The 46,580-nt window shown below is 62.2% G+C and carries 42 protein-coding genes and 1 tRNA gene; 25 read left to right on the forward strand and 18 right to left on the reverse strand.

What is annotated here, in order from left to right:
- Window positions 1-151: 151 nt before the first annotated feature.
- A complete protein-coding gene (locus FB597_RS19635) occupies window positions 152-928 on the reverse strand; it encodes an enoyl-CoA hydratase (RefSeq protein WP_183405823.1) in 777 nt (258 codons plus the stop codon).
- A gap of 158 nt (window positions 929-1,086) precedes the next feature.
- Between FB597_RS19635 and FB597_RS19640 the strand changes: the two genes are divergently transcribed.
- Entirely contained in the window at window positions 1,087-1,524 is a 438-nt protein-coding gene (locus FB597_RS19640) for a universal stress protein (protein ID WP_144770464.1), read from the forward strand.
- Between the two features lie 95 nt (window positions 1,525-1,619).
- Here the strand turns inward: FB597_RS19640 and FB597_RS19645 are convergent, their stop codons facing one another.
- Window positions 1,620-2,858 (reverse strand): murein transglycosylase A, encoded by a 1,239-nt coding sequence (locus tag FB597_RS19645; protein ID WP_141914240.1) that lies wholly within the window; start codon window positions 2,856-2,858, stop codon window positions 1,620-1,622.
- Here FB597_RS19645 and FB597_RS20360 point away from each other — a divergent pair.
- The gene (locus FB597_RS20360; RefSeq protein ID WP_186442827.1) at window positions 2,758-3,006 is read left to right on the forward strand and encodes a hypothetical protein; all 249 of its coding nucleotides are present in this window, start codon (window positions 2,758-2,760) and stop codon (window positions 3,004-3,006) included. The two genes, FB597_RS19645 and FB597_RS20360, sit on opposite strands and share 101 nt — an antisense overlap.
- Window positions 3,007-3,048: 42 nt before the next feature.
- Here FB597_RS20360 and apaG read toward each other — a convergent pair whose 3' ends face one another.
- Window positions 3,049-3,423, reverse strand: coding sequence for a Co2+/Mg2+ efflux protein ApaG (gene apaG / locus FB597_RS19650; RefSeq protein WP_144770465.1), 375 nt, complete (start codon window positions 3,421-3,423; stop codon window positions 3,049-3,051).
- Window positions 3,424-3,666: 243 nt separating this feature from the next.
- Between apaG and rpe the strand changes: the two genes are divergently transcribed.
- The 7 genes from rpe to trpC all read left to right on the forward strand — a co-directional run bounded on the left by rpe (window position 3,667) and on the right by trpC (window position 9,983).
- Entirely contained in the window at window positions 3,667-4,332 is a 666-nt protein-coding gene (rpe, locus tag FB597_RS19655) for a ribulose-phosphate 3-epimerase (RefSeq protein WP_141914242.1), read from the forward strand.
- Window positions 4,333-4,363: 31 nt separating this feature from the next.
- Window positions 4,364-5,044, forward strand: coding sequence for a phosphoglycolate phosphatase (locus FB597_RS19660; protein WP_144770466.1), 681 nt, complete (start codon window positions 4,364-4,366; stop codon window positions 5,042-5,044).
- A gap of 320 nt (window positions 5,045-5,364) precedes the next feature.
- On the forward strand, window positions 5,365-6,861 hold the full coding sequence (trpE, locus tag FB597_RS19665) for an anthranilate synthase component I (protein ID WP_144770467.1): 1,497 nt from the start codon (window positions 5,365-5,367) through the stop codon (window positions 6,859-6,861).
- Window positions 6,862-7,437, forward strand: a complete 576-nt coding sequence (locus FB597_RS19670; protein WP_141914245.1) for an aminodeoxychorismate/anthranilate synthase component II — start codon at window positions 6,862-6,864, stop codon at window positions 7,435-7,437.
- 38 nt (window positions 7,438-7,475) lie between these two features.
- Complete coding sequence (gene trpD / locus FB597_RS19675) at window positions 7,476-8,513, forward strand: anthranilate phosphoribosyltransferase (protein ID WP_144770468.1); 1,038 nt, start codon at window positions 7,476-7,478, stop codon at window positions 8,511-8,513.
- 22 nt (window positions 8,514-8,535) lie between these two features.
- Window positions 8,536-9,168, forward strand: coding sequence for a LysE family translocator (locus tag FB597_RS19680; protein ID WP_141914247.1), 633 nt, complete (start codon window positions 8,536-8,538; stop codon window positions 9,166-9,168).
- A 14-nt stretch (window positions 9,169-9,182) separates the two neighbouring features.
- On the forward strand, window positions 9,183-9,983 hold the full coding sequence (gene trpC, locus FB597_RS19685) for an indole-3-glycerol phosphate synthase TrpC (protein WP_141914248.1): 801 nt from the start codon (window positions 9,183-9,185) through the stop codon (window positions 9,981-9,983).
- 168 nt (window positions 9,984-10,151) lie between these two features.
- Here the strand turns inward: trpC and FB597_RS19690 are convergent, their stop codons facing one another.
- On the reverse strand, window positions 10,152-10,910 hold the full coding sequence (locus FB597_RS19690) for a 3-oxoacyl-ACP reductase family protein (RefSeq protein ID WP_141914249.1): 759 nt from the start codon (window positions 10,908-10,910) through the stop codon (window positions 10,152-10,154).
- Between the two features lie 131 nt (window positions 10,911-11,041).
- On the opposite strand from FB597_RS19690, the gene FB597_RS19695 reads away from it, so the two are divergent.
- Entirely contained in the window at window positions 11,042-11,968 is a 927-nt protein-coding gene (locus FB597_RS19695; RefSeq protein WP_144770469.1) for a LysR family transcriptional regulator, read from the forward strand.
- A 3-nt stretch (window positions 11,969-11,971) separates the two neighbouring features.
- Here FB597_RS19695 and FB597_RS19700 read toward each other — a convergent pair whose 3' ends face one another.
- The 8 genes from FB597_RS19700 to FB597_RS19735 all read right to left on the reverse strand — a co-directional run bounded on the left by FB597_RS19700 (window position 11,972) and on the right by FB597_RS19735 (window position 22,999).
- Window positions 11,972-13,378 (reverse strand): MFS transporter, encoded by a 1,407-nt coding sequence (locus FB597_RS19700; RefSeq protein WP_186442826.1) that lies wholly within the window; start codon window positions 13,376-13,378, stop codon window positions 11,972-11,974.
- A gap of 157 nt (window positions 13,379-13,535) precedes the next feature.
- The gene (gene ubiB / locus FB597_RS19705; protein WP_141914251.1) at window positions 13,536-15,107 is read right to left on the reverse strand and encodes a ubiquinone biosynthesis regulatory protein kinase UbiB; all 1,572 of its coding nucleotides are present in this window, start codon (window positions 15,105-15,107) and stop codon (window positions 13,536-13,538) included.
- A complete protein-coding gene (locus FB597_RS19710; protein ID WP_144770471.1) occupies window positions 15,107-15,673 on the reverse strand; it encodes an SCP2 domain-containing protein in 567 nt (188 codons plus the stop codon). Before FB597_RS19710 ends, ubiB begins: the two co-directional genes overlap by 1 nt.
- Before the next feature lie 206 nt (window positions 15,674-15,879).
- A complete protein-coding gene (locus tag FB597_RS19715; protein WP_144770472.1) occupies window positions 15,880-16,857 on the reverse strand; it encodes a Tim44 domain-containing protein in 978 nt (325 codons plus the stop codon).
- Between the two features lie 349 nt (window positions 16,858-17,206).
- Window positions 17,207-17,941, reverse strand: coding sequence for a bifunctional demethylmenaquinone methyltransferase/2-methoxy-6-polyprenyl-1,4-benzoquinol methylase UbiE (gene ubiE / locus FB597_RS19720; protein ID WP_144770473.1), 735 nt, complete (start codon window positions 17,939-17,941; stop codon window positions 17,207-17,209).
- Window positions 17,942-18,024: 83 nt separating this feature from the next.
- A complete protein-coding gene (locus tag FB597_RS19725) occupies window positions 18,025-18,450 on the reverse strand; it encodes a gamma-butyrobetaine hydroxylase-like domain-containing protein (RefSeq protein ID WP_144770474.1) in 426 nt (141 codons plus the stop codon).
- Between the two features lie 91 nt (window positions 18,451-18,541).
- The gene (locus tag FB597_RS19730; protein WP_141914923.1) at window positions 18,542-18,982 is read right to left on the reverse strand and encodes an HIT family protein; all 441 of its coding nucleotides are present in this window, start codon (window positions 18,980-18,982) and stop codon (window positions 18,542-18,544) included.
- Window positions 18,983-18,985: 3 nt separating this feature from the next.
- Window positions 18,986-22,999 carry an FAD/FMN-binding oxidoreductase gene (locus tag FB597_RS19735; RefSeq protein WP_144770483.1) on the reverse strand — a complete coding sequence of 1,338 codons (4,014 nt, stop codon included), beginning with the start codon at window positions 22,997-22,999 and terminating at the stop codon, window positions 18,986-18,988.
- 497 nt (window positions 23,000-23,496) lie between these two features.
- Between FB597_RS19735 and FB597_RS19740 the strand changes: the two genes are divergently transcribed.
- Window positions 23,497-24,501 carry a ZIP family metal transporter gene (locus FB597_RS19740; RefSeq protein WP_255517223.1) on the forward strand — a complete coding sequence of 335 codons (1,005 nt, stop codon included), beginning with the start codon at window positions 23,497-23,499 and terminating at the stop codon, window positions 24,499-24,501.
- Between the two features lie 33 nt (window positions 24,502-24,534).
- Here FB597_RS19740 and FB597_RS19745 read toward each other — a convergent pair whose 3' ends face one another.
- Window positions 24,535-25,026, reverse strand: a complete 492-nt coding sequence (locus FB597_RS19745) for a YqaA family protein (RefSeq protein WP_141914256.1) — start codon at window positions 25,024-25,026, stop codon at window positions 24,535-24,537.
- A 360-nt stretch (window positions 25,027-25,386) separates the two neighbouring features.
- On the opposite strand from FB597_RS19745, the gene ilvA reads away from it, so the two are divergent.
- The 6 genes from ilvA to rapZ all read left to right on the forward strand — a co-directional run bounded on the left by ilvA (window position 25,387) and on the right by rapZ (window position 31,651).
- On the forward strand, window positions 25,387-26,913 hold the full coding sequence (gene ilvA, locus FB597_RS19750; protein WP_141914925.1) for a threonine ammonia-lyase, biosynthetic: 1,527 nt from the start codon (window positions 25,387-25,389) through the stop codon (window positions 26,911-26,913).
- An 86-nt stretch (window positions 26,914-26,999) separates the two neighbouring features.
- Window positions 27,000-27,866, forward strand: a complete 867-nt coding sequence (gene queF, locus FB597_RS19755; RefSeq protein ID WP_141914257.1) for an NADPH-dependent 7-cyano-7-deazaguanine reductase QueF — start codon at window positions 27,000-27,002, stop codon at window positions 27,864-27,866.
- A 471-nt stretch (window positions 27,867-28,337) separates the two neighbouring features.
- Window positions 28,338-28,859: a hypothetical protein gene (locus FB597_RS19760; RefSeq protein ID WP_141914927.1), complete on the forward strand. Its 522-nt coding sequence runs from the start codon at window positions 28,338-28,340 to the stop codon at window positions 28,857-28,859.
- Between the two features lie 287 nt (window positions 28,860-29,146).
- Window positions 29,147-29,620 carry a PTS sugar transporter subunit IIA gene (locus FB597_RS19765; RefSeq protein ID WP_141914258.1) on the forward strand — a complete coding sequence of 158 codons (474 nt, stop codon included), beginning with the start codon at window positions 29,147-29,149 and terminating at the stop codon, window positions 29,618-29,620.
- Window positions 29,621-29,781: 161 nt separating this feature from the next.
- Window positions 29,782-30,720 (forward strand): HPr(Ser) kinase/phosphatase, encoded by a 939-nt coding sequence (gene hprK / locus FB597_RS19770; RefSeq protein ID WP_144770476.1) that lies wholly within the window; start codon window positions 29,782-29,784, stop codon window positions 30,718-30,720.
- 67 nt (window positions 30,721-30,787) lie between these two features.
- On the forward strand, window positions 30,788-31,651 hold the full coding sequence (gene rapZ / locus FB597_RS19775) for an RNase adapter RapZ (RefSeq protein ID WP_183405824.1): 864 nt from the start codon (window positions 30,788-30,790) through the stop codon (window positions 31,649-31,651).
- Between the two features lie 16 nt (window positions 31,652-31,667).
- Here rapZ and mutY read toward each other — a convergent pair whose 3' ends face one another.
- Window positions 31,668-32,816 carry an A/G-specific adenine glycosylase gene (mutY, locus tag FB597_RS19780; protein WP_144770477.1) on the reverse strand — a complete coding sequence of 383 codons (1,149 nt, stop codon included), beginning with the start codon at window positions 32,814-32,816 and terminating at the stop codon, window positions 31,668-31,670.
- Window positions 32,813-33,634, reverse strand: a complete 822-nt coding sequence (gene mutM / locus FB597_RS19785) for a bifunctional DNA-formamidopyrimidine glycosylase/DNA-(apurinic or apyrimidinic site) lyase (protein ID WP_144770478.1) — start codon at window positions 33,632-33,634, stop codon at window positions 32,813-32,815. The genes mutY and mutM overlap by 4 nt, the downstream gene beginning before the upstream one ends.
- 207 nt (window positions 33,635-33,841) lie before the next feature.
- On the opposite strand from mutM, the gene FB597_RS19790 reads away from it, so the two are divergent.
- From FB597_RS19790 to FB597_RS19815, 6 genes are all read left to right on the forward strand, one after another.
- A complete protein-coding gene (locus FB597_RS19790; RefSeq protein WP_141914262.1) occupies window positions 33,842-35,650 on the forward strand; it encodes a tetratricopeptide repeat protein in 1,809 nt (602 codons plus the stop codon).
- Entirely contained in the window at window positions 35,650-36,303 is a 654-nt protein-coding gene (gene lolB / locus FB597_RS19795) for a lipoprotein insertase outer membrane protein LolB (protein WP_141914930.1), read from the forward strand. Before FB597_RS19790 ends, lolB begins: the two co-directional genes overlap by 1 nt.
- Before the next feature lie 15 nt (window positions 36,304-36,318).
- Window positions 36,319-37,188 carry a 4-(cytidine 5'-diphospho)-2-C-methyl-D-erythritol kinase gene (gene ispE, locus FB597_RS19800; RefSeq protein ID WP_141914263.1) on the forward strand — a complete coding sequence of 290 codons (870 nt, stop codon included), beginning with the start codon at window positions 36,319-36,321 and terminating at the stop codon, window positions 37,186-37,188.
- A 78-nt stretch (window positions 37,189-37,266) separates the two neighbouring features.
- Window positions 37,267-37,343 (forward strand) — tRNA-Gln (locus tag FB597_RS19805).
- Between the two features lie 122 nt (window positions 37,344-37,465).
- Window positions 37,466-38,416, forward strand: a complete 951-nt coding sequence (locus tag FB597_RS19810; RefSeq protein ID WP_141914264.1) for a ribose-phosphate pyrophosphokinase — start codon at window positions 37,466-37,468, stop codon at window positions 38,414-38,416.
- 129 nt (window positions 38,417-38,545) lie between these two features.
- Window positions 38,546-39,154, forward strand: a complete 609-nt coding sequence (locus FB597_RS19815) for a 50S ribosomal protein L25/general stress protein Ctc (protein WP_141914265.1) — start codon at window positions 38,546-38,548, stop codon at window positions 39,152-39,154.
- 171 nt (window positions 39,155-39,325) lie between these two features.
- Here the strand turns inward: FB597_RS19815 and dxs are convergent, their stop codons facing one another.
- Together dxs and aceE are read right to left on the reverse strand one after the other, a co-directional pair.
- The gene (gene dxs / locus FB597_RS19820; RefSeq protein WP_144770484.1) at window positions 39,326-41,275 is read right to left on the reverse strand and encodes a 1-deoxy-D-xylulose-5-phosphate synthase; all 1,950 of its coding nucleotides are present in this window, start codon (window positions 41,273-41,275) and stop codon (window positions 39,326-39,328) included.
- Window positions 41,276-41,292: 17 nt separating this feature from the next.
- The gene (aceE, locus tag FB597_RS19825) at window positions 41,293-43,980 is read right to left on the reverse strand and encodes a pyruvate dehydrogenase (acetyl-transferring), homodimeric type (RefSeq protein WP_144770479.1); all 2,688 of its coding nucleotides are present in this window, start codon (window positions 43,978-43,980) and stop codon (window positions 41,293-41,295) included.
- A 171-nt stretch (window positions 43,981-44,151) separates the two neighbouring features.
- Here aceE and FB597_RS19830 point away from each other — a divergent pair, with 171 nt between their 5' ends.
- Window positions 44,152-44,598, forward strand: coding sequence for a MarR family winged helix-turn-helix transcriptional regulator (locus tag FB597_RS19830; RefSeq protein ID WP_144770480.1), 447 nt, complete (start codon window positions 44,152-44,154; stop codon window positions 44,596-44,598).
- A gap of 32 nt (window positions 44,599-44,630) precedes the next feature.
- Here FB597_RS19830 and FB597_RS19835 read toward each other — a convergent pair whose 3' ends face one another.
- Window positions 44,631-45,752 carry a pyruvate dehydrogenase gene (locus tag FB597_RS19835; protein ID WP_144770481.1) on the reverse strand — a complete coding sequence of 374 codons (1,122 nt, stop codon included), beginning with the start codon at window positions 45,750-45,752 and terminating at the stop codon, window positions 44,631-44,633.
- A 103-nt stretch (window positions 45,753-45,855) separates the two neighbouring features.
- On the opposite strand from FB597_RS19835, the gene FB597_RS19840 reads away from it, so the two are divergent.
- A complete protein-coding gene (locus FB597_RS19840; protein ID WP_144770482.1) occupies window positions 45,856-46,518 on the forward strand; it encodes a glutathione S-transferase family protein in 663 nt (220 codons plus the stop codon).
- Window positions 46,519-46,580 lie beyond the last annotated feature (62 nt).

A 46,580-nucleotide genomic window follows, 5' to 3' on the forward strand; every position in this document is an offset into this window, starting at 1 on the left:
CACACCCAACCTCCACCGCCAAACCCGCGCCAGCACTGGCGTTGCGGCACGCCTCGTTGTACGGAAATAATTCAAAAAAAATGCCCGCCCCTAACAGGGTGGGCATTTTCGCTATCCGGGCCTTGCGTCTGAGGCCCGAGAATAATCTCAATCAGGCGTTCTTGAAGACCGGCGCACGCTTCTCAATGAAAGCCTTCATCCCTTCTTTCTGGTCATCGGTAGCAAAACAGCTATAGAACAACGCCCGTTCGTATTTCATGCCGTCAGCCAGCGTGGATTCATAAGCGCGGTTGATCGAGTCCTTGACCATCATCGCCACCGGCTGCGACATCTCCGCAATCGTCCTGGCCGTCGCCAGCGCCTCGTCCAGCAGTTGGTCGGCAGCGACGACACGCGAGACCAGTCCGGCGCGTTCGGCCTCTTCGGCCCCCATCATGCGGCCGGTCAGGGCCATTTCCATGGCCTTGGCCTTGGAAATGGCCCGCGGCAGGCGCTGCGTGCCGCCGGCGCCGGGGATAATGCCCAGCTTGATTTCAGGTTGGCCGAATTTGGCGGTGTCGGCGGCAAGGATGAAGTCGCACATCATCGCCAGTTCGCAACCGCCGCCCAGGGCGAAGCCGGCGACCGCCGCGATCACCGGCTTGCGCACGCGGCGGATGGTTTCCCAGTTGCGGGTGATGAACTCCCCCTTGAATACATCCATATAGCTGTAGTTGGCCATGCCGACGATGTCGGCGCCAGCGGCGAAGGCCTTTTCACTGCCGGTAATGATGATGCAGCCAATATCGGGGTTGGCATCGAAGGCCAGCAACGCCTCCCCCAGCTCGCTCATGAGCGCATCGTTCAGGGCATTGAGCGCCTTGGGGCGATTCAGGCGGATCAGGCCGACCTTATCCTGGGTTTCCACCAGGATGTTTTCATAGCTCATGCAAGTCTCCTTCTTGTTGATGATTGGTAAATGGCATGCGCCAGAATAATCAACAAATCTGACTTGGCGCAATCGCACACCGGAATTTCAGGCGGGCAAGGACATCAAAGACTATAGTGGAAGTACCTCTTCAACACACATCATATAAGGAGGCTCTCATGTTCAAGACCATACTTGTTCCTACCGACGGGTCCGAACGGTCCGATAAGGCCATCGTCAATGCCATCGACTACGCCAAGCATTGCGGCGCCAAGATCGTCGGCATCTCGGTCGCCGAGCCTTACCCCTTCCCCCCCCTGGCCGAGAGCTCGATGGCGATCGACCCCGGCCTGTATGAGGACAACGTCCGCTCGCTGGCTGAGCAGCACGTCAAAAAGATCGCCGACGCCGCCCAGGCTGCCGGCGTCCCCTGCCAGACCGCCACGATGCTATCGTTTGCGCCGGACGAGGAAATCGTCAATGCCGCCAAAACCTACCAATGCGACGTCATCTTCATGGCTTCGCATGGCCGCAGCGGACTTTCACGCATCTTTCTCGGCAGCAAGACCCAGAAGGTACTGGCGCATTCAAGCGTTCCGGTTCTGGTTCTGCGCTAGTCTTTTCCCTATTCCCTTATATAAATAGGAATACAGGAAACAAAAAAACCTGCCCCTATATATACAGGGGCAGGTTTTGATTGCATAAAAGAAACTTAATTGCCGCTCGGCGGATTCATTCCCTTGGGCAGCAGTACCCACATCATCCCCCGCTGCTTCATCGAGCCCGCCTTATCTTCCGCCTCATCGCCAAAGCCCCAGAAGTAGTCCGCCCGCACCACGCCGCGGATGGCGCCTCCGGTATCCTGCGCCACCACCAGGCGCTGCAGCGGCCGGTCGCTGTTGGGCTGGGTCGTCGACAAAAACACCGGCGCCCCCAGCGGCACATGCTGCGGGTCGATGGCGATCGAGCGCTGCGGTGTCAACGGAATGCCTTGCGCGCCCTTGGGCCCCTTGGACGGGTCAGGCAGCTTTTCTTCACGGAAGAAGACATAGCTAGGGTTGGCGTTGAGCAGTTCCTCCTTGCGCGCCGGATTGGCCTGCACCCAGGCCTTGATATTCTGGGCGGAGGCCTGCGACAGCGTCATCTCGCCCTTGTCGACCAGGTAACGGCCAATGGATTTGTAGGGCCGGCCGTTCTGGTCGCCATAGGCCAGGCGGATGGTTTCCCTGGATTCCGGCAGGTAGACCCGGCCCGAGCCCTGCACCTGCAGGAAGAAGGCCTCAACCGGGTCATCCACCCACACCAGCTCCTTGCCGTCCAGCGCGTTAGACTGCGTCAGCTCGGCGCGGCTGGGATAGGGCACTACCTTGCGGCCGACCACCTTGCCGCGCAGGCGCAGGTTCTTCAGTTCGGGATAGACGCTGGCCATGTCGATCGTCAGCAAATCGTCGGGCACCTGATACAGCGGCGTTTGGTACGGGCCGGCGCGGCGGCGTGAGCCGCGCAGCAAGGGCTCGTAATAGCCGGTGACCAGGCCGGAATCGGTGCCGTCCGGATTGAACAACTGGTAAGGCGTGAAATAGGTTTCAAAATAAGCGCGCAGGAAACCCTGGTCGGAAGCATCGACCTGCTGCGCCGCGCCGCAGGCCGCGCGCCATTCGGGCCTGCGGATCAGCACCGAACAGGACGACTGCAGCGCCGGCCAGGCCTCGCGCAGGTCATCGTTGTTCCAGCCCGGCAGTTGCGAGAAGCTGGCCGCGCGCATGGCCGGCCCGGGCCGCACGGATGGCTTGGTCGTGGACGGTGCGGTAGTAGTCGCCGGCGGCGTGGTCTGGCAGGCCGCCAGCAGCATGGCAGTCGATACCGCCAATGCAGGTACACTGAGGCGCTTCAGCACGGGAAACACGGAAAAAGTAGCAAGACGGTTCAATAACATCGGAGACGAATTCATGTTGTGGTTGATTCTGGAGGCCTGCGCCGCCCTTTTTGTCCTGGTCTTCATCGTCTGGTGGACCATGTTTTCAGGCCGCAAGGAGAAATCCGGCCCGCCGGCAGCCAGGCCGGATGCGCGAGAGAAGGAAGACAGCGGCAAGGAATAAAAAATCCGCATGCCTTCGTGCGGATGGACGGGACAGCCCGCATCAATGCAGCGTGCGCGGCAGCGAAAGCACGAATTCGGGGATGCGCACATCGAACTGCTCGCCATCCTCCGCGACACAGAAATATTCCCCATGCATGCTGCCCTGCGGCGTCTTCATCGCGGTGCCGCTGGTGTACTCGAACTGCTCCCCCGGCTGCAGGAAGGGCTGGTGCCCCACCACCCCCAGGCCGCGCACTTCCTCCACATGATTGTTGGCATCGGTGATCACCCAGTGGCGCGAGATCAGTTGCGCCGGCACGGTGCCTGTATTGACGATGGTGATCGCATAAGCGAACACATAGTGCGAGCGCGAGGGATCGGACTGCTCCTCAAGATACTGCGTCTTGACCGTCACCGTAAACTCATACGCTGCCATGTGGGTGTCCTGTTTTGTTGTGATGATGTGTGCCGGGCGGAAATTCGCGCCTTGGCGCAAACACCCCAGATTGCACACGAATTCAGCATGCAGCGCAAGCCGCAGGGTTGCGCCAGCTCATCAAAGAAGGGGCCATAGGAGTAAAATAACGCCTTTTGCGGCCCCTCGTCCGCCGGCCCGCCAACGCAAGGGCCGGCCCGCCCCGGAAGCCGCCGTCGATCAAGCCATCACTTCATTTCAGCCATGCCGACCTACCGTATCGCCCCCAGCATCCTGTCCGCCGATTTCGCCCGCCTGGGCGAGGAAGTGCGCAATGTCGTCGCCGCCGGCGCCGACTTCATCCACTTCGACGTGATGGACAACCATTATGTGCCCAACCTGACCATCGGCCCCCTGGTGTGCGAAGCGATCCGCCCGCACGTGCAGGTTCCCATCGACGTGCACCTGATGGTCAAGCCGGTGGACCGCATCATCCCCGACTTCGCCAAAGCCGGCGCCAACCTGATCACCTTCCACCCGGAAGCCTCGGAACACATCGACCGTTCGCTACAACTGATCCGCGACAACGGCTGCAAGTCCGGCCTGGTGTTCAACCCGGGCACGCCGCTGCATTACCTCGACCACGTGATGGACAAGATCGACATGGTGCTGATCATGTCGGTCAACCCCGGTTTCGGCGGCCAGTCCTTCATTCCCGAGGCCTTGAAGAAAATCGCCGAAGTGCGCCGCCGCATCGATGAATCCGGCCGCGACATCCTGCTGGAAGTGGACGGCGGCATCAAGATCGACAACATCGCCGCGGCGGCCCGCGCCGGCGCCGACACCTTCGTGGCCGGCTCGGCCATCTTCGGCAAGCCGGACTACAAGGCCGTGATCGACGCCATGCGCGCCGAACTGGCACAGGTCTGATCCGTCCCCATTCGACTTCCCGCCCCACGCCATGAGCCAGCTGAACCACATCAAAGCCGCCATCATCGACCTTGACGGCACCATGCTCGATACCGCCGGCGACTTCCACGTCGCCGTCAACCGCATGCGCGCCGAGCTGGGACTGCAACCGCTGGCGCAGGAAACGATCGTCAACTTCGTCGGCAAGGGCACCGAAAACCTGATGCGCCGCGTGCTGGCGGTGGACTACGCCGAAGACGAGGCCGAACAGTACTTCCAGCAGGCGCTGGATTCCTACACCGAGCATTACCTCGCCATCAACGGCGACTTCTCGGCGCTCTACCCGGGCGTCAAGGAAGGCCTGCAGGCGATGAAGGACAAGGGACTGCGGCTGGCCTGCGTGACCAACAAGCCGCTCTCGTTCACGCTGCCGCTGCTGGACAAGAAAGGCCTGCGCGGCTTTTTCGACGTGGTCTACGGCGGCGACTCCTTCCCAAAAAAGAAACCGGATCCGATGCCGCTGCTGCAGGTATGCCAGGATTTCGGCCTGGAACCGACGCAGGTGGTGGCCATCGGCGACTCCTCCAACGACGCCCAGGCCGCGCGCGCGGCCGGTTGCCGCGTGCTCAACGTGCCGTATGGCTACAACCACGGCGAATCTATACACGATGTCGATTCCGATGGTATAGTTCAAACGCTTTTCGAAGCAGCGCAGCAAATCTCGGCGGATTGACACCCTGTCAATCTCCGGCCAACACACCAAACCGCGACCAGCACATCAATGTTTCGCAACAACAAACGCACCGCCCAACATACAGCCGCCCCTGAGGCCTGGCTGTGGCGACGCTGGCAATTCCAGGCACATTGACTGATGCCTTGCCCTTGGCCGCGCCTGCTGCCAGGACGTTGTTGCAACACTGCATTTCCCGCATTTCTTTAACGAAACCGCTGACGAGAGTCCGCTTCCGGCCCCCGCTGTATGCGCGCATATCCTGCGCGCAGCCTGCGTCGAGGCCCACGCTGCGTGTTCTACAATAGCGGTCTGGAGTGAATATGACCGAACTCGAATTCAAATCGCTGGCCACCGAAGGCTACAACCGCATCCCCCTCATCACCGAGGCCTTTGCCGACCTGGAGACGCCGCTCACGCTGTATCTCAAGCTGGCGCAAAGCCAGAACACCGGCAAGAACACGTTCCTGCTGGAGTCGGTGGTCGGCGGCGAGCGCTTCGGGCGCTATTCCTTCATCGGCCTGCCGGCCTCGACCAAGATCCGCTGCAGCGGCAGCAAGATCGAAGTCTTGAAGGACGAAACCGTGGTCGAGACCGCCGAAGGCAATGCGCTGGAATTCATCGCGCAATACCAGGCGCGCTTCAAGGTGGCGATCCGCCCCGGCATGCCGCGCTTCTGCGGCGGCCTGGCCGGTTATTTCGGCTACGACGCCGTGCGCTACATCGAAAAGCGCCTCGAAGGCAGCGCGCCGAAGGACACCCTCGGCCTGCCCGACATCCAGCTGCTGCTGACCGAAGAGCTGGCGGTGATCGACAACCTCTCCGGCAAGCTCTACCTGATCGTCTACGCCGACCCGACCCGGCCGGAAGCCTATTCGAAGGCGCGCCAGCGCCTCAAGGACCTGCGCGCCATGCTGCGTCGCCCGGCCGACGCCCCGGTGACCACCGGATCGGTGCGCACCGAAACCGTCCGCGAATTCCCCAAGGACGAATACCTGAAAGCCGTGGTCCGCGCCAAGGAATACGTGATGGCCGGCGACCTGATGCAGGTGCAGATCGGCCAACGCCTGAAGAAGTCCTATGTGGATTCGCCGCTGATGCTGTACCGCGCGCTGCGTTCGCTGAACCCGTCGCCCTACATGTACTTCTACAACTTCGGCGACATGCAGATCGTCGGCGCCTCGCCCGAGATCCTGGTGCGCAACGAATCCATCGGCGACGGCCAGAAGAAGATCACCATCCGCCCGCTGGCCGGCACCCGCCCGCGCGGCTCCACCATCGAACGCGACGAGCAACTGGCCCGCGAACTGCTGGCCGATCCCAAGGAAATCGCCGAGCACGTGATGCTGATCGACCTGGCGCGCAACGACATCGGCCGCATCGCCGCCACCGGCAGCGTCAAGGTCACCGACCAGATGGTGATCGAGAAATATTCGCACGTGCAGCACATCGTCTCCAACGTCGAAGGCATCCTCAAGCCCGGCATGTCCAACCTCGACGTGCTCAAGGCCACCTTCCCGGCCGGCACGCTGTCGGGCGCGCCCAAGGTGCGCGCGATGGAAATCATCGACGAACTGGAGCCAACCAAGCGCGGCATCTACGGCGGCGCCTGCGGCTACCTCTCCTTCGGCGGCGAGATGGACGTGGCCATCGCGATCCGCACCGGCGTCATCAAGGACGGCACGCTCTACGTGCAGGCCGCGGCCGGCATCGTCGCCGACTCGGTGCCGGAAATGGAATGGGAAGAAACCGAAAACAAGGCGCGCGCCGTGCTGCGTGCCGCGGAACAAGTGCAAGACGGCCTGGACGGAGAAATCTAAATGCTGCTGATGATCGACAACTACGACTCCTTCACCTACAACCTGGTGCAATATTTCGGCGAGCTGGGCGAGGAAGTGCTGACCATCCGCAACGACGAGATCACGCTGGATGAGATCAGGAAGCTGAACCCGGCGCGCATCTGCCTCTCCCCCGGCCCCTGCAGCCCCAAGGAAGCCGGCATCTGCGTCGACCTGTTGAAGCAATTCAGCGGCAAGCTGCCCATCCTCGGCGTATGCCTGGGCCACCAGGCCATCGGCGAAGCCTTCGGCGGCAACATCATCCGCGCCAAGCAGGTCATGCATGGCAAGACCTCCAGGATCGCGCATACCGGCGTGGGCGTATTCAAGGATTTGCCCAGCCCTTATACGGTGATCCGCTACCACTCGCTGGCCATCGAGCGCGCCACGCTGCCCGATTGCCTGGAAGTGACGGCCTGGACCGACGATGGCGAAATCATGGGCGTGCGCCACAAGGAGTTCGACTTGCAGGGGGTGCAATTCCACCCCGAGTCGATCCTGTCCGAACACGGACACGCGCTGCTGAAGAATTTCCTGACCGGCAGCGCGCACGCGTAAGCCGCGCACGGTCCCATCGACTCCAACGGAAAAGACAAATGCCCATCACACCGCAAGAAGCGCTGCTGCGCTGTATCGAACACCGCGAGATATTCCACGACGAGATGCTGACGCTGTTCCGCCAGATCATGGGCGGCGAGATGTCGCCGGTGATGATCGCCGCCCTCACCATGGGCCTGCGCGTGAAGAAGGAAAGCATCGGCGAGATCGCCGCCGCCGCCCAGGTCATGCGCGAATTCGCCACCAAGGTGCCGATGGCCGACACCACCGGCCTGCTCGACATCGTCGGCACCGGCGGCGACGGCGCGCACACCTTCAACATTTCCACCGCCTCCATGTTCGTGGCCGCCGCCGCCGGCGCGCGCGTGGCCAAGCACGGCGGACGCAGCGTGTCGTCCTCGTCGGGCAGCGCCGACGTGCTAGAAGCGCTGGGCGCCGACATCAACCTGCAACCGGAACAGGTGGCGCAGTCGATCGCCCAGACCGGCATCGGCTTCATGTTCGCGCCCAACCACCACGCCGCCATGAAGCACGCGGCGCCGGTGCGCAAGGAACTGGGCGTGCGCACCATCTTCAACATCCTGGGGCCGTTGACCAACCCGGCCGGCGCTCCCAACATCCTGATGGGCGTATTCCATGCCGACCTGGTCGGCATCCAGGTGCGCGTACTGCAGCGCCTGGGCGCGCAGCATGCGATCGTGGTCTGGGGCCGCGACAACCTCGACGAAGTCACGCTGGGCGGCGCCACCATGGTGGGCGAACTGGTCAACGGCGAGATCCGCGAATACGAGATCCATCCGGAAGACTTCGGCCTGTCGATGTTCGCCAGCCGCAACCTGCAGGTTGCCAACGCCGCCGAGTCCAAGGAAAAAATCTTCGAAGCGCTGGCAGGCAAACCCGGCCCGGTGCACGACATCGTGCTGCTCAACTCGGCCACCGCCCTGTACGCGGCAGGCGCCGTACCGTCCATCGCCGCGGGCCTGGACAAGGCGCGCGCCACCATCGCCTGCGGCGCCGCGCGCGCCAAGCTCGACCAGTTCGTACAAGTCACCCGCCAACTGGGCGGCAAGCACTGACCCGCCCCTCCGGAGAATCATCATGATCGCCCCCCACGACCTTCTGCTCTTCGCCCTCGCCTCGCTGGTGATGGTGCTCACGCCCGGCCCCAACATGGTCTATTGCGTATCGCGCTCGATCTGCCAGGGGCGCGCGGCCGGCATCATCTCGCTGTGCGGGGTGGCGGTCGGCTTCCTGGTGCACATGGCGGCGGCCGCCTTCGGCCTGACCGCGCTGTTTCTGGCCATCCCGATGGCCTACGACATCGTCAAACTGGCCGGCGCCGCCTACCTGCTGTGGCTGGCATGGAATGCGGTCAAGCCGGGCGGCAGCTCGCCATTCCAGACCCGTGAACTGCCGCCGGACTCGCCTGCCACGCTGTTTCGCATGGGCTTTTTGACCAACGTCCTGAATCCCAAGGTGGCGGTGTTCTACATGTCGCTGTTCCCGCAATTCATCCATCCCGAACACGGCAACGTGCTACTGCAAAGCGTGATGCTGGGCGTGACGCAGATCGCCATCAGCTTCTCGGTCAACTCCGTGATCGTGTTCTCGGCCGCCGGCATCTCCGGCTTTTTCGCCCGCAACCAGGGCTGGCTGCGCGCGCAACGCTACATCATGGGTTCCATGCTGGGCGCGCTGGCGGTGCGCCTGGCGCTGGACGAACGTAAATAATTTCCAGGAACATCATGTCCGACATCCTCAACAAGATCCTCGACGTCAAGGCCGAGGAAATCCGCGCGGCCAAGAAGCAGCGCGACTTCGCCAGCCTGCGCCGCGACGTCGAATCCGACAGCGAACTGCGTTCCGAACTGCGCAGCTTCGAAGGCGGCTTGCGCGACAAGATCGCCGCCGGCCATGCCGGCGTGATCGCCGAAGTGAAGAAGGCTTCGCCATCCAAGGGCGTGATCCGCCCCGACTTCCGCCCGGCCGATATTGCCGTCAGCTATGCACAGCACGGCGCAGCCTGCCTGTCGGTGCTGACCGACGAGCAATTCTTCCAGGGCGCGCCGGACTATCTGAAGCAGGCGCGCGCCGCCTGCGCGCTGCCGGTGATCCGCAAGGACTTCATGGTCGACCTCTACCAGGTTTACCAGGCCCGCTCCTGGGGCGCCGATGCCATCCTGCTGATCGTGGCCGCCCTGGACCACGGCCTGATGGCCGAGCTGGAAGCCTGCGCCCATGAATTGGGGATGAGCGTGCTGGTGGAAGTGCACGACGCCGCCGAACTGGACGCCGCGCTGAAGCTCAAGACCCGCCTGCTGGGCATCAACAACCGCAACCTGCGCACCTTCGAGACCACGCTGGACACCACGCTGGGCCTGTTGCCGCGCATCCCGCCGGAAAAGCTGGTGATCACCGAATCGGCCATCGCCACGCCGGACGACGTCAAGCGCATGCGCGACGCCAACGTGCATGCCTTCCTGGTCGGCGAAGCCTTCATGCGCGCGCCTGAGCCGGGCGTGGAGCTGGCGCGTTTGTTCGCCTGAATCGACACCGACGCGCCTTCGATACGCCGCAGAGCGGCTACTCAGTCCGAACGGAAATGTCCTGATTGCCCGTTCGGACTGAGTAGCGGCAACACCGCGTATCGAAGGCGCAACAACGTATAACGATCAAGCCGTTCCCCTGGCAACAGGGGAAACGGCTTTTTCGCATCAGGCAGAGAAACCGCCATCAATCGACAAGCTGGCGCCAGTGATATATCCCGCTTCCGGCCCCGCCAGATACGCCACGAAGCTGGCGACCTCTTCCACCTTGCCGTAACGCGGCAATGCCATCAACCCCTTGAGCGTCTCGGCGAAATCGCCGCTGTCCGGATTCATGTCGGTATCCACCGGGCCGGGCTGTACGTTGTTCACGGTGATGCCGCGCGCACCGAGATCGCGCGACAAGCCCTTGGTCAGACCGACCAGCGCCGACTTGCTCATCGCGTAGGCCGCGCCGCCGGCGAACGGCATGCGTTCGGCATTGGTGCTGCCAATGGTGATCACTCGGCCCCCTTCTTTCATATAACGCACCGCCTCCTGCGTGGCCACAAACACGCTGCGCACGTTCACCGCCAGCGTACGGTCGAAGTCGTCCAGCTTGAACTCCTCGACCGGGCCCAGCGCCAGCACGCCGGCGTTGTTGACCAGGATATCCAGGCGGCCGAAGGTTTCGGCCGCGATGCTGATGGCCTGCTTGAGCGCGACGGCGTCCGCGCTGTCGGCCTGGATCGCCAGCGCACGGCCGCCGCCGGCTTCGACTTCGCTGACCAGCGCCTGCGCCTTGTCCGGCGAGGTGACATAGGTAAAGGCGACGGTAGCGCCCTCCGCCGCCAGGCGCCGGACGATTGCGGCGCCGATGCCGCGCGAGCCGCCTTGCACGAAAGCGACCTTGGACACGAGGGATGGATTGGATTGTTGGTTCGACATGATCTTGCTCCTGGTTCAGTGTGGTTAAGCGTTAAACCCTGCTGGGTTGAAGCAAGTATCGCCGTCAGATTATGTCAACACTAGATGGCAATCACTATCTTCTTTTTAAACCAAAGGTTTAAAATCAAAAAATGGAAACCATGAACAGCATCGAGTGCTTCGTCGCCTCGGCCGATGCCGGCAGCTTTTCAGCTGCCGCCCGCCGCCTTGGCCTGACTTCGGCGGCGGTGGGCAAGAATGTCGCCCGGCTTGAATCCAATCTCGGCGTACGCCTGTTCCAGCGCAGCACGCGCAAGCTGACGCTGACCGAAGCCGGCGAGCGGTTCTTGCAGGAAGTCGGCGGCGGCCTCGAGACCATTCGCAACGCGGTGGCCAACCTGGCCAGCGCTGGCGGGCAGCCGGCCGGCACGCTCAAGGTCAGCATGGGCAGCGGGTTCGGGCGCGAATACGTCGTGCCGCTCTTGGGCGACTTCCTGCAGCGCTATCCCGCCATCTCGCCCGACTGGCATTTCGACAACCGCCCGGTGGACCTGATCGCCGAAGGCTTCGATGCCGCCATCGCCGGCGGCACCGAACTCTCGCCCGGCGTGGTGGCGCGCGAGCTGGGGCCGGCGCATCGCGTGTTGCTGGCTTCCCCGGCCTATCTCGCCAGCCATGCACCGCTGCGTTCCCCGCAAGACCTGCCGCAGCACGACGGCATCCTGATCCGCTCCCCGCAAACCGGGCGCATACGCCCATGGACGCTACGCGACCGCGACGGTACGCAAGCCCCGGTCGCCCTGAAGGTAAAAATGACGGTGAACGATCCCAACGCCGCCTGCGAGATTGCCGCGATGGGCCTGGGCGTGACGCTGGTCTCGATGCCGCACGCGGTGGTCTACATGGACAGCGGCGCGCTGGTGCGGGTATTGCCGGACTGGTACGTGGACAGCGGCATACTGTCGCTGTACTTCACCGCGGCGCGGCTGCTGCCGGCCAAGACGCGGGTGTTCGTGGATTTCATGGTGGAGCGTTTCCGCGCGCAAAAGCTGGCGGAGCGCTTCTCGGCAATACGCTGAACCTCAGCCCTTGGGCTGCGCCGCACGCATGCCGCCGCCGATGTTGCTGCCGGCATCGCGCGCCAGGCCGCGATACCCCTGCAGCGAAACCAGCGTGACCGCGCCGGCCATGGCAAATGCCCATTGGAAATCGCCCAAGGTGAAATGCGCGCCGGCCGCATCGATAGACTCGCCGCGGAAGTAGGCTGCGATACGCAGCGCCAGCGCGCCGAAGGCGATCCCCATGCCGATGGTCATCTGCTGCGCCACGCTCCACAAGGTGCTGGCCGATGACTTGCGCGCATCGCTGATGTCGGCGTAGGCCAGCGTGGCCAGCGTCGAGAACTGCATCGAACGCGACAGGCCGTAACAAAAGATCACGGCCAGCGTCATCGGCAATGGCGTATCCGGCGTCAACAGCCCGCATGCGACGATCAGGCAGCCGGCGATGGCGGCATTGCTGACGGCCACCCGGCGGAAACCGAAACGTTGCAATACCCGCGTGGTGAACGCTTTCATGCCGAGGTTGCCGAGGGCGGTCGCCAGCAGCAGCAATCCCGACTGGAAAGCCGACAGGCCGAAGCCGATCTGGAACATCAGCGGCATCAGGTAAGGCACGGAATCGATGCCGATGCGCGTGAACGAGCCGGTGACGACGGTGACCGAATAGGTCGGAATCTTCAGGTTGGAAAAATCCAGCAGCGGATGTTCGGCACGCTGGGCGTGGCGATACGCGAACCAGCCCAGCACGATGCCGCCGGCGATGAAACCGAGCGCGACCTTGAGGTTGGACTCCATGTGGCTGGCGATCTCGGTGCCGTACAGCAGCGAGGTCAGCGCAGCGCCCGAGAGCACGAAGCCGACCAGATCCAGCGGACGCTTGCTGGCGCCGTGGTCGTTGCGCACGATCAGCATCACGGCGGCGAACGCGGCGATGCCGAACGGCACGTTCATCAGGAAGATCCAGTGCCACGACGCATAAGTGGTGATGAACCCGCCGATGGACGGCCCCACCACCGGCGCCACGATGGCCGGCCAGGTGATGGTGGCAATCGCCTTCATCAGGTTGGCCTTGCCGGTGCTGCGCACCACGATCATGCGCCCGACCGGCACCATCATCGCGCCGCCCAGGCCTTGCAGCACACGCGCCGCAGTGAACTCCACCACGTTCTGCGAGAAGCCGCACAGGATGGAAGCCAGCGTGAAGATGACGATCGCCGCGCCGAACACGGTGCGCGAGCCCAGGCGGTCGGCCACCCATCCGCTGATCGGGATGAACACCGCCAGCGTCAGCATGTAGGCCGTCATGCCCAGGCTCAGCTCATTGGGGCCGACGCCGAAGGACTGCGCCATCTGCGGCAAGGCGGTGGCGATGATGGTGGTATCGAGGTACTCCATGAAAAAGGTTGCCGCCACGATGTAGGGCAGCATGCGCACGCGCGTATCCGTATCCGTATCCGTATCCGGCTGGAGCTGGTCTTCATTTCCCAATTGGCGTTCCTTCCCTTTTCCTGTTCGATGGCGGCGATGCGAAACGCCGGCATGCGCCGGCGTTTTTTGCTGCAGGCCCGACGCTGGCCGATGCCGCTCAGAAGCGCAGCAGGCGCATCAGCACCTGGACCACGACGATGCCACCGATCAGGCCGCCGCCGAAATACACGATCACCCCCAGCAGCATGTTGGTGCGGCGCTGCTCGGCCAGCAGCTTCTTGAGCAGTTCGCCGCTCTGCGGCTGGCCATCGCCGTCGTTGTACTTGGTCAGGGCCTGCTGCACCAGGCGCGGGATCTGCGGCAGCAGGCGGCTATAACGTGGCACCTCGACCTTCAACTGTTCCACGAAACCACGCCAGCCGATCTGCTCGCTCATCCAGCGTTCCAGGTACGGCTTGGCGGTCTTCCACAAATCGAGGTCGGGATCGAGCTGGCGCCCCAGGCCTTCGACGTTCAACAGCGTCTTTTGCAGCAGCACCAGTTGCGGCTGCACCTCGACATTGAAGCGGCGCGAAGTCTGGAACAGGCGCAGCAGCACCTGGCCGAAGGATATGTCCTTCAGCGGCCGGTCGAAGATCGGTTCGCAGCATGCCCGCACCGCCGCCTCCAGCTCATCGACGCGGGTGTCCTTGGGCGCCCAGCCGGACTCGATGTGGGCCTCGGCCACGCGCTTGTAGTCGCGGCGGAAGAAGGCCAGGAAATTCTGCGACAGGTAATCCTTGTCGAAATCGTTGAGTGTGCCGACGATGCCGAAATCCAGCGCGATATAGCGGCCGAAAGTCTCCGGCGCCACCGATACCAGAATGTTGCCGGGGTGCATGTCGGCATGGAAGAAGCCGTCGCGGAACACCTGGGTGAAGAAGATCTCGACGCCGTCGCGCGACAGCTTGGACAGGTCCACGCCCTCTTCGCGCAGGCGCTCGGTCTGCGAGATCGGGATGCCGTGCATGCGCTCCATCACGATCACCGACGAAGAGCAATAGTCCCAATACATCTCGGGCACGATCAGCAACGTCGATTCGGCGAAGTTGCGGCGCAACTGGCTGGCGTTGGCGGCTTCGCGCATCAGGTCGAGCTCGTCGTGCAGGTACTTGTCGAACTCGGCCACGACTTCCTTGGCCTTGAGGCGGCGACCATCGGCCCACAAACGTTCCAGCCAGTCGGCGGCGACATGCATCAGGCCGATGTCATGGTCGATCACGTCGCGCATGCCGGGACGCAGCACCTTGACCGCCACTTCCTTGCCGTCCTTGAGCGTGGCGAAGTGGACCTGCGCGATCGAGGCCGAGGCCACCGGCTGGCGCTCGAAGCTGGCGAACAATTCGTCCGGGTGCGCGCCCAGCGACTTCTGGATCTGCAGCACGGCCAGGTCGGAATCGAACGGCGGCACACGGTCCTGCAGGCGCGTGAGTTCATTGGCGATGTCCGGCGGCATCAGGTCGCGCCGGGTCGAGAGCACCTGGCCGAACTTGACGAAGATGGGGCCGAGATCCTCCAGCGCGCGCCGCAGGCGTTCGCCGCGCGGCCGCGTCAGGTCGCGCCAGAAAAAGATGGCATTGGTGATGCGGGCGATGCGCGGCGGCGCGAACTCGGAGGCGATGATTTCATCCAGGCCGTAGCGGATGGCCACGCGGATGATCTTGAACAGGCGCAGGGAACGCAGGAACATCAGCGGCGCTCCAGTTTCTCGATGCGCTTGGAAAGGCGTTCCAGGTCATCGCGCAGGCGCACCACGTCAGAGGAAAAGTCCTGCAGCATGCGGGGGCGTATCAGCATCGGTTGTTCTTCCAGAAAATACTCGGCCACGTTCTCGGTAAGCTTTTTGTGCGTGCTGCGGATTGTCTCGAACAGGCCGCGCGCGCCGGAAACCATGCGGGTGGCGGCGATATCGCCGAACACGCGCGCCAGGTCGTCCTCGGCATCCCAGCGCAGGTTCTGGCTCAGTTGCGAGATCGCGTTGGCGAAATCAGCGTCGCCTTCCAGCTTCACATAAGACACGGCGCGCTCGCGGTTGGCCGCGATCAGGGGCAGGTCGGCCAGCTTGACGCGGATGGTGACGTCGGCCGCCGCCTCCGCCGGCACATCCTGCACATAACCATCGGCGGCCACTTGCAGGCGCAATTGCGCGGCGCCGGTGTCGATGCAGGCCACCTTGCCCGCATGCGCGGCCAGCGCCTGGCGCGCCCATGCCTCTTGCGCCAGCAGATGGTTGACTGCGGCGGCAGCGGGTTTCATGGGGTTGATCGCGGACAGGGACGGCATTTCGGGCATGGATTCGGACAAGGACTGGCCAGTATTGTGAAAGAAGCGACAGGGTTCAATGAAAACCCGCCGGACAAAAACAAAACCGCCCGAAAAGCCGGGCGGTTTCAAGTTTAACAGTTTGCCGGCCAAGCTCCGATGGCAACATGCGCGGCGCCTGATCCCGCACCGCCAGGTTCTCAGACCTGCTGGATACCCGCCAGCACCCAGCCGCCGCCGCTTTGCGGCTTGGACAGGTTCCAGATTTCGGCGAAGGGCTCGGCGGACAGCTCCGGCGCTTCCTTGATCAACCCCTGGAAACGCACCGTGGCCATGTAGTCGTAGGCCATGGTTTCGATGCCCAGCAGTTCGGCATCCAACTGGACCACGTCGGTGGCGTTGGGCGAAGCGCCGCGCTCGGTGAGTTGCATGCGCAGCTCGGCGAACATTTCAGGCGTGGTGAATTCGCGGATATCGTTGATGTCGGCCCGATCCCACGCCGCCTGCAAGCGGATGAAATAGGTCTTGGCGTTGCGCACGAAACCGGCCGTGTCGAAGTCATCCGGAATGCTCCACTTCTCGATCCGGGCCGGTGCGGCCGGCTGGGCCGCCGTGCTGCCGAAACCGTTTCCTTGCAGCGCCGCGGGCGCATGGCCGGGCGGCGGGTTGATGTCCTTCAGGCCGGAGCCGATCTCGGGGGTGGCGCCGGCGGCGCTGCCGATCGGGCTCACGCCCGGCATCGGGGTAGCGTAGACCGGGTTGTTGCTCTGCTCATAGCGGTTGCGCGTGAACAGGCGGATCAGGAAGAAGGCCGCGCCGGCCAGCAGCACGATCGTCAGCAGCGAACCCAGCATGCCGCCGGCCGCACCGCCAATGCCGAAGTGCGACATCAACGCGCCCAGCCCGAAACCCAGCAAGGCGCCGCCGAGGATATTCCCCCATGGGCTGGACGGCTTGGCGGGAACGCCTTGCGGAGTGGCCGCCGGTGTCGCCGGACGGGATGGCGCAGCGCTCGGCGCCGCGTTGTAGGAAGGCGATGCAGGCGCGGCCTGGCGCGAATAATTGGACGATTGCTTGCCGAACGACCCGCCGCCGCCCAGGCGCCTGGCGTCGGCCGGCGACATGACCAGCGTCAGGGACGTCAACGCCAGCATCAATACGAGCAGGAATTTTTTCATACGATGACCTCTTGTCGAAGATGCCTGAACCGGGAGCGAACCGCAGGGAAAACCGCTCCATCCGTTCCGGCTTGCGCCATTGTCGCGGGGCAAACTTAAGCCATCCTTAATCGTCGATGGCTTCACCCGCGTCCGGCGCTGCCAACAATGCGGCGCGCCCGTGCGAGCATGCACCGCATATGCCTTAGAGCGTGTTTATGATCTCGTCGGGAGTCGGTCAAATGTCATGTCCGGATGGGATGCAAGGCGCAAAACGTAGACGGGCCGGTTGGCCCGGCGAGGCTTTGCAACACCGCAGACCGCCTGAAAGGGCATTTGAACGGCCCCGAAGGAGATCATAAACACGCTCTTACATCTTGATGCCGGTATGCAATGCCGCCACGCCGGCCGTCAGGTTGAAATACTGGACACGCTCCAGCCCCGCCTGTTCCATCATCTGCTTCAGCGTTTCCTGGTCGGGATGCATGCGGATCGATTCGGCCAGGTAACGATAGCTGTCGGCGTCGTTGGCGACTTTCTTGCCCAGCCACGGCAGCACCGAGAAGGAATACACGTCGTAAGGCTTCTTCAGCGGCTCCCACACCTTGGAAAACTCCAGCACCAGCAGCTTGCCGCCGGGCTTGAGCACGCGGCGCATCTCGCCCAGCGCGACATCCTTGTGGGTCATGTTGCGCAGCCCGAAAGCCACCGACACGCGGTCGAAGTAGTTGTCGGGAAACGGCAGCTTCTCGGCGTCGCACAAGGCGGTCGGCGTGACGATGCCCTTGTTGAGCAAACGGTCGCGCCCCACGCCCAGCATCGATTCGTTGATGTCGGTCAGCCAGACCTCGCCGGTCGGCCCGGCCTGCTTGGCGAATGCCTTGGACAAATCGCCCGTGCCGCCGGCAATGTCGAGCACCTTGAAGCCCGGACGGACGCCGGCCTGGGCGATGGTGAATGCCTTCCAGACCCGATGCAGGCCGGCCGACATGAAGTCGTTCATCACATCGTACTTGGCGGCCACGGAGTGGAACACTTCCGCGACCTTGCGGACCTTGTCTTCTTCTGCGACGGTTTCGTAACCGAAATGGGTGGTGTTGGTCATGGCTCAGTCAATATGGTTGGCGCAGCTTGGCTGCCCGATTGCACATTATATGCCGGTGGGCGAACCCGGCCGGCCGCTATCGCTCAGGGGTGGTGGCCGCAGGCATGCCCGCCGGCATCGCTGCCGGCTTCATGGTCGCGCCCGCTTTCACGCGTGAAACCGGCATCCTCCAGCTTCTGCAGGTAGGCCGCCCACATCGTGCCCTGGTCGCGGCCGAGCTGGTAGAGATAATCCCAGGTGTAAATGCCGCTGACGTGGCCATCCGAAAACAGCGGCTTGACGCCGTAGTTGCCGACCGGCTCGATGCCGTCGATGCCGACGTTGCGCTTGCCGGTCTGCAGCACTTCCTGTCCGGGGCCGTGGCCGCGCACCTCGGCCGAGGGCGAATACACGCGCATCAGTTCGAAGGGCAGTGAAAACGTGGCGCCGTCGTCGAATTCGATTTCCACCACGCGCGAGACCTTGCGCACCTTGAACGACACGGGAACCGGAGAGGAATTGGAGCTCATGCAGATACTCGCTTTGAACTTTGAAGAAGACTGGTGCTGCGAAAAACGACCGGAGCGGCGACAGTATGGCCGCCGTCGACAGCGGACCGGTTCAGGCGGCGCCCAGGCCGGCCGCCGACAGTTGCTGGCGGATGGCCTCGCGCAATTGCGGCAATTTGGCGCGGCGCGCCTCCAGCGAGGGCTGGTCGGCCTCGCGGCGCGCGGTTGCCCACACCGGGGTGGGGAAATGCTGGTCGTCCAGGTAGCGCGGAATCACGTGCCAATGGACATGCGGCGTCATGTTGCCCAGCGTGGCCAGGTTGACCTTCTCCGGCTGCATGACTTCGCGCAGCGCCGCTTCCACCGCCCAGACCGCATCGGCGAGCCGGGTGCGCTCGGCCGGCGCGAGGTCGGTCATTTCCTTGACGTGGCCGTTCCAGATCACGCGGCAAAAACCGGGATAACCTGCTTCATCGACCAGCACCACCCGGAAATCCGGATGGCGCCAGACCAGCTCCCCGCCGTCGCCGGCGCAAAGTTCGCATTGGCTCATCATTTACACCAGGACCCGTTCGATGCCGCCGTTGTTGGCGCGCTCGACGTATTCCGGCATCCAGTTCTCGCCCAGCAAGTGCCTGGCCATCTCCACCACGATGTAGTCGGCGGTGGTGCCCGAGTCTTCGTTGTAGCGCGACAGGCCCTGGAAGCAGGACGGGCACGAGGTCAGGATCTTGACGTCGCCGGTGAAACCGTCGGCGCGCACCTTGTCGGCGCCCTTGCGCATTTCTTCTTCCTTGCGGAAGCGCACCTGGGTCGACACGTCCGGGCGCGATACGCCGAAGGTGCCCGACTCGCCGCAGCAGCGGTCGTTCTTCTCGATCTTCTGCGCGTCCACCGTGGTGATGAGCGAATTGACCGTCTTCAGCGGATCCTGCAGCTTCATCGGGGTGTGGCAGGGATCGTGGTACATGTAGCGGGTACCGGTCACGCCTTCCAGCTTGACGCCCTTCTCCAGCAGGTATTCGTGGATGTCGATGATGCGGCAGCCGGGGAAGATCTTCTCGAATTCATACCCCTGCAACTGGTCGTAGCACGTGCCGCAGGACACCACGACGGTCTTGATGTCGAGGTAGTTCAGCGTGTTGGCCATGCGATGGAACAGCACGCGGTTGTCGGTGATGATCTTCTCGGCCTTGTCGAAGTCGCCGCTGCCGCGTTGCGGATAACCGCAACACAGATAACCTGGCGGCAACACCGTCTGCACGCCGACATTCCACAGCATTGCCTGCGTGGCCAGACCGACCTGAGAGAACAGGCGTTCCGAACCGCAACCGGGGAAGTAAAACACCGCTTCGGTCTCGGCCGTGGTGGTCTTGGGGTTGCGGATGATCGGCACGATCTTGTCGTCCTCGATATCGAGCAGCGCGCGCGCGGTCTTCTTGGGCAGGTTGCCCGGCATCTTCTTGTTGATGAAGTGGATCACCTGCTCCTTGACCGGCGGCTTGCCGACCGTGGCCGCGGGCTTGGCGGTCTGCTTCCTGGCGAACTTCTTCAGGATGTCGTTGCCCAGGCGCTGCGCCTTGAAGCCCCAATCGGTCATCACCTTGCGGGTGGCGTTGATGGTGGCCGGGTCGGTCGCGTTGAGGAAGAACATCGCCGCGCTGGTGCCGGCGTTGAAGGACTTCTTGCCCATCTTGCGCAACAGGTTGCGCATGTTCATCGAGACGTCGCCGAAGTCGATATCGACCGGGCAAGGCGTGACGCACTTATGGCACACCGTGCAGTGGTCGGCCACATCCTCGAACTCTTCCCAATGCTTGATCGAGACGCCGCGACGAGTCTGCTCTTCATACAGGAAGGCCTCGACCAACAGCGAGGTCGCCAGGATCTTGTTGCGCGGCGAGTACAGCAGGTTGGCGCGCGGCACGTGGGTCGAGCAGACCGGCTTGCACTTGCCGCAGCGCAGGCAGTCCTTGACGCTGTTGGCGATGGCGCCGATGTCGCTTTGCTGCATGATCAGCGATTCGTGGCCCATCAGGCCGAACGAAGGCGTGTAGGCGTTGGACAGGTCGGCTTCGAAACCCGGCAGGTTCAACAGCTTGCCCTTGTTGAAACGGCCTTCGGGATCGACGCGCTTCTTGTATTCGCGGAATTCGCCGATCTCGTCCTCGGTCAGGAACTCCAGCTTGGTGATGCCGATGCCGTGTTCGCCAGAGATCACGCCGTCCAGCGAACGGGCCAGCTCCATGATGCGCGCCACGGCGACGTGCGCGTCTTGCAGCATTTCGTAGTGATCGGAGTTGACCGGCAGGTTGGTGTGCACATTGCCGTCGCCGGCGTGCATGTGCAGCGCCACGAACACGCGGCCGCGCAGCACGCGCTTGTGGATCGCCTGGCATTCCTCCAGGATCAGCTTGAAGGCGCCGCCGCTGAAGATCTGGCGCAACTGCGCGCGCACTTCCTGCTTCCAGGAGATGCGCACGGTGCGGTCCTGCACCACGTGGAAGACGTTGGCTTCAGGCTGCTCCAGCAGGCGCTGGTCGAACACCGGCATCATCTTGTCCAGGCCCAGCGCGGCCAGCTCGCCCTTGGCCACGCGCAGCGGCTTGTCGAGGTTGGCCAGCAGGTAGGACCAGCGCGCATGGGTCTGCTCCAGCAGCGCTTCGGCCTGGTGCACGCGGTCTTCCAGCATTTCGGAAGCGGGGATGTCCTCGCCTTCGGCGTCGTCGCTCTTGCCCAGCGGCAGGTTGCCCTTGACGAAGAAGCTGTCCAGTTCGGCCAGCAGCTGCAGCTTGTTCTTGATCGACAGCTCGATGTTGATGCGCTCGATGCCGTCGGTGTATTCGCCCATGCGGTTGAGCGGGATCACCACGTCTTCGTTGATCTTGAAGGCGTTGGTGTGCTTGGCGATGGCGGCGGTGCGCGAACGGTCCAGCCAGAATTTCTTGCGGGTTTCCGGGCTGACCGCGACAAAGCCTTCGCCGACGCGGTTGTTGGCCATGCGGATCACTTCCGAGGCGGCCGCGGCCACGGCGTTCTCGTCATCGCCGACGATGTCGCCGATCAGCACCATCTTCGGCAGCACGCCGCGCTTGGACTTGGTGGCATAGCCGACCGCGCGCAGGTAGCGCTCGTCCAGGTGCTCCAGGCCGGCCAGGATGGCGCCGCCCTTTTTAGTCTCGGCGTCGAGGAAGTCCTTGATCTCGACGATCGAAGGAATCGCATCGCGCGCCTGGCCGAAGAACTCCAGACAGACGGTGCGGGTCTGCTTGGGCATCTTGTGCAGGATCCAGCGCGCCGAGGTGATCAGGCCATCGCAACCTTCCTTCTGTACGCCCGGCAGGCCCGACAGGAACTTGTCGGTCACGTCCTTGCCCAGGCCTTCCTTGCGGAATTTGCGGCCGGCGATTTCCAGGATCTCGGTCTTGAAGACTTCGGTCTTCTGGCCCTTCTCGCCGGGGTGCGACCACTCCAGCTTGAAGCGCGCCACTTCGACGTCATGGATCTTGCCCAGGTTGTGGTCCAGGCGCGTGACTTCCAGCCAGTCGCCTTGCGGATCGACCATGCGCCAGCTGGCCAGGTTGTCCAGCGCGGTGCCCCACAGCACGGCCTTCTTGCCGCCGGCGTTCATGGCGACGTTGCCGCCGATGCACGAGGCCTCGGCCGAGGTCGGGTCGACCGCGAACACGAAGCCGGCCTTCTCGGCGGCATCGGAGACGCGCTTGGTGACCACGCCGGCGCCCGAGTAGATGGTGGCGTAGGGCTTGTCCAGGCCGGGCAGCACTTCCATCTCGACCGGGCCCAGCTGTTCCAGCTTTTCGGTGTTGATGACGGCCGACATCGGCGTCAGCGGAATGGCGCCGCCGGTGTAGCCGGTGCCGCCGCCGCGCGGGATGATGGTCAGGCCGAGTTCGATACAGGCCTTGACCAGTCCGGCCATCTCGTCTTCGCTGTCCGGGGTCAGCACCACGAACGGATACTCGACGCGCCAGTCGGTGGCGTCGGTCACGTGCGACACGCGCGACAGGCCGTCGAACTTGATGTTGTCCTTTGCGGTGTAGCGGCCCAGCACCTTGGTGGCGCGACGGCGCAGGTCATAGGTATGGCGGAATTCCTCGGCGAAATCGGCAACGGCCTTCTTGGCCGCCTTGATCAGCGCTTCCACGCTGGCGCTGCGGCGCGCGGCATCGGAGGCGGCAGTCGCATCGCCGGCATCGGCCTGGCCGACGTCGATGCGGCGCTTGTCGACTTCGTGCAGGCGATGGTTCAACGCATCGATCAGCGCGGCGCGGCGCTTGGGATTATCCAGCAGGTCGTCCTGCAGGTAGGGATTGCGGCGCACGACCCAGATGTCGCCCAGCACCTCGTACAGCATGCGCGCCGAACGGCCGGTCTGGCGCTTGGCGCGCAGCTCGTCCAGCAGGGACCAAGACTCTTCGCCCAACAACCGGATCACGATCTCGCGATCGGAGAACGAGGTGTAGTTGTACGGAATTTCGCGCAAGCGCGTGGGCGTGGCGCCATGGGGCGCGTCTGAGAGCAAGGCTTGGATGTGGGCGGGGGCGTTCATCAATGTAAAAAAATAAATCTGCTGCCGGATGTGCATTCTAGCCTATTGCCAAAAGTCGCGACGGGATGGAGCCGGTTTTGCGGCTGCAATGCAAATGATTATTCTTTAGCAATAAAGCGCCGGCCGAAATTGGCATGTGCGCATTTCTTGCAACGCAACAAAATCATGGGATGGCGGCGCCAGGCGGCCTTGAATGCCGGGCCAATAGCTACAGGCAATTCAATTTATAAAAACAATCAATTTATTATTTTTGATTCTTAAAATCTATAATCCCTCCATGTACTGTGGATGCTGTCCCTAAAAAACACGGAGGATGTTATGTTGCAGAATCTGATAACCGAATTCTTGGAAAATCTAGCCATCACCTTGGCCGACTATGCCCAATGCAAGGCATAGCCCGAAGGAACGTCCCGCCTGTTTCGCTTGCGCCTGTCCGCATGGATGGATTGCAGGGACGCCCAACAAACCCGCCAGCCAGGGAGACTGCCATGATAACGGTGCCGTTGAACAAAAATTTTCCTTTCCAGACAAGTGCTTCCGACGATGCCGCGGCGTCATCCTCCGCTGCGGACCAGCATGCGCAGCAGCCGCCAGCCGGCGCCACACCGGATCTCGGCGACAGCCTCACGCTCAACCTCAAGCCGCGCCAGATCGCCATGCTGCTGGTGGCGCTGGTATTCCTGGCGATCAAATCCTATGAGGGCCTGCACGCCTACTTCATGGCCAACCCGCATGTATGGCATGCGCTGCTGGGCTCCGGCGCCGCTGCCGGCCTGACGGCGCTGGGCGCCTTGGGCGTGCTGGTCACGCGCCGCATTTCGGTCAAGGCGCAAGACGTGATGCTTGGCTATGGCGGCGGCGTGATGCTGGCGGCGAGCGTCTTTTCGCTCATCATTCCGGCCATGGACGCGGCGCAAGCCATCGGTTACGCCAAAAACGCCTCGGTATTGCTGGCGGCCACCGGCATCATGCTGGGCGGCTTGTTCGTGCTGGCGCTGAACCACGTGATCCCGCACCAGCATTTCCTGGCCATGGCCAACGACCAGAGCAACCCGGCGCGCACCACGCGCATCTGGCTGTTCGTGATGGCTGTCACCATCCACAACTTCCCCGAGGGGCTGGCCATTGGCGTGGGTTTCGGCGGGCAAGACATGGGCAAGGCCGTGGCGCTGGCGACCGGCATCGGCATCCAGGATATTCCGGAAGGACTGGTGGTGGCGCTGGCCTTGCGCACCTTGGGTTATTCCCCGATGAAGGCCGCCGCGGCCGGCATACTCTCGGGCCTGGTCGAACCGATCGGCGGGGTACTCGGCGCGATGGCCACCGGAGTCTCGGCCAGCGCCCTGCCCTGGGCGCTGGCCGGCGCGGGCGGCGCCATGCTGTTCGTGATCAGCCACGAAGTGATCCCCGAGTCGCACCGCCAGGGCCATGAAACCCAGGCTACGCTGGGGCTCCTGGCCGGCTTCGTGACGATGACGCTGCTGGATGTGATGCTGGGTTGACGCCGCCTGGCGCCGGCCGCGCCGAACAGGCGCTCAGGCCAGCCAATCGGCCACGCTGCGCCAGAAACCGTCCGGCACATTGAGCAGCAGCCAGGTCATCACAATGTAGCGCAGCAACTTGCCGATCGCCATGTAGGCAACCGATGGCCAGAACGGCAGGCGCAGCCAGCCGGCCAGCGTGCAGATCGGGTCGCCGATGCCGGGCAGCCAGGCCAGCAGCATGGTCTTGGGCCCGAAGCGCTCCAGCCAGTGGAACCAGCGCGTCGAACGCTCCTTCGAGAACGCCTGCTTGGCGCCGTATCCCATCCAGTAGTCCACCATCCCCCCCAGCGTATTGCCTGCCGTGGCCACCAGGATCACCGGCCAAAACATCTCGGGGTTCATCTTGATCACGGCAAATACCGCCGGCTCCGACCCCAGCGGCAGCAAGGTCGCGGAAATAAAGCTGATAAGGAAAACCGAGGTCAGCCCGACCGTGGGAACGGCAAGGGCATTCAATAGCCAGAGGACGGCGGATTCGATCATGCGCGGGAACAGGTAATGGGAAGGCTACCGAAGGCAGGCGAAAATCCTGCCGCCAGGAATACGGCGGCAAGATGGGCAAAACCAGCATTCTAGTTGATGCCGCGACGCCGGATATCAAGATGCGGCTGCGCATGCCGCGCGGGCGATTGTGCCGATGCATGCTATATGCCGGCGGCATGCCCGCTATCGGCCAACAATGCCGGCACACGGCCCGGCTCCATTATAATGACTAGTTCCCCCGCGCCCGGACGGCTATCGCCTGGCGGATGCGGGCGGAATCCGACACCGGCTTACCGAGCCGTTTTCCTCCTTACATTCTCACTATATGACTGCGCTGAAACGCCATTCTTCATGACCAAAATGAGTAACGATTATCTGCAAAAAATCCTGACCGCACGGGTCTACGACGTCGCCCAAGAAACGCCACTGGAGCTGGCCAACACGCTGTCGCAACGGATTGATAATCGAATTTACTTCAAGCGCGAAGACATGCAGAGCGTGTTCAGCTTCAAGCTGCGCGGCGCCTACAACAAGATGGCGCACCTGACGCCAGCGCAATTGAAGCGCGGCGTGATCTGCGCCTCGGCCGGCAACCACGCGCAGGGCGTGGCGCTGTCGGCAGCCAAGCTGGGCTGCCGCGCCGTGATCGTGATGCCGACCACCACGCCGCAGGTGAAGATCGAAGCCGTCAAGGCGCGCGGCGGCGAAGTGGTACTGTTCGGCGACTCCTTCACCGATGCCTACAACCACGCGCTGACGCTGGAGAAAAAGCACAAGCTGACCTTCGTCCACCCGTTCGACGACCCTTACGTGATCGCCGGCCAGGGCACCGTCGGCATGGAAATCCTGCGCCAGCATTCCGACCCGATCCACGCCATCTTCGTCGCCATCGGCGGCGGCGGCCTGATCTCGGGCGTGGCGGCTTACGTCAAGGCGGTGCGTCCCGACATCAAGATCATCGGCGTGCAGACCGCCGACTCCGACGCCATGGCGCGCAGCCTCAAGGCCGGACGCCGCATCACCTTGCCCGACGTCGGCCTGTTCTCGGACGGCACCGCCGTCAAGCTGGTGGGCGAGGAAACCTTCCGCCTGACCCGGAAGTATGTCGACGACATCATCATCGTCGATACCGACGCCGTGTGCACCGCCATCAAGGACATCTTCCAGGACACGCGCAGCATCGTCGAGCCCGCGGGCGCACTGGCCGTGGCCGGCGCCAAGGCCTATGTGGAACGCGCCAAGAACAGCAAGCATCCGATCAAGGGACAGTCGCTGGTGACCATCGCCTGCGGCGCCAACATGAACTTCGACCGCCTGCGCTTCGTGGCTGAAATGGCCGACGTCGGCGAGGCGCGCGAAGCCGTGTTCGCCGTCACCATTCCCGAAGAGCGCGGCAGCTTCCGCCGCTTCTGCGAAACCGTCGGCCCGCGCAACGTGACCGAATTCAACTACCGCATCAGCGATGCGAAGGCGGCGCACGTGTTCGTCGGCATCCAGATCGGCAGCGCCGACGAGTCCGGCAAGATCGCGCGCAATTTTGAGAAGGCCGGCTTCGGCGTGCTGGACCTGACGCACGATGAACTGGCCAAGGTGCACATCCGCCACCTGGTCGGCGGGAAAAGCGAACTGGCCGGCGATGAGCTTCTGTATCGCTTCGAGTTCCCGGAGCGCCCCGGCGCGCTGATGAAATTCCTCTCCAGCATGAATCCCAACTGGAACATCAGCCTGTTCCATTACCGCAACCAGGGCGGCGACGTCGGCCGCATCCTGGTCGGCGTACAGGTGCCAAAGAAGGACATGAAGGAATTCCGCACCTTCCTCGCGCAACTGGGCTACCGCCACTGGGACGAAACCAAGAACCCGCTGTACAAGCTGTTCCTCGGCTAAGCCACGGCGCCCCGCATGGGGCGTCGCAACAGCAACGCAGCATGCAGCATGCAGCACGCAGCACGCAGCACCGCAGGAGAAATACCATGGACAAGCCTATCCCATCCCCATCCGCCGCCGGCCACTCGCCGGAAACCTCGCCGCTGGGCAAGAGCTCGGCCTATCCGGGCGCCTACGATCCGGGACTGCTGTTTCCCATTGCGCGCGCGCCCAAGCGCGCCGAACTGCAGATCGCCGGCACCCTGCCCTTTTTCGGCGTGGACATCTGGACCGCCTACGAAATCTCGTGGCTGAACCTGCGCGGCAAACCGCAGATCGCCATCGCCACCTTCACCGTGCCGGCCGATTCGCCCAACATCATCGAGTCGAAATCGTTCAAGCTGTATTTGAATTCGTTCAACCAGGAACGGCTGGAAAGTTCGGCGCAATTGCTGGAAAAGCTGCGCACCGACCTGTCCGCCGCCGCCGGCGCCGCGGTGCAGGCGGCATTGACCGAACCCGCGCAATTCGGCCAGTTGCAATTCGGCGAACTGGGCGGCTTGCCGCTGGACCGGCTGGATGTCGAAATCGAGGCTTCGGCCCATCCCGACGCCAGCATCCTGCGCGCCGCCCAGGATGAAGCCGTGGTGGAAGAGACCTTCGTTTCGCACCTGCTCAAATCGAATTGCCCGGTGACCGGCCAGCCCGACTGGGGCAGCGTACAGATCCACTACGTGGGCGCGCCGATCGACCAGGAAATGCTGCTGAAATACATCATCGGTTTCCGCGAGCACAACGAATTCCACGAGCAGTGCGTGGAGCGCATCTTCGTCGACATCATGCGCCGCTGCAAACCGCAGAAACTGGCGGTCTACGCGCGCTATACGCGGCGCGGGGGGCTCGACATCAATCCGTGGCGCAGCAACTTTTCCAGCGGCCACGCGCCTTCGCAATTGCGCAACGCGCGCCAATAAGCGCGCCCCCGATCACCGCCATGACCGCACGCTGGCGATACGCTTCGTTGCGCCAAGAAGATCTGTCAATAAATTGTTACAGATTCTTCTTTCGCCAAACGGTAAACTACCGCCACTGTCCGCCTCGGGCATGCCTGCATCCAGGCACCGGCTCCGACGGACGCGTGCCGCAACCGGCACTTTCGTAACAAATCGCTCACGAAAAAACAGGACGCTTCGGGAATTTTTTCCCGAAAATGCCTGTCTTCAGGGGATTCGCCGCATCTTGGCAGCTCCTGGCGACACCGGGCGTTAATCAATATCCATCAGCAACATGCCGCCGGATTCCCAGCCTCTGCCTGCGAATGCCTGGCACACCAGACAAACAATATGACAAAAAACATCTCGCGCCTGCGCGCCTTTTTTTCCCATTCCGGCAACCGCAACAAGGCAGGCCTGCTGGCCGCAGTGACCGCCGCCTGCGCCTTGGGCATGCCCCTTGCCGCACATGCCGATGACGACAACAAGTACAGTTTGTGGCAGAGCACCAAAGACCACATGTCCAACATCTGGGACAAGGGCGATGGCGCCATTTACCTGTCCGGCGTGGCGCACCACGGGCGCAGCACTTACACCAAGGACAAGCTCGACGAACTCAACGAGCATGCCTGGGGCCTGGGTTATGGCAAGACCTTGCGCAACGAGAAAGGCGACGACGAATCGCTGTACGGTTTCGTGATCAAGGATTCCCATCGCCATCCTCAATACATGGCCGGCTATGCCTATGAGTGGGTATTCCCGGTGGCGCGTACCGGACTGGAAGTCGGCCTGGGCGGCACCGCCATGCTCATGAGCCGCCAGGACTACTTCGGCGGCTTCCCCTTCCCGGTGCCGCTGCCGCTGGCTTCCATCGGCACCAAGAAAGCCAAGGTGATGTTCGCCTACGTGCCGCGCCTGAGCAGCAACAAGAACAACGGCGATGTCTTGCTGATTTTCGGCCGCATCGAAATGTAAATGCGTAAAAATGTAAATGCGTAACTATGCGCGGCCCGGACGCAAGCCAGCGTAAAGGCCGACGCTATCGCGGCGCCGCCCCGCCTGGCGGGGTGGGGATGACGGCGGGAAAGACTTGATTCTCAACAACTTTCGCCGGTTTCCGCGAAGAATCCCGCTAACGCTTCAAATCCCGCCGGTCGGCTCGAATTCCCCTCTTGTTTCACGCTTTCAGGGCGTTGCGAGGCGCACAAACCAGCCTATAATCCTGCTCAAAGTATCATCTCTGTAGTAATTCTTTGAGCGTCATGACTAATCTTGCAAAAATCCTGCCTCCAGAAAATGTCGTTCTGGACCTGGAAGTCTCCAGCAAAAAAAGAGCTTTCGAACAAGCCGGCCTGACATTCGAAAACAACTGCGGCATCGCCCGCTCTACCGTTTCCGAAAACCTGTTCGCCAGGGAGCGCCTCGGCTCGACCGGGCTGGGTCATGGCGTGGCCGTCCCGCACGGACGCATCAAGGGCCTCAAGGCCCCGCTGGCCTTGTTCATGCGGCTGGCCGATCCGATCCCGTTCGAATCCCCGGACGGGCAACCGGTCAAGCTGCTGGTCTTCCTGCTGATCCCGGATCATGTGACGCAACAACACCTGGAGATCCTCTCGGAGATCGCTGAGATGTTTTCCGACGACGCCTTCCGCAACGAACTGACCGCCGAACCCGACAGCGCTGCGGTGCATTCGCGCATCGTGACCTGGCAACCGTCACTGGAAAAGGCCGGCTGAGCGCCTGCCGCCAAAACGGCAACGGGCCGCCTCCCGGTTTGCGTATCCCGCCAAATTCGGTACCCTGTATCAGTTTGAGTTGCCGCATCCGGCCCGCCGCATGACACGGACACGGCATTCACGTTTTCCTCGCTCACATTTGCCAGCAGAATCGGATCTACATGCCCACTTATTCCGCGTTGTCGATACAGCAGCTCTACGAAGAAAATCGTGAATCCCTGCAATTGGGCTGGTTCGCCGGCTTTCCCGGCGGCGAGCGGCTGATCTCCGGCGACGCCGTCTCGGCCGCCGACCAGGTGGGCCACCTGAACCTGATCCACCCCGGCCGCATCCAGGTATTCGGCCACCAGGAAATCGAGTACTACCAGCGCCTGTCCAACACCTCGCGCGCCTACCAGACCGCCGAGCTGGTGGCCGGCGAGCCGCCCGCCTTCATCATCGCGCAAGGCCTGTCGACGCCGCCCGATATCCTGGCGGTGTGCGATGAAAAGAACATCCCGCTGTTTTCCACGCCATTGCCCGCGGCACAGGTGATCGACTACCTGCGCGTGTACCTGTCCAAGAAACTGGCGCAGCAGATCACCATGCATGGCGTGTTCATGGATGTGCTGGGCGTGGGCGTGCTGATCACCGGCGAATCCGGCCTGGGCAAGAGCGAGCTGGGCCTGGAACTGATTTCGCGTAGCCACGGCCTGGTGGCCGACGACGCGGTGGAGTTCGCGCGCATCGCCCCCAACATGATCGAGGGCCGCTGCCCCTCGCTGCTGCAGAACCTGCTGGAAGTGCGCGGCCTGGGCCTGCTGGACATCAAGGCCATCTTCGGCGAGACCGCGGTGCGCCGCAAGATGCGCCTGAAGCTGATCGTGCACCTGGTCCGCCGCAGCACGCTGGAAGAGAACTACGAGCGCCTGCCGCTGGACGCGCAATACGAGGAAGTGCTGGGCTTGCCGATCCGCAAGGTGGTCATTCCCGTGGCGGCCGGCCGCAACATCGCGGTGCTGCTGGAAGCGGCGGTGCGCAACACCATCCTGCAGTTGCGCGGCATCGATACGCTCAAGGAGTTCATCGAGCGCCAGCGGCGCGCGATGAACGGGGAATAATCCCATTTGCCGGGAACCGGCATTCCTGTCACGCGGTCTTCATAAGGCTTGCGTTATCATTGACGGCATGAGAATCGTTCTGATCACCGGCATCTCCGGCTCCGGCAAATCGGTGGCACTGCATGTGCTCGAGGACGCCGGCTATTTCTGCGTCGACAACCTGCCTCCGGCGCTGCTGTGCGACCTGGTCGATACCCGCATCCGGGAAGGCGCCAGCGTGCTGGCGGTGGCCACCGACGCGCGCAGCGCCGATTCGCTGGCGACGCTGCGCACCGATATCGACAAGCTCAAGGCCGATGGCCATGACGTCAAGGTCTTCTTCCTGACCGCCTCCAACGAGGCGCTGATCACCCGTTTCTCCGAAACCCGCCGCAGCCATCCGCTGTCGCACCGCCTGCTGCCCGGCCGCAACCCGGCCGACCGCCTGACGCTGACCGAGTGCATCGACATCGAGCGCGAGATGCTGGGCGAGATGCAGGCAATCGCGCACGTGATCGATACTTCGCAATTGAGTTCGAACAAGCTGCGCCGCTGGATCAAGGGCCTGGTGGATATCGAACGCTCGCCGCTGACCATCCTGTTCGAATCCTTCGCCTTCAAGCACGGGCTGCCGCTGGACGCCGACCTGGTGTTCGACGTGCGCATGCTGCCCAATCCGCACTACGACGCGGCGCTGCGTCCGCTGACCGGGCGCGACGATCCCGTCATCGAGTTCCTCTCGGGCTATCAGGAAGTGGCCGACATGCTGGGCGATATCCGGAGCTTCGTGGAAAAATGGCTGCCGTCCTTCAAGGACGACAACCGAAGCTACCTCACCGTCGCCATCGGCTGCACCGGCGGCCAGCATCGCTCGGTCTACATTGCCGAGCAACTGGCGCGGCACTTCCGCGCGACCGAACAGGTCGTATGCCGGCATCGCCAGCTGGATTGATCCCGGCCTGCGCAGCCTACACCGCGGCCAGCAGATCGTCGCTGCGCAATACGCCCAGCAATAACTTCTTCACCGGCGCCGGCAATGGCGCATCGGCCAGCTTTTCCACCGGATACCAGACCAGCGCATGTTGCGCGATGCGCTGCGAACGGCTTTTCAGCGCGACCTGGAAAGGCGCGATGTGCAGCTTGAAATGCGTGAAGACGTGCGAGAACGGCTGCAGCTTGCGGCAAGCTTCAAGTTCGCCATAAGGGGCGACCAGCGCCTGCACCGCGGACTCGAACTGCCCGGCATTGCCCACCGCGATTTCCGGCAGCGACAGCAATCCGCCCCAGATGCCGCTGTCTGGGCGCTGCTCCAGCAGCACATCGCCGCCGTGCGTCACCACCAGCATCACGGTTTCCTTTTCCGGCACGGCTTTCTTCGGCTTGCTGACCGGCAGCTCCCCCACGCGGTCCTGCGCCAGCGCCACGCAGCGTTCGGCCAGCGGGCACTTCTTGCATGAAGGGGTGCCGCGCACGCATAGCGTGGCGCCAAGATCCATCAGGCCCTGCGTATAGGCCTCGATCCCCTCGTCCGGCAGCAGCGCCACCGCGCGCAGCCACAGCTGGTCTTCAATCGGCTTGGCGCCGGGGTAGCCGTCGATGCCGAACACGCGCGCAAACACCCTCTTGACGTTGCCGTCCAGGATGGCGGCGCGCCGGCCGTAGGAAAATGCCGCAATGGCCGCAGCGGTGGAACGGCCGATGCCAGGCAGATCGGCCAGCAAGTCTGGATCGTCGGGGAAGCGCCCGCCATATTCATTGACCACGCGCTGCGCGCATTTGTGCAGGTTGCGCGCGCGGGTGTAATAACCCAGGCCGCTCCACAGCGCCATTACGTCTTCGGAAGGCGCGGCCGCCAGGCTGAACACATCCGGGCAGCGTTCCAGAAAGCGCTGGTAATACGGAATGACCGCGGCCACCTGGGTCTGCTGCAGCATGATCTCCGACAGCCACACCCGATAGGCGTCGCGCGTGTTCTGCCAGGGCAGCGCATGGCGGCCATGCTGCTTTTGCCAGCCGATCACCGCCGCCGAGAACGACGGGTCCGCATAACGCTCGCCATCGACCGGCGCCCCCTTGCGCCGCGGCCCGGCTTGTCCTTTCGTGACCAGCCCCTTCATTTCTGGCAGCTCACGCAGTAGAAGGTGGAGCGCTGGCCCTGCTTGATCTGGCGGATCGGCGTGGCGCACACGCGGCATTGCTGGCCGGTGCGGTTGTAGACGAAATAGCTTTGCTGGAAGTAGCCGGACTGGCCGTTGACGGCGATGAAGTCGCGCAGCGTGCTGCCGCCCTGCTCGATGGCCGCCGCCAGCGTCTCGCGGATGGCCTCGACCAGGCGCTCGTAACGCGCCAGGCTGATCTTGTAGGCCGGCGTCTTGGGGTTGATGCGGGCCTTGAACAGGCTTTCGGAGGCGTAGATATTGCCCACGCCGACCACGATATCGCCGGCCAGCAGCACCTGCTTGATCGGCGCCGAACGCGCGCGCGTCTGGCGCCACAGTTCGCGCGCCGAGAACTTGTCTTCCAGCGGCTCCAGGCCCAGGCTACGCAGCAACATATGCTCTTCAACGCCGCCATCGGCCTTGTCATGCCAGAGAATCGCACCAAACCGCCGCGGATCTGTCATACGCATCACCTGGCCGCCGACCAGCAGGTCGAAATGGTCGTGCTTCTGCGGGGGAATACCAGGCGGCAAAATGCGCAGGTGGCCGGACATCCCCAGGTGCACGATCAAGGTGCCATGGTCAAAGTTGATCAGCAGGTATTTCCCGCGGCGGCCGGTGTCCAGCACCTTGCGCCCGGCCAGCAGCGCATCGAGCCCGGCGGGAAAAGGCCAGCGCAGCCCGCTGTGGCGGGTAACGACGCCGGTGACCGTCTTTCCCTCCAAATAGGGGGCGACACCGCGTCGGGTGACTTCAACTTCTGGCAATTCTGGCATCTGGCTACGTCAGTGAGGCGGCGGATAGGAAGCTGCATATGATAATCCAGATGCCGAAAACAAGACTGCCGCCGCTGCCATGCCGTCGGCAAGGATGCATTACACTCTAGAACCCACTTCATCAATAGGCGAGAGACGCGTTCTATACAGCAAACCCTTTGATGTTGGGCGTAAAATCGAAACTTCCCGAATATTCAGGATGCAACCTTGAAAAAAACTCTCGCCCTCCTCACCAGTTCCCTGCTGCTGACCGCATGCGCAAGCTTCCAGCAGTCCGGCGACAAGGCGAATGCCGAAGCGGCACAAGACAAGCAAACCGCATCCGCGAAATCCGCTGCGGCCAACCGCAAGAAATCTCCCAAGGCCCGCGCCCAGCAGCAGGAAGACGCGCTGCCGGCGGTCGAGTTGAGCCAGGACATCCTCTATAAGGTTCTGACAGCCGAGATCGCTTTCCAGCGCGGCCAATGGCAATCGGCCTACGTCACCATCCTGGCCGCGGCCCAGCAGACGCGCGACCCGCGCCTGGCCAAGCGCGCGGCCGAGATCGCCGTGGCCGCCCGCCAGCCCAGCGAAGCGCTGGTGGCGGTGCGCCTGTGGACCGAGCTGGCGCCGCATTCGGATGAAGCGCTGCAAAACTACCTCGGCCTGATCATGCTCTCCGACAGCGTCGACGAAATCGAGCCGCTGCTGACCCAGCGCCTGGCCGATGCCGCCCCGCAGGCGCGCGGCCCGATGATCCTGCAAATCCAGCGCCTGCTGGCGCGCGCCAAGGACAAGCAGGCCAGCTTCGCGATCCTGCAAAAAGTGACGCAGCCTTATGGCGACCTGCTGGAAACCCACCTGGCGCTGGCGCAAGGCGCCTTCAATGTCGGCGACGCCGCCTATGCGCAGCGCGAAGCGCGCGCCGCGCTGAAGATCAAGCCCGACTCCGAGCTGGCGGTCCTGACCGCGGCGCAAGTGGCATCCAATACCAGCGATGCCACCAAGCTGGTGTCCGACTTCCTGCGCAAGTATCCGAATTCGCGCGAAGTGCGCGTGGCCTATGCGCGCAGCCTGGTGGAGCAGAAGAACTACAAGGACGCCCGCGGGCAGTTCGAGGCGCTGCTCAAGGAAGACGGCGACGACCCGACCACGCTGTTCGCGCTGGGCGTGCTGTCGGCCCAGACCGACCAGTTGACGGATGCGGAAAACTACCTGAAACGCTACCTGCAGGTGCTGGCCGCGCAACCTGAAGACGACCGCGATCCCAGCCAGGCCATCCTGCTGCTCTCGCGCATCGCCGAAGAGCGCAAGGACCTCGACGGCGCATTGCGCTATCTGGACCAGGCCGAACCCGGCACTGACGGCTACATCAACATCCAGGTGCGCCGCGCCCAATTGCTGGCGCGCAAGAACGACATCGACGGCGCCCGCAAGGCGCTGGAAACGGCCCAGGCCGAATCGACCAACGATACCGAGCAACTGCAACTGCTCCAGGCCGAATCGCTGCTGCTGCGCGATGCCAACCGCAACCAGGAAGCGGCCGAGGTGCTCAAGGGCGGCCTGGAACGATTCCCCAACAACACCGACCTGCTGTACGACTACGCGATGGTGTGCGAGAAGCTGGGCAACTATAAGGAAATGGAAAGCTCGCTGCGCCGGGTAATGAAACTGGCGCCCGGCAACCAGCACGCCTACAACGCGCTGGGGTATTCGCTGGCCGATCGCAACATCCGCCTGCCGGAGGCGCTGGAATTGATCCAGAAGGCGGCCGACATGGCGCCGCAGGATCCCTTCATCGCCGATAGCCTGGGCTGGATCCAGTTCCGCATGGGCCGCCTGGAACAAGCCGAAACCCAGATGCGCCTGGCCTATTCGCTGCGCCCCGATCCGGAAATCGGCGTGCACCTGGGCGAAGTGCTGTGGACGCGCGGCAAGCAGGAAGAAGCCAGGCAGGTCTGGCGCGAAGTGCAGGCCAAGGACCCCGACAACGACGTCCTGAAAAGCACGCTGACGCGGCTCAACGTCAAGCCATGATGGCAAAGCCGGGCATCTTCGCAGGCTGCCCCGGCCTGCGCCGCGCTGCCGCGCTGGGCGCGGCTTCGGTCGCGCTCCTGCTGGGCGGCTGCGCCGGGATGTCGGCGCAACAGGCGGCTTCGCCTACGGCGACAACCCCGGCCTATCAGGAAAGCATCGATATCAGCGGCCGCATCTCGGTGCAATACGAACAAGGCAACAGCCCGCAGTCGCTGCACGGCAGCTTCATCTGGTCGCAAACGGCAAGGCAAACCGACCTGGAACTGCTCTCGCCGCTGGGCCAGACCGTGGCCACCATCAGCGTCAAGCCGGGCATCGCCACGCTGGTGCAATCGGGCCGGCCGCCGCAAGTGGCGCCTGACGTGGATGAACTGGCCGCGCAATCGCTGGGCTGGCCCCTGCCGGTTTCGGGCATGCGCCAGTGGCTGCAGGGCAACGGCACCGACAGCGCCGGCAAGCCGTTCCAGGCCAAGCCGGGCGAGAATTACGCCAGCTTCTCTACCAAGGATGGCTGGCGTGTGGTCTATGCCAACTGGCAAAGCGATCCGGACAGCGGCCAAACCCGCCCCAAACGCATCGACCTGACCCGGGATACCGAACAAGCCGGCAAGGTATCGATCCGCATCGCGGTCGACAGCTGGAAAAAACCCTGAGCATCAAGCCCGACCATGACCGCCACCCTCAACGCCTGCCCGGCGCCTGCCAAGCTCAACCTGTTCCTGCACGTCACCGGCCGGCGCGCCGACGGCTATCACCTGCTGCAATCGGCATTTCAATTGATCGACCGCTGCGACAGCCTGGATTTCGCCGTGCGCGCAGACAGTCGCATCGTGCGCACCAATGACATCCCCGGCGTGCCGGCCGAATCCGACCTGGTGGTGCGCGCCGCGCACCTGCTGCGTCAAACCGCCGGGCGGCCGGAACTGGGCGCCTCGATTACCGTGGAAAAGCGTCTGCCCATGGGCGGCGGTCTGGGCGGCGGCTCTTCCGACGCCGCCACGACCCTGCTGGTCCTGAACCATTTGTGGCAAACCGGCTTCAGGCGCCAGGAATTGATGGATATCGGCCTGAAACTGGGCGCCGATGTCCCGTTTTTCCTGTTCGGCCGCAATGCCTTCGCCGAAGGGGTTGGCGAGGCGCTTTCGCCGCTGGAAACGGCCAACTGCTGGTATGTGGTGATCGAACCGGGCGTTTCGGTGCCAACCGCGATAATTTTTTCTTCTTCTGAATTGACACGGGATACAAAAGTCGTCAGAATAACGGACTTTCCTGATGCGACGAATCAAATCGCTTCGAACTTCGGGAGAAACGATCTGGAAATGGTGGCAACCCGGCATTTCCCGCAAATTGCAGAGGCCATCGACTGGCTCGGCAAGTTCGGAAAAGCCAGAATGACCGGATCCGGCGCCTGCGTGTTTTGTGCATTCGACCACGAACAACAGGCAGACGAAGTGCTGAAACAATTGCCTTCGCGCTGGAACGGCTGGAAAGCCAAAGCGATGCAGGAACACCCTCTCGCCCATTTATTGCAGTCGTGAAAAGAATTGGTTTGACGATCATCGGCGCCGCATGCAACACGAAGCAGGCGCGATGGAACGAAAAACAGCAGATTGTGTAGGGGAATCGCCAAGTTGGTTAAGGCACCGGATTTTGATTCCGGCATTCCAAGGTTCGAATCCTTGTTCCCCTGCCATTAATTCAGGACCGGTCTTTGACTCAGCGTCCAGTCAGAAAAATAAGCCGTCAATGTGAGACCGACCAGTCAAGCATTGTCGGCTTTTCGACTTTTTAACGATTGCATTCGGGGATACCCACATGGCACTTGAGAACCTGATGGTTTTTACCGGCAACGCCAACCCGGAACTGGCGCGAGGCGTCGCTGACAAACTCGGTATCCCGCTGGGCAAGGCCAACGTCTCCAAGTTCTCGGACGGCGAGGTCATGGTCGAGATCAATGAAAACGTTCGCGGCAAGGATGTTTTCGTGCTGCAGTCCACCTGCGCGCCGACCAATGACAACCTGATGGAAATCATGATCATGGTCGATGCACTGAAGCGCGCATCGGCCGGCCGCATTACCGCTGCCATCCCCTATTTCGGCTATGCCCGCCAGGATCGCCGCCCGCGTTCGGCGCGCGTTGCGATTTCGGCCAAGGTGGTCGCCAACATGCTGCAGGAAGCCGGCGTCGAGCGCGTCCTGATCATGGATCTGCATGCAGACCAGATCCAGGGTTTCTTCGACATCCCGGTGGACAACATCTACGCTTCGCCGATCCTGCTGGGCGACCTGGTGGCCAAGAGCTACGACGACCTGCTGGTGGTCTCGCCCGACGTCGGCGGCGTGGTGCGCGCACGCGCGCTGGCCAAGCGCCTGGGCTGCGACCTGGCCATCATCGACAAGCGCCGCCCGAAGGCCAACGTGTCGGAAGTGATGAACATCATCGGCGAGGTCGAGGGCCGCAACTGCGTGATCATGGACGACATGGTCGACACCGCCGGCACCCTGACCAAGGCTGCCGAAGTGCTCAAGGAGCGCGGCGCCAAGAAGGTGGTCGCTTATTGTACGCACCCGGTGCTGTCGGGCCCGGCCATCGACCGCATCAGCAATTCGCCGCTGGACGAGCTGGTCGTGACCGATACCATCCCGCTGTCGCCCGCCGCCCGCGCCTGCCCGAAGATTCGCCAGCTGACCTGCGCGGACCTGCTGGCGGAAACCTTCAAGCGTATTACGAAGGGCGACTCGGTGATGTCGCTGTTCGCGGAGTAAGAAACAGGATTCGCCTCGCTGCAGCAATGCAGCGGGGTTTTTCATATTCCCTGGTCGCGGGGAATATTTTCAACGCAAGGCATCCGTCGCCAATACAACGACGCGCTTTGCCAACATTGGAGCTTTATCATGAAAGTTATCGCATTTCCACGCACTCTGCAGGGGACCGGAGCGAGCCGCCGCCTGCGTATTGCTGGCCAAACCCCCGGTATCGTCTACGGCGGCACCAGCGCACCGGTCAACATCGCCCTGGACCACAACGCGCTGTACCACGCGCTGAAGAAGGAAACCTTCCACTCGTCGATTCTCGACCTGGAAATCGAAGGCAAGGTCGAGCAAGTCCTGCTGCGCGACTTCCAAGTCCACGCGTACAAGCAACTGGTCCTGCACGTCGACTTCCAACGCGTTGACGCATCGCAAAAGCTGCACACCAAGGTGCCCCTGCACTTCGTGAACGCTGAAATCTCGCCAGCCGTGAAGCTGCACGCAGGTATCATCTCCCACGTGCAATCGGAACTGGACGTTTCCTGCCTGCCGAAGAACCTGCCGGAATTCATCGAAGTCGACCTGTCCAAGCTGGACGTCGGCCAGTCGATCCACCTGGCTGACCTGAAGCTGCCCAACGGCGTGACCGCCGTGACCCAGGAAAACCTGACCATCGCCACCGCTACCGTGCCGGCCGGTCAAGTGTCCGCTGAAGGCGAAGCTGCCGCTGGCGACGCCGCAGAAGCCAAGTAATCCGCTTGCGTTTCAAGAAAAACCCGCTTCGGTCGAAGCGGGTTTTTTTATTTCCCCATGACTCCAGCCAGGCAATCGTGCGGCCACGCTCGATGACTTGTTTGGCTGCCTCGATCTTGAATTCATCTGCGTACCGCTGGCCGATCCACAGGCACAGCGATTTTTGGATCGCTATTTGAAACAGGCGCGCGCGTCGATCGTTACGGCATGTTGACTTGGGAAGTTAATCAACGGGTTCGCTACATTCTCAGGCAACGGAGTCTGAAAGCGCGCGCGAATCGATGTGGCGATGCCCGCACTATCGAGCCGACAATCAGCCAGTAGCTTGGCAGGGTCGCCATGATCGATAAGTTGATCGGGCAACCCGAGCTGCAGTACAGGTAGATTCATACCCTGTGCGAACAATGCTTCGGCACATGCGGAGCCTGCCCCTCCCATTACGCAGCCTTCCTCTACCGTCACGATGGCATCATGCGTAGCGGCCAAGTGGTGGATCAGATCGATGTCCAGCGGCTTGACGAAACGCATGTTTGCTACCGTTGCATCGATTAATTCTGCTGCGCCGACTGCTGGCTCAACCATGGCGCCAAACGCAAGAATGGCGATGCGCATCTTCGACGGTTGGGATATATGTCGGAGCGTTTCCCCTTTGCCAATGGGAATCGCTGTCATCTCCTTGACTGTTTCGATCCCTGTGCCAACGCCACGGGGATAGCGAACCGCGGTCGGCGCCGATTGCTGTAGGGCGGTGTACAGCATTTGGCGGCATTCGTTTTCATTCGACGCGGCCATGATGATCATGTTGGGGATGCAGCGCAGGAATGCCATGTCATAGCTACCAAGGTGCGTCGCGCCATCAGCGCCGACGATTCCCGCTCGATCGATAGCAAAGACAACAGGCAGATTTTGTAGCGCGACATCATGAATCAGCTGGTCGTATGCCCGCTGAAGAAATGTTGAATAGATAGCCACCACAGGCTTCAAGCCTTCGGCTGCCAGGCCTGCGGCAAAGGTCACGGCGTGCTGTTCTGCGATACCGACATCAAAGTACCGATGAGGAAAGCGTTTCTCGAACTCCACCATTCCTGAACCCTCACGCATGGCCGGTGTAATGCCAACCACCCGCGAGTCCAGCTCTGCTGCGTCACATAGCCACTCTCCGAAAACCTGTGAATAGGTTTTCTTTCGTGGCGTTACCGACGGTTTTATTCCTTCTTTCAGATTGAATCTTCCCGTGCTGTGATAAAGCACGGGATCAGCTTTCGCGGGTGAATAACCCTGGCCTTTTTTTGTCACGACATGCAAAAACTGCGGGCCATGTAACTGCTTTATGTTTTCTAAAACAAGAATGAGCGAGTCCAGATCGTGACCGTCTATCGGACCGATATAGTTGAATCCAAATTCCTCGAATAGCGTCGCGGGAACAATCATTCCTTTCGCGTGTGATTCGAGTTTTCGGGCGAGTTCACGCACGGGTGGAACGACATTTAGCACGCGTCCTGCGCCTGTGCGCGTTGCAGCGTAAAAACGGCCCGACATCAGGCGAGAAAGATACCGGTTCAGTGCACCGACAGGCGGTGAGATCGACATGTCGTTGTCATTCAGAATCACCATGAACGGCATGCCTTTTGCGGCACCAACATTGTTCATGGCTTCGAACGCCATGCCAGCGGTCATGGCACCATCGCCGATGACGGCAATCGAATGGCGCTTCACCTTTTGTAGTTTTGCCGCGATAGCCATGCCGAGTGCGGCCGATATGGACGTGCTCGAATGAGCGGTGCCGAACGCGTCGTATTCCGACTCGGCCCGAACGGGAAAACCTGAAATCCCGTCGGGCTGCCGCAGTGTGTTCATCCGCTCTCGCCGGCCCGTAAGAATCTTGTGTGGATAGGTCTGGTGGCCGACATCCCAGACAATCCTATCGTGGGGCGTATCGAAAACATAGTGCAGAGCGATGGTCAGCTCGACAACGCCCAGATTGGGAGACAGATGGCCTCCCGTCTGTGAAACGCTGTCGAGCATGAATGTGCGCAATTCATGCGCTAACTGCGGCAAATCGCGACGATGCAGGCGCCTGAGGTCTGACGGGGTATCGATAGTGCTCAACAAATCGTCCATGGCTGTCATGTATGGGTCTAGATTGTTGCAGGATCGATTTTTTCCGGATCGATGTTGTACCGAAGGATTGCCTCTCGGATTTTTTTACGAGGCAGATATCCCTCATCGGCCAGCGCTTTGACCGCTGCGAGAACGATGAAATGACGATCCACCTCGAAGAAGGTGCGTAGCGACTCGCGGGTGTCCGACCGGCCGAAACCGTCCGTGCCGAGGGTGACGAATCGGCGATCATTGACGAAGGGGCGAATCTGGTCGCCGATGATCTTCATATAGTCGGTCGCCACGACGACGGGACCGGCACGGTCTTGCAGGCATTGCTGGACATACGGGATGCGCGGTTCGTCTTCGGGATGCAGCATGTTCCAACGCTCCGCAGCCAACCCATCGCGGCGCAGTTCGGTCAGGCTGGTGGCGCTCCATACATCACTGGAAATGCCGAAATCCTGTTCCAGCAGTTCACTTGCGGCCATCACTTCGCGCAGGATCGAACCGCTGCCCATCAGTTGTACATGCGGTTTGCTGGCCTGCGTCGATACGGTTTGCTGTTTCTGGCCGTCGCGCAGCAGGTAGAGCCCTTTGAGAATACCGGCTTCGCTGCCTTCCGGCAGGGCCGGATTCGGGTAGTTCTCGTTGAGCAGGGTGATGTAGTAGTAGATGTCTTCCTGGTCCGCATACATGCGACGCAGGCCGTCTTGGATGATGACTGCCAGCTCATAAGCAAAGGTCGGGTCATACGAGACGCAGTTGGGAATGACCGACGACAGCACATGGCTGTGGCCGTCATCGTGCTGCAAGCCTTCCCCCATGAGCGTGGTGCGACCCGACGTGGCGCCCATCAGGAAGCCGCGCGTGCGGGCATCGCCTGCGGCCCAGGCCAGGTCGCCCACGCGTTGCAGGCCGAACATGGAATAGAAGATATAGAACGGGATAGCCGGCAGGCCATGATTGCTGTAGGCCGTGCCTGCTGCGATCCACGATGAGATCGCACCGGACTCATTGATCCCTTCTTGCAGGATTTGGCCATCCTTGGCCTCTTTGTAGTAGCTCAGTTGGCCCGCATCCTGCGGAGTATAGAGCTGCCCCATATACGAGTGGATGCCAATTTGGCGGAACAGGCCTTCCATGCCGAAGGTGCGCGATTCATCCGGCACGATGGGGATGACCAGCTTGCCCAAGTTGGGGTCTTTGAGCAGCGTAGTCAGGATGCGCACGAAGGACATGGTGGTCGACACCCCGCGCTCGCCGCTGTCTTTGAGTTGCGTGGCGAAGGCACTGAGCGACGGCACCGTCAGCGGAGCGACCTGACCGGAACGCGACGGGACATAGCCGCCCAGCGCAGCCCGACGTTGCGCGAAGTAACGCGCTTCCTCGCTGTCGGGCGCAGGTTTCAGGTAGGGCATTTCTTCGAGCTGGTCGTCGGACACCGGCAGCGAAAAGCGATCACGGAACGCACGCACTGCATCCGCGCTCATCTTTTTCAACTGGTGGTTGATGTTCTGGCCTTCGCCAGCCTCGCCCATGCCGAAGCCCTTGACCGTCTTGGCCAGAACGACCGTGGGCCGGCCTTCCGTGTTGACGGCTTGTGCATAGGCCGCATGCACCTTCTCCGGATCATGGCCGCCGCGTGTCAGCGCCCAAATCTCATCGTCCGACAGGTGCGCCACTAATTCCAGCAACGCGGGATACTTGCCGAAGAAATGTTCGCGCACATAGGCGCCATTTTGCGACTTGAAGGTCTGGTATTCCCCGTCAACGCATTCCATCATGCGTTGACGCAGCAGTCCGCTGGTGTCGCGCTTGAGCAGGTCGTCCCAACCACTGCCCCACAGCACCTTGATCACGTTCCAGCCCGCAGCCCGGAAAGTGCCCTCGAGCTCCTGAACGATCTTGCTATTGCCCCGCACCGGACCGTCCAGACGTTGCAGATTGCAGTTGACGACAAAGATCAGATTATCGAGGCGTTCTCGCCCGGCGACCGAAATGGCCGCCAGCGATTCGGGTTGGTCCATCTCGCCGTCGCCCAGGAAGGCCCACACCTTGCGGCCTTGATGTTCCAGCATTCCACGGTATTCGAGATATCGCATGAACCGGGCTTGATAGGCCGCAGTCAACGGGCCAAGGCCCATTGACACGGTGGGGAACTGCCAGAAGTCAGGCATCAAGCGCGGGTGGGGATAGGAGGACAGGCCATCACGCCCCGCTTCGCGGCGGAAGTTGTCCAGTTGCGCTTCGGTGATGCGCCCTTCCAGGTAGGCGCGTCCGTAAATGCCCGGTGCGGAATGGCCCTGGATGTAGACCATATCGCCGCCGAATGTCTCGGTGCGCCCCCGGAAAAAGTGATTGAAACCCACGTCATAGAGCACTGCCGCCGACTGGTAGGTAGCAATGTGCCCGCCGACATTGGAGTGTTTGCCAGCGCGCAGCACCATGACCATCGCATTCCAGCGGATATAGGCGTTCAAACGCCGTTCGATGCCAATATCGCCGGGGTAGGCAGGCTGCCGGTCTTTTTCTATCGTGTTGACGTAGGCGCTGGTGACACGGCCATGCAAATCACCGTGCCGGGTGGCATCGAAGTCGGTGAGCTGGTCGATCAGGTAGTGGGCGCGCGAACGGCCTTCGACCGTCGTGACGGCATCCAGCGCTTCCAGCCACTCTCGGGTTTCTAGCGGATCAGCATCGACCAATGCGAGGGGTGAATTCATGGCGGGTTCTCCAGGGAAAATGACGCGTTAAAGCAGGACTGCGTTCAGCCAACCAGGCGGGCGAGACACAGTCACGGAGTCTGATCTATGGATTGCAATTGCAATCGTAGCGATTGCAATTCTAAGTCAGTTATAATTGCAAATGCAACTAAAATACGAAAGGAGCCTGCCATGACGAAGGATGGAACGGATCTGTGGTTCTCGTTCGTGCACACCCATCGTTTGATGATCCGCGAGGTGGAGAGCCGCTTGGCAGCGGCCAAGCTGCCCCCCTATGCCTGGTACGACGTACTTTGGGGGCTGGAAAGCGGACCCGATGGCACACGACGGATGCACGAACTGGCCGACGCACTGGCGATAGAACGCTACAACCTCACACGGTTGGTAGACCGCCTGGAGCAAGATGGGCTGGTCCAGCGTACGCGCTCGGCCGAAGACGGCCGCGCTGCGTATGCCACCATCACGAAGGAAGGACGCACGCTACGCAGGAAGATGTGGAAGGTCTACGAAAGTACCGTCGCAGAGGTTTTCCTGAGCCAGTTCAGCGCCGACGAGCAAGGCAAGTTTTCCGCAGCGCTGGACCGGGCCGCTGCTGCGGCCCGCGTTCAGGGTGGCTGAGGGTTGCTCAAGCGAGATTGCGCTGTTGGATTTCAAGCCAGCGCATATCGCCTCAATGCCTCTTCGGCATATCGCATGGGCAAGGCGTGCTCATCGCCAAGCGCTTTGAGCGCAGCAGCCACAATCCATTGCGCACTGGGAAATCCATTCGCATCCCGGCCAGAGTCGGCTCCCATTGCAACAAAACGAGCACAGATGAAACCGCCGATCTGATCGGCAATGTGCTGCCCATATCCAGTGATGGCCAGAACAGGCGATTGCCCAGACCCAAGGCACGCCTGGATATGCGATGTCTTTTTCTTTGAGAGCGGATTGAGCATGTTCCAGCGTTCGACCTCACGGCCTTCTCGCGCCAGGCGGGTATAGCTTGGGCAACTCCAGACCTCGCCGGGGATGTTCCAGTCTTCTCGTAGCAGCCTGGCCGCCTCGACCGCTTTCCCCAAGGCCTGGCCGGCTCCCAGCAATCGGACTGCCGGGGCTCTGGACTCGGGTGCGGCAAGGAGTCGATACATGCCCTTGTACGCATCATGTACATCGGCTTGCGCTGGCGCAGGTACTTTGCCGTTGTCATCGTGCAGAGTCATATAGAAGAACCCCGGCTCGTCGTCGACGTACATGGCTTGCATGGCAGAACGCAAAATAGCGAGTGCCTCCTGTCCCGATGCGGGATCGTAGGGGATACCGTTCAAGCTGCTGGCAAGCCAAAGCGGAACCGCAGGATGCACGCTTTTGGGCCACCGCGATGAAGTTATCTCGGCATCGTTGCACAGAATGCCGCGATCGGCTGCTTCGCATATCGCTGCGCGCAATCCTGCTACGGATTCGGAACGAAGCAGGTACAGCAATGGCATCTCGACGCGCCCGAGCCCATCTCGAAACCAAAGCGGCCACGCACTGATGTTGCCCAAGCCCGCTCGCTCGAGTGAGTGTGCCTGGGCGGCTGACTGCCCGGGAGAGGCTTGCACCACCCAAGCCTTGCCGTTGATCGCATCGTCTTGGGACAGATTGCGGGCGATGGCTTGGATAGCGCTGTAGGGTGAAGCGGCGAGGCAAGCTCGCTCCATATCTTCGGCTGCAAGTTTTTCAAGGCACGCAGCCGCTGCCAGCCTGGTTTGCGGCATGGACAATGGCGGGCGAAGACGCTTCAAACTCATGTTTGACCTCTGTTGATGGGCTTCTTGCACGACTTGGCATCGTGGTTTACGATTGCATTTGCAACGATTGTAACTGCAATGCTAATCATAAACAAGGATAGACATGACACACGCCATCGATCTCGCGTTCTACACGGCGGACACACCCAATGGGCAGAAGGTCAGTATCTTTCTCAAGGAGGCTGGACTGGCTTATGAGCAGTTCGATCTTGATCTTGGCAAGGGCGACCAGCATCAACCGGATTTCCTCAAGATCAACCCGAACGGCAAGATCCCCACCATCGTTGATCGCAAGACCGGCCTGGCCGTCTTCGAGTCGGGCGCCATTCTTTCCTACTTGTCATCGCAAACGGGGTGCCTGTTACCTCCGACTGAGGCCGAAAACGTCTCAGTACAGAAGTGGCTGCATTTCCAGATTGGCGGCATTGGCCCAATGCTGGGACAACTATGGTGGTTTTTGCACGCCTCTAAAACGGGCAATGCCGAAGCAATAGAGCGATACCGGAAGCAATCGCTTCGTCTTTACCAAGTTGTGGATACCCGTCTGAGCGAATCCGCCTTCATCGCCTCGGAAAACTACAGCATTGCCGATATTGCCGCATTTACCTGGCTGAGGACCTGGGACGAGTTGGGCCTGGACATCACCCCCTACTCGCATGTCCAACGCTGGCTTGACGTGATTGCCGCACGACCGGCGGTACAGGCAGGACTTCTGGCAAATAAGCCGACCTCCCTGACCGGCCTGAAACAACTGGTCCAGACTTAAAGTTAGTCTAAGCGGCAAGCCGCAGTGGTGCTGGGGTTGTTGCCGGCAGCGTAGCCTGCGGT

Origin of the sequence: Herbaspirillum sp. SJZ099, assembly GCF_007828355.1 — a bacterium.
In the GTDB taxonomy this organism is placed as follows: Bacteria; Pseudomonadota; Gammaproteobacteria; order Burkholderiales; family Burkholderiaceae_D; genus Herbaspirillum.

Excerpts from the sequence above, each read along its gene's own strand:
- FB597_RS19715 (WP_144770472.1), bottom strand. The coding sequence starts at position 16,857 with ATGAAAAAATTCCTGCTCGTATTGATGCTGGCGTTGACGTCCCTGACG.
- rpe (WP_141914242.1), top strand. The coding sequence starts at position 3,667 with ATGCCGACCTACCGTATCGCCCCCAGCATCCTGTCCGCCGATTTCGCC.
- apaG (WP_144770465.1), bottom strand. The coding sequence starts at position 3,423 with ATGGCAGCGTATGAGTTTACGGTGACGGTCAAGACGCAGTATCTTGAG.
- trpD (WP_144770468.1), top strand. The coding sequence starts at position 7,476 with ATGCCCATCACACCGCAAGAAGCGCTGCTGCGCTGTATCGAACACCGC.
- FB597_RS19760 (WP_141914927.1), top strand. The coding sequence starts at position 28,338 with ATGCCCCTTGCCGCACATGCCGATGACGACAACAAGTACAGTTTGTGG.
- FB597_RS19640 (WP_144770464.1), top strand. The coding sequence starts at position 1,087 with ATGTTCAAGACCATACTTGTTCCTACCGACGGGTCCGAACGGTCCGAT.
- aceE (WP_144770479.1), bottom strand. The coding sequence starts at position 43,980 with ATGAATTCACCCCTCGCATTGGTCGATGCTGATCCGCTAGAAACCCGA.
- FB597_RS19765 (WP_141914258.1), top strand. The coding sequence starts at position 29,147 with ATGACTAATCTTGCAAAAATCCTGCCTCCAGAAAATGTCGTTCTGGAC.
- ubiB (WP_141914251.1), bottom strand. The coding sequence starts at position 15,107 with ATGTTCCTGCGTTCCCTGCGCCTGTTCAAGATCATCCGCGTGGCCATC.
- queF (WP_141914257.1), top strand. The coding sequence starts at position 27,000 with ATGGACAAGCCTATCCCATCCCCATCCGCCGCCGGCCACTCGCCGGAA.
- FB597_RS19835 (WP_144770481.1), bottom strand. The coding sequence starts at position 45,752 with ATGAGTTTGAAGCGTCTTCGCCCGCCATTGTCCATGCCGCAAACCAGG.
- FB597_RS19815 (WP_141914265.1), top strand. The coding sequence starts at position 38,546 with ATGAAAGTTATCGCATTTCCACGCACTCTGCAGGGGACCGGAGCGAGC.
- FB597_RS19710 (WP_144770471.1), bottom strand. The coding sequence starts at position 15,673 with ATGAAACCCGCTGCCGCCGCAGTCAACCATCTGCTGGCGCAAGAGGCA.
- ispE (WP_141914263.1), top strand. The coding sequence starts at position 36,319 with ATGACCGCCACCCTCAACGCCTGCCCGGCGCCTGCCAAGCTCAACCTG.
- FB597_RS19645 (WP_141914240.1), bottom strand. The coding sequence starts at position 2,858 with ATGAATTCGTCTCCGATGTTATTGAACCGTCTTGCTACTTTTTCCGTG.
- FB597_RS19635 (WP_183405823.1), bottom strand. The coding sequence starts at position 928 with ATGAGCTATGAAAACATCCTGGTGGAAACCCAGGATAAGGTCGGCCTG.
- FB597_RS20360 (WP_186442827.1), top strand. The coding sequence starts at position 2,758 with ATGGCAGTCGATACCGCCAATGCAGGTACACTGAGGCGCTTCAGCACG.
- FB597_RS19725 (WP_144770474.1), bottom strand. The coding sequence starts at position 18,450 with ATGAGCTCCAATTCCTCTCCGGTTCCCGTGTCGTTCAAGGTGCGCAAG.
- hprK (WP_144770476.1), top strand. The coding sequence starts at position 29,782 with ATGCCCACTTATTCCGCGTTGTCGATACAGCAGCTCTACGAAGAAAAT.
- FB597_RS19670 (WP_141914245.1), top strand. The coding sequence starts at position 6,862 with ATGCTGCTGATGATCGACAACTACGACTCCTTCACCTACAACCTGGTG.
- FB597_RS19695 (WP_144770469.1), top strand. The coding sequence starts at position 11,042 with ATGGAAACCATGAACAGCATCGAGTGCTTCGTCGCCTCGGCCGATGCC.
- ubiE (WP_144770473.1), bottom strand. The coding sequence starts at position 17,941 with ATGACCAACACCACCCATTTCGGTTACGAAACCGTCGCAGAAGAAGAC.
- FB597_RS19730 (WP_141914923.1), bottom strand. The coding sequence starts at position 18,982 with ATGAGCCAATGCGAACTTTGCGCCGGCGACGGCGGGGAGCTGGTCTGG.
- FB597_RS19700 (WP_186442826.1), bottom strand. The coding sequence starts at position 13,378 with ATGCTGCCCTACATCGTGGCGGCAACCTTTTTCATGGAGTACCTCGAT.
- trpC (WP_141914248.1), top strand. The coding sequence starts at position 9,183 with ATGTCCGACATCCTCAACAAGATCCTCGACGTCAAGGCCGAGGAAATC.
- FB597_RS19735 (WP_144770483.1), bottom strand. The coding sequence starts at position 22,999 with ATGAACGCCCCCGCCCACATCCAAGCCTTGCTCTCAGACGCGCCCCAT.
- dxs (WP_144770484.1), bottom strand. The coding sequence starts at position 41,275 with ATGGACGATTTGTTGAGCACTATCGATACCCCGTCAGACCTCAGGCGC.
- FB597_RS19810 (WP_141914264.1), top strand. The coding sequence starts at position 37,466 with ATGGCACTTGAGAACCTGATGGTTTTTACCGGCAACGCCAACCCGGAA.
- FB597_RS19745 (WP_141914256.1), bottom strand. The coding sequence starts at position 25,026 with ATGATCGAATCCGCCGTCCTCTGGCTATTGAATGCCCTTGCCGTTCCC.
- FB597_RS19680 (WP_141914247.1), top strand. The coding sequence starts at position 8,536 with ATGATCGCCCCCCACGACCTTCTGCTCTTCGCCCTCGCCTCGCTGGTG.
- ilvA (WP_141914925.1), top strand. The coding sequence starts at position 25,387 with ATGAGTAACGATTATCTGCAAAAAATCCTGACCGCACGGGTCTACGAC.
- FB597_RS19840 (WP_144770482.1), top strand. The coding sequence starts at position 45,856 with ATGACACACGCCATCGATCTCGCGTTCTACACGGCGGACACACCCAAT.
- FB597_RS19660 (WP_144770466.1), top strand. The coding sequence starts at position 4,364 with ATGAGCCAGCTGAACCACATCAAAGCCGCCATCATCGACCTTGACGGC.
- mutY (WP_144770477.1), bottom strand. The coding sequence starts at position 32,816 with ATGAAGGGGCTGGTCACGAAAGGACAAGCCGGGCCGCGGCGCAAGGGG.
- trpE (WP_144770467.1), top strand. The coding sequence starts at position 5,365 with ATGACCGAACTCGAATTCAAATCGCTGGCCACCGAAGGCTACAACCGC.
- FB597_RS19830 (WP_144770480.1), top strand. The coding sequence starts at position 44,152 with ATGACGAAGGATGGAACGGATCTGTGGTTCTCGTTCGTGCACACCCAT.
- rapZ (WP_183405824.1), top strand. The coding sequence starts at position 30,788 with ATGAGAATCGTTCTGATCACCGGCATCTCCGGCTCCGGCAAATCGGTG.
- mutM (WP_144770478.1), bottom strand. The coding sequence starts at position 33,634 with ATGCCAGAATTGCCAGAAGTTGAAGTCACCCGACGCGGTGTCGCCCCC.
- lolB (WP_141914930.1), top strand. The coding sequence starts at position 35,650 with ATGGCAAAGCCGGGCATCTTCGCAGGCTGCCCCGGCCTGCGCCGCGCT.
- FB597_RS19690 (WP_141914249.1), bottom strand. The coding sequence starts at position 10,910 with ATGTCGAACCAACAATCCAATCCATCCCTCGTGTCCAAGGTCGCTTTC.